Source organism: Sphaerobacter sp. (genome assembly GCF_019683595.1).
Classification (GTDB): domain Bacteria; phylum Chloroflexota; class Chloroflexia; order Thermomicrobiales; family Thermomicrobiaceae; genus Sphaerobacter.
Genome location: NZ_JADGHZ010000014.1, coordinates 1 through 40,694 on the forward strand (window position 1 = coordinate 1; position 40,694 = coordinate 40,694).

Annotated in this window: 31 protein-coding genes and 1 pseudogene; 16 read left to right on the forward strand and 16 right to left on the reverse strand. The window is 67.9% G+C overall.

Translation table 11 applies throughout. The features are described from left to right. Positions 1 to 231, reverse strand: a pseudogene (locus IRZ30_RS02875) (SDR family mycofactocin-dependent oxidoreductase); the annotation flags it as partial. A gap of 195 nt (positions 232 to 426) precedes the next feature. Here IRZ30_RS02875 and IRZ30_RS02880 point away from each other — a divergent pair. Then, entirely contained in the window at positions 427 to 1,164 is a 738-nt protein-coding gene (locus IRZ30_RS02880) for a helix-turn-helix domain-containing protein (RefSeq protein WP_294082725.1), read from the forward strand. Between the two features lie 852 nt (positions 1,165 to 2,016). Here the strand turns inward: IRZ30_RS02880 and IRZ30_RS02885 are convergent. The 9 genes from IRZ30_RS02885 to IRZ30_RS02925 form a co-directional block, all read right to left on the reverse strand. Then, positions 2,017 to 3,195 carry an amidohydrolase family protein gene (locus IRZ30_RS02885; RefSeq protein ID WP_294082727.1) on the reverse strand — a complete coding sequence of 393 codons (1,179 nt, stop codon included), beginning with the start codon at positions 3,193 to 3,195 and terminating at the stop codon, positions 2,017 to 2,019. Between the two features lie 2 nt (positions 3,196 to 3,197). Further along, positions 3,198 to 4,556 (reverse strand): glutamine synthetase family protein, encoded by a 1,359-nt coding sequence (locus IRZ30_RS02890; RefSeq protein WP_294082729.1) that lies wholly within the window; start codon positions 4,554 to 4,556, stop codon positions 3,198 to 3,200. Next, the gene (locus tag IRZ30_RS02895; protein WP_294082731.1) at positions 4,553 to 5,722 is read right to left on the reverse strand and encodes a M20 family metallopeptidase; all 1,170 of its coding nucleotides are present in this window, start codon (positions 5,720 to 5,722) and stop codon (positions 4,553 to 4,555) included. The genes IRZ30_RS02890 and IRZ30_RS02895 overlap by 4 nt, the downstream gene beginning before the upstream one ends. Before the next feature lie 9 nt (positions 5,723 to 5,731). Then, positions 5,732 to 7,093, reverse strand: a complete 1,362-nt coding sequence (locus IRZ30_RS02900; RefSeq protein WP_294082733.1) for an aspartate aminotransferase family protein — start codon at positions 7,091 to 7,093, stop codon at positions 5,732 to 5,734. A 6-nt stretch (positions 7,094 to 7,099) separates the two neighbouring features. Further along, the gene (locus IRZ30_RS02905) at positions 7,100 to 8,209 is read right to left on the reverse strand and encodes a branched-chain amino acid ABC transporter permease (protein WP_294082735.1); all 1,110 of its coding nucleotides are present in this window, start codon (positions 8,207 to 8,209) and stop codon (positions 7,100 to 7,102) included. Continuing rightward, positions 8,206 to 9,099 (reverse strand): branched-chain amino acid ABC transporter permease, encoded by an 894-nt coding sequence (locus IRZ30_RS02910; protein ID WP_294082737.1) that lies wholly within the window; start codon positions 9,097 to 9,099, stop codon positions 8,206 to 8,208. The genes IRZ30_RS02905 and IRZ30_RS02910 overlap by 4 nt, the downstream gene beginning before the upstream one ends. A 27-nt stretch (positions 9,100 to 9,126) precedes the next feature. Next, a complete protein-coding gene (locus IRZ30_RS02915; RefSeq protein WP_294082739.1) occupies positions 9,127 to 9,864 on the reverse strand; it encodes an ABC transporter ATP-binding protein in 738 nt (245 codons plus the stop codon). 1 nt (position 9,865) lies between these two features. Further along, on the reverse strand, positions 9,866 to 10,627 hold the full coding sequence (locus IRZ30_RS02920) for an ABC transporter ATP-binding protein (protein WP_294082741.1): 762 nt from the start codon (positions 10,625 to 10,627) through the stop codon (positions 9,866 to 9,868). Between the two features lie 89 nt (positions 10,628 to 10,716). Continuing rightward, entirely contained in the window at positions 10,717 to 11,979 is a 1,263-nt protein-coding gene (locus IRZ30_RS02925; RefSeq protein WP_294082743.1) for an ABC transporter substrate-binding protein, read from the reverse strand. A 1,375-nt stretch (positions 11,980 to 13,354) separates the two neighbouring features. Between IRZ30_RS02925 and IRZ30_RS02930 the strand changes: the two genes are divergently transcribed. Further along, positions 13,355 to 14,344: an LLM class flavin-dependent oxidoreductase gene (locus IRZ30_RS02930; protein ID WP_294082745.1), complete on the forward strand. Its 990-nt coding sequence runs from the start codon at positions 13,355 to 13,357 to the stop codon at positions 14,342 to 14,344. Between the two features lie 153 nt (positions 14,345 to 14,497). Here IRZ30_RS02930 and IRZ30_RS02935 read toward each other — a convergent pair whose 3' ends face one another. From IRZ30_RS02935 to IRZ30_RS02955, 5 genes are all read right to left on the reverse strand, one after another. Beyond that, positions 14,498 to 15,511 (reverse strand): Gfo/Idh/MocA family oxidoreductase, encoded by a 1,014-nt coding sequence (locus IRZ30_RS02935; RefSeq protein ID WP_294082747.1) that lies wholly within the window; start codon positions 15,509 to 15,511, stop codon positions 14,498 to 14,500. Positions 15,512 to 15,575: 64 nt separating this feature from the next. Continuing rightward, positions 15,576 to 16,472: an ABC transporter permease gene (locus tag IRZ30_RS02940; protein ID WP_294082750.1), complete on the reverse strand. Its 897-nt coding sequence runs from the start codon at positions 16,470 to 16,472 to the stop codon at positions 15,576 to 15,578. A gap of 38 nt (positions 16,473 to 16,510) precedes the next feature. Then, entirely contained in the window at positions 16,511 to 17,455 is a 945-nt protein-coding gene (locus tag IRZ30_RS02945; RefSeq protein ID WP_294082754.1) for an ABC transporter permease, read from the reverse strand. An 85-nt stretch (positions 17,456 to 17,540) separates the two neighbouring features. Continuing rightward, complete coding sequence (locus IRZ30_RS02950) at positions 17,541 to 19,274, reverse strand: ABC transporter substrate-binding protein (protein ID WP_294082756.1); 1,734 nt, start codon at positions 19,272 to 19,274, stop codon at positions 17,541 to 17,543. Between the two features lie 175 nt (positions 19,275 to 19,449). Beyond that, entirely contained in the window at positions 19,450 to 20,721 is a 1,272-nt protein-coding gene (locus tag IRZ30_RS02955) for an aspartate aminotransferase family protein (RefSeq protein ID WP_294082758.1), read from the reverse strand. A gap of 344 nt (positions 20,722 to 21,065) precedes the next feature. Between IRZ30_RS02955 and IRZ30_RS02960 the strand changes: the two genes are divergently transcribed. From IRZ30_RS02960 to IRZ30_RS02985, 6 genes are all read left to right on the forward strand, one after another. Beyond that, entirely contained in the window at positions 21,066 to 21,887 is an 822-nt protein-coding gene (locus IRZ30_RS02960) for an IclR family transcriptional regulator (RefSeq protein WP_294082760.1), read from the forward strand. A gap of 25 nt (positions 21,888 to 21,912) precedes the next feature. Beyond that, positions 21,913 to 22,830 carry a hypothetical protein gene (locus IRZ30_RS02965; RefSeq protein WP_294082762.1) on the forward strand — a complete coding sequence of 306 codons (918 nt, stop codon included), beginning with the start codon at positions 21,913 to 21,915 and terminating at the stop codon, positions 22,828 to 22,830. A 76-nt stretch (positions 22,831 to 22,906) separates the two neighbouring features. Further along, positions 22,907 to 24,145, forward strand: a complete 1,239-nt coding sequence (locus tag IRZ30_RS02970; protein ID WP_294082764.1) for an aminotransferase class III-fold pyridoxal phosphate-dependent enzyme — start codon at positions 22,907 to 22,909, stop codon at positions 24,143 to 24,145. Between the two features lie 99 nt (positions 24,146 to 24,244). Further along, positions 24,245 to 26,251, forward strand: coding sequence for a transketolase C-terminal domain-containing protein (locus IRZ30_RS02975; RefSeq protein ID WP_294082766.1), 2,007 nt, complete (start codon positions 24,245 to 24,247; stop codon positions 26,249 to 26,251). 81 nt (positions 26,252 to 26,332) lie between these two features. Next, positions 26,333 to 27,742 carry an amidase gene (locus IRZ30_RS02980; RefSeq protein ID WP_294082768.1) on the forward strand — a complete coding sequence of 470 codons (1,410 nt, stop codon included), beginning with the start codon at positions 26,333 to 26,335 and terminating at the stop codon, positions 27,740 to 27,742. 210 nt (positions 27,743 to 27,952) lie between these two features. Then, positions 27,953 to 28,624, forward strand: a complete 672-nt coding sequence (locus tag IRZ30_RS02985; RefSeq protein WP_294082770.1) for a PilZ domain-containing protein — start codon at positions 27,953 to 27,955, stop codon at positions 28,622 to 28,624. A gap of 232 nt (positions 28,625 to 28,856) precedes the next feature. Here the strand turns inward: IRZ30_RS02985 and IRZ30_RS02990 are convergent, their stop codons facing one another. Beyond that, the gene (locus IRZ30_RS02990; RefSeq protein ID WP_294082772.1) at positions 28,857 to 30,044 is read right to left on the reverse strand and encodes a hypothetical protein; all 1,188 of its coding nucleotides are present in this window, start codon (positions 30,042 to 30,044) and stop codon (positions 28,857 to 28,859) included. Positions 30,045 to 30,696: 652 nt separating this feature from the next. Between IRZ30_RS02990 and IRZ30_RS02995 the strand changes: the two genes are divergently transcribed. The 8 genes from IRZ30_RS02995 (at position 30,697) to IRZ30_RS03030 (ending at position 40,666) form a co-directional block, all read left to right on the forward strand. Next, entirely contained in the window at positions 30,697 to 31,494 is a 798-nt protein-coding gene (locus IRZ30_RS02995) for a putative hydro-lyase (protein ID WP_294082774.1), read from the forward strand. 76 nt (positions 31,495 to 31,570) lie between these two features. After that, the gene (locus tag IRZ30_RS03000; protein ID WP_294082776.1) at positions 31,571 to 33,031 is read left to right on the forward strand and encodes an ABC transporter substrate-binding protein; all 1,461 of its coding nucleotides are present in this window, start codon (positions 31,571 to 31,573) and stop codon (positions 33,029 to 33,031) included. A 74-nt stretch (positions 33,032 to 33,105) separates the two neighbouring features. Then, the gene (locus IRZ30_RS03005) at positions 33,106 to 33,990 is read left to right on the forward strand and encodes a branched-chain amino acid ABC transporter permease (protein ID WP_294082778.1); all 885 of its coding nucleotides are present in this window, start codon (positions 33,106 to 33,108) and stop codon (positions 33,988 to 33,990) included. 24 nt (positions 33,991 to 34,014) lie between these two features. Continuing rightward, entirely contained in the window at positions 34,015 to 35,112 is a 1,098-nt protein-coding gene (locus IRZ30_RS03010; protein WP_294082779.1) for a branched-chain amino acid ABC transporter permease, read from the forward strand. Further along, positions 35,109 to 35,858 (forward strand): ABC transporter ATP-binding protein, encoded by a 750-nt coding sequence (locus tag IRZ30_RS03015; RefSeq protein ID WP_366945315.1) that lies wholly within the window; start codon positions 35,109 to 35,111, stop codon positions 35,856 to 35,858. The genes IRZ30_RS03010 and IRZ30_RS03015 overlap by 4 nt, the downstream gene beginning before the upstream one ends. After that, on the forward strand, positions 35,858 to 36,565 hold the full coding sequence (locus tag IRZ30_RS03020; RefSeq protein WP_294082783.1) for an ABC transporter ATP-binding protein: 708 nt from the start codon (positions 35,858 to 35,860) through the stop codon (positions 36,563 to 36,565). The genes IRZ30_RS03015 and IRZ30_RS03020 overlap by 1 nt, the downstream gene beginning before the upstream one ends. Positions 36,566 to 36,753: 188 nt before the next feature. Then, on the forward strand, positions 36,754 to 38,832 hold the full coding sequence (locus IRZ30_RS03025; protein WP_294082785.1) for a hydantoinase/oxoprolinase family protein: 2,079 nt from the start codon (positions 36,754 to 36,756) through the stop codon (positions 38,830 to 38,832). Between the two features lie 124 nt (positions 38,833 to 38,956). Then, the gene (locus IRZ30_RS03030; RefSeq protein WP_294082786.1) at positions 38,957 to 40,666 is read left to right on the forward strand and encodes a hydantoinase B/oxoprolinase family protein; all 1,710 of its coding nucleotides are present in this window, start codon (positions 38,957 to 38,959) and stop codon (positions 40,664 to 40,666) included. Positions 40,667 to 40,694 lie beyond the last annotated feature (28 nt).

A 40,694-nucleotide genomic window follows, 5' to 3' on the forward strand; every position in this document is an offset into this window, starting at 1 on the left:
ATCGGCGACCAGTCCCAGGGCAGGCCGGTCCAGGTCTTCGACCGCGGCAACGACCGCGTCAAGCTCGGCGCGCGTTCCCAACGGGTAGGTGGGAACCTCCAGATCGCGGCAGATATCCAGCGCGGCGATGGCGGCTCCCGCACGCGCCAAGGCGAGGCAGTGCTCGCGCCCCTGCCCCCGTGCCGCGCCTGTCACCAGGGCGACCTTGCCCTCGAGGTTCGGCGTAGCCACCGGTACCCTCCGGCACTCTGCGGCATCCGCCGCCATCCCCCGGCGACGCAACTGCGTCCGATCCGTTTCGACGCGCCTCTGGAACTAACAAGAAATCGCTGCTACAGTATCGATAGCACTCATGACATGGAGCCGCAAATCGATTTTGTGGAGATCTCGCGTCGTTTGCGGTCAGAGAGAACCAGGAGGGAGCCGATGGCACGACGAGGCCGGCGACTCCTGACCGTAGGGGAAGCGTGCCAGTACCTCGGGGTCAGCCGCATGACGTTGCTGGCGGCCGAAGAGTCGGGGCTGCTGGCGCCGTCGCGGACACCGGGCGGGCATCGCCGCTACGACCCGGCAGAGCTCGACCGATTTCTGAACCGGGGACGCCCGTCGCCCGCCAGCGTCCCCGTCGCCGGTGGCCCGCCATCCAGGCAGAACGGACCGGTGCCGGTCACCGGGTCGTCACGCCTGCTCCTGCGCGAGGCAATCCGCCGGTTGACCCTCCTGCTCCGAGCGGACGCCGCCGGGCTCTACCTCCTGGACGAGCGGCAGGAACTGGGGTGGTGCACCTCGTTCGGCATCCCCCAGTGGCGCACCGCGCAACTCGCCCAGAGCGCGCCGCCCCGAGCCGTCGTCCGCGCGCTGATGAAGCGTCAGTGCGAGCTATTCGAGTCGAGTTCTGAGCGGTTCCCGCTGCCCACCGCTCGCGGCAGCGGGGCAGCCGTCCCGCTGGAGACCGGGGACGAGCCGCTGGGGGTGGTTGTGGTCACCGTGGGCCAGGACCGGCACCTGCTCCCGAGCGAGATCGAGATCATTGAGACCGCCGCCTTCTACATCGGCGTGCTGGTCCGTCAGCAGCGGCGCCTCGAGACCCTGGAGACCCGGCTCGCGTCGATCCACGACCTCACAGCCGGCACACACTCACCGGGAGTTCACGGCACGGTGTGAGTTCCCGGCGGGAGACGCCGGGTTCCGCGCGATTGCGTTGTCCTGCACCTGGATCGGCCCGGTCCTGACGCGCCGGTCAGGCCCACCGGCCGCGCTCCGCACTCAGTTGCTTCGCTCCTGCAAGACCAGGATGCCGATAGCGATGAGAAACGTCAGCGCCACGCCCACGATCGGGTCGATCACGCCCGCAGCTCCCCCTTCGCCGTTCGAATCCCGCCCACACACGACCTGACCGGCAGCGGGATGCTCCCCATTACCGAGCCATCGCCCGCCATGTCGGTCATCATTGATGGTAGTCCATCTCACCTGTCCAAATCGAGGCCCCAACCGCGCCAGGAGCCATCGACTGCGGCGCACATAGTGACGCCACGCCTGCACGGCGCAGCGGCAGGTGGCGGCGAGGCTTCCCGCGCTGTGGTTTGGGTCCGGGGGTTATTGGAGGTTGGCAAATTGCATGGGTGTCCGCAGTCGGCACGTGCCCGGGGGTTCACCCCCGGGCTGACAACGGAAGCCGGCTAGAGCCGGCTGGGGTGGCGATCGGCCGGGTCGTGGGTGGTGCGAGGATCCCCGCGCCGCAGCCCGTGCCCGGGGCTAAAGCCGCCGGGCTGATATGGGGTAAGCCCACTGAAGGGGCTGCGATGGCCACGCCTGGGCGGAGCCGGTCTGGCCTCCCATCGGATACAGCGTCCCCAGCCCCTTCAGTGGGCTTCGCCTCCTAGCCCGGCGGCTTGAGCCCCGGGCACGCGACGAATGGCGGGCCCCCAACGCCGGCATGTGAACGCTTTTCCCCCGGCCGCTCTAGCTGACCATTTTCGGGATGATAGCCGACCGAGTCCCGGGGCAGGGTTCCCGTCAATCGAGCTGGTACAACTCGCGCGCGTTGCCGGAGAGGATGAGCCCGGCGGCCTCCTGCGCCTCGGCCTCGGAGAGCATGTTGTCGGTCACGAGGTCGGTAAGCACCTGGCCGAGCGACTGCTTGCCCAGCTTGGCGCTGGTGTAGTTGATCTCGGGCAGCGCGTAGCCGTCCGACCCGTACACCACTTTGGAGATGGGCGCCATCTCCAGCACCTCGCTGAAGATGCGGCGCGCAGCGTGCCCGGCGAAGGGGATTCCCTCGCTGACGTCGCAGTAGACCCGTGGCAGGACGTTGGCCATGTAGGCCGCCTCGCCGTGGTAGGGGTAGCCCGTGTGCACCAGCAGCACCCGGCAGGCGCGGTAGGCCGGGAAGCGCAGCAACTCCATCAGGTAGGCCGGCCGGCAGTAGACCAGGTTGACTTCGAAGTCGCCCATGCCGGTGTGGATCTGCATCGGCACGTCGTACCCGATACACAGCTCCAGCGCCCGGCAGAGCAGATGGTCCCGCAGCTTCTTCATGCTGCCACCCCCCAACCCCCGGCGGATGGCGTCCAGCGCCTGGTAGCCCTGGTCAGGGGTACGGCTCAGGGGCGAGATATCCAGCCCGGTGCGATAGGCGATGATCGACTTGACCCCCTTGTAGCCCTTGTGCTGGAGCGCGTCGGCGATCGTGTCGTCATAGCGCTGGCGGAACTCCGACCAGGTCAAGTCCATCGCCAGCAGGTCGACGATCAGCGGCTCGATCCGGAAGATGGGCACGATCTCGACCGGCAGCTCGGCCCGCACCGCCTCGATGTCGAGCATCGGCAGCGGGAAGCCGAAGTCGGTCACCAGCGTGGTCAGCCCGGCGTTGGCGTAGAGCCGGCGCACGTAGCCGGTGTAGTCCTCCTCGACGGCGCGGTTGCGGTGGGCCAGGACCGTGTCGAGGTCGGGCGCGCAGCCGAAGAAGGCCGCCAGGTCGCGCAGCATGCGCCGGAAGTAGAGCGTGTCGCGCTTGAGGCGCTGCAGCTCGGCATGCACCGCATCAGTGACCGTGACGCCGCCCTCCTCTAGGTACTGGCGCGAACCGCCACCGAAGGCGGTCAGGTCGGTGAACTGCTCGGCGTCCACCGGCCCCCGGTTCAGGAAGGGGTGGCAGTGAACGTCGACCACGGGGAGCTGTGCCAGATCCAACATGACTACACGACCTCCAGGTAGGTGTCTCGCTCCCACGGGTGGACGTGGACGTCGTACTGCTCCAGCTCGTGGCGCTTGACCAGCAGGAAGTGGCGCAGCGCCTCGTCACCCACCGCCCCCGCGACCACCTCGTCCGCCTCCAGCGCCGCGAGCCCCTCTTCCAGCGAGCGGGGCAGGAAGCCGAGGTTCAGGCGTTCGATCTCGTGCAGCGTCAGGTGCCCGACGTCGCCGTCGAAGGGGTCGCCGGGGTCGATCTGATTGCGGATGCCGTCGAGCCCGGCGGCGAGCAGCCCGGTCAGGAACAGGTAGGGCTGGCAGGAGTTATCACCGGAGCGGTACTCGATGTGCCGCCGCGTGCCGACGCCAGGGATGCGGATCACCGCTGAGCGGTTGCCGTAACCCCAGTAGGGGTTGGCCGGCGCCCAGGAGCCTGGCTGCAGCCGCTTGTAGCTGTTGACGGTCGGGGAGCCGAGCCCGGTCAGTGCCGGAGCGTGCCGCAGCAGCCCACCCATGAACCAGCGCCCCAGGTCGGAGAGCGAGGTGTTGTCCGCGCTGGAGGGGGTCAGGTCCGTCTCCCCGGCGGCATCCCACAGGCTCAGGTGGACGTGGAGGCTGGAGCCGGCCCAGTCGGCGTAAATCTTGGGCATGAACGACGCCACGTAGCCGGAGGTGCGCGCCGCGTCGCGAATCACGTCTTTGAGCGTCAGGTAGTCGTCGACCGCCTTAATCGGCGGGCCGTGGTAGGTCGAGACCTCGTACTGCCCCGGCCCGTACTCCTTGCCGAACTGGGGAATCCGCCGTCCCATCAGCTCCAGGTCGTGCATGATCCGCTGGACCAGGTTGATCTCAGCCGCCAGCCCATCCCGCGTCATCATGCGCGTGGGGTTCACCGGGTGGTACTCCCCGTCCGGCCCCTTGTTCAACAGGTAGAACTCCGGCTCGAAGGCGCACTGGACGCTGAACCCGGCCTGTGCCAGCTCCGCCACGACCTTATCCAGCCGGGTCCGCGGGCAGCCCTCCCACACCGAGCCGTCGGTTGCCCGCATCCAGGCGTACATCCGCGCCGTCTTGGGCGCGACCGGCACCACCGCGTAGCTGCGCGGGTCCGGCACGGCCAGGAAGTCGCCGGTGTTGGCCAGCAGGGTGGCGCGCGGCGGCTGGTGGTCGACGATGTCCATGTTGAGGTTAGCCAGCGCGAAGACCACGCCCTCGGTGAGCGCCGTCTCGAACGACGCGCGCGGCACCGTCTTGGCCATGGCCCGCCCGCTGTAGTCGTGGTACACCACCCAGAGGTGCTCGATCCCGTCCCGCTGCAGGCGCTCGAGCATGGCTGGAACGTCGGTCGTCGCTTCGGTGCTCACACCAGCCTCCCTCCGCGGTCGCCGATCGCCTGGATCAACCGGGCGAGCAGCGCCGTGCGCGGCACAATGCTGCTGAGCAGGATGTACTCGTCCGGGCCGTGGTCCAGGCCGCCGATCGGCCCCAGCCCGTCCAGCCCCGGCGTACCCTGGTGACCCGCGAAGCTGATGTCCGACCCGCCACCGGTTGCCGCCCCGCGCAGCGAAAAGCCCAACTCCCGGGCGATGGCGACGGCCATGTCTTCCAGGGCCGCCACCCCCGGCGTCCGCTCCATCGCCGGGCAGTCCGAGCCCGGCTCAAGCGCCATGGTCATAGTGACGCCGGGAACCCACTCCGTGTCCACCAGCGTCCGCAACCGCCCGGCCAGGGCGTCGAGGTCGGCCGTGCTCCAGGCGCGCAGGTCGAAGCGGACCGAGGCCCGGTCGACCACCACGCTCGGATTGCCGCCACCGCGGATCTCGCCGGGGTTGACGGTCAGGCCCCGCGCCAGGTCGTTCAACCCGTCCGCCTGGACGATCAGGTGGGCCAGCGCGAGGACGGCACTGCGCCCCTTCTCGGGTTCGACCCCGGCATGGGCCGCCTTGCCCCGCGCCTCGACCGTGTACCAGCGCACGGCCTTGCGCGCGGTCACGATGTCGCCGTTCTCCCGCGCCGCTTCCAGCGTCAGGATCGCGTCGTGCGCGGGCCCCTCCGCCATCAGCAGCGGGATGGAGTGCCGCTCGGCGATCTCCTCGTCGGAGACGACGACGTAGCTGAGGGTGCCGACGTTGTCCCACTCCACGTGGTCGAGCGCCGCCACCGCGTACAGCCCCGTCAACAGCCCGGCCTTCATGTCGCAGGTGCCGGGCCCGAGGACGCGGTCGCCGTCGATCGTCATCGGCCGCTCGGCGGTCGTCCCGCGGGGGAACACGGTGTCGGTATGGCCCAGCAGCATGATCCGGGCGCTGCCGCGGCCGTGACGGCGGGCGACCAGGTCGTCCCCGTGCCGCTCCTGCTGGTGGCGGGTCACGGTGAAGCCCAGCGACGCCAGCCGATGCGCGAGCCAGTCGTTGACGGCGTCGACCCCCGCCTTGTCGTCGCTGCCGGAGTCCTGGTTGACGAGCGACTCCAGGTCGCGCAGGTAGTCCGGGAGACGCTCGTGCAGGTAGGCGACGATCGGATCGCTCACCCCGGCCTCCTACCAGCCCGCGAAGCGGGCGACGGCCGCGTCGCTGACCCGACCGGCCAGCACGTCGGCGAACGCCTGGTCGAGCAGCGCGACACCCTCGTCGATCTCCTCCCGGCTGAGGATGAGCGGGGGCGTGATCTCCAGCACGTTCGACCAGTTGCCGGCGTAGTAGAGAATGAGACCCAGCTCCCAGGCCCGGTAGACGATCTTGGCCGCGGCCGACTGGTTCGGCGCCTTGCCGGCCCGGTCGGTAACCAGCTCGACCCCCTGGATCATGCCCAGGCCGCGGACATCACCGACGATGTCGTAGCGCCCGAGGGTTTCGACCAGCCGCTGGTGGAGGTACGCGCCGTTGGCGGCCGCCCGCGCGACGAGCCCCTCACGCTCGATCACCTCCAGCGTGGCCAGCCCCGCGGCACAGCTGGTGGCATTGCCCGACACCGTGAACAGCGCCACCCCGGTTCCGGCATCCAGGATCTCCTGCCGCCCGACGATGGCGCTGAGCGGCAGCCCACCACCCAGCGACTTGCCGAGCAGCACCAGATCAGCAACGATGCCCCCGTGCTCGTAGGAGAACATCGTGCCGGTGCGACCCAGCCCGACCTTGATGTCGTCGACCACCAGCAGGATGCCGTGGCGGTCGCACAGGGCGCGCAGCTTCGGAAGGAAGTCCGGCGGCGGGACGATGTCGCCGCCGTCGCTCTGCACCGCCTCGACGAAGATCGCGCCGACGTCGCCCGGCGGGCAGATGGTGGTAAAGAGATAGTCCTCCAGGAACCCGAGGCACTGGTCCGTCACCCGGCCGGCATCTCCGCCGAACGGGTTGCGATAGGGGTTCGGGTAGGGCACCTTGGTGACGTGGGCACCCCCGACCACGTCGACGAAGGCGGTGTGCCCCGAGAGCGCCATGGTGGCGTCGGTCGTGCCATGCCAGCTCCCGACGAACGAGATCAGGCGCCGCTTGCCCGTTGCCATCCGGATCAGGCGCTGCGCCGCCTCACTCGCATCCGACCCCGACAGCCCGAACCAGGCCTTCTTCGGGAAGTCGCCCGGCACCAGCTCCACCAGCTTCTCCGCCAGATCGAGCGCCGGTTGGTTGATGGCGGAGACCAGTCCGGCAAACATCGTCTTTTCGAGCTGGGCGGCGACCGCGCGGCGCACGTGCGGGTTGCTGTAGCCCAGGTGCGCCAGCGACCAGCTCGCGCCGAAGTCGAGGTAAGCGCGGCCCTCGATGTCGTAGATGCGGCCGCCCTCGGCGCGGTCGATCACCAGCGGGTTGTAGCGGATCTTGATCGCGTCCGCGATGAGCCGCGCGTCGCGCTCGAATGCCTCCTGCACCGCGGTACCGGTCGCCTGCGGTTCCATGGTCATCCCTCACTACCCGGCACGCTCGGGCGTCGGCTCGACGGCGGCGGGGCGGTCGAGCTTCGGTCCGAACGGCCAGCGAATCTCCCTGCCCCGCGTCAGGCCGGACGGGCGCAGGATCAGCACGGCGATCATCGCCAGGGCGATGACGATCTCGGTGAAGCCGACGAGCTGGAAGGGGATCACCTGGCCCAGCGCCGTCTGCGCCGCCCGCTGGAGGTTGAGCCAGTTCTCAACACTGCGCAGCGCCTCGGAGGTCAGGGAGACAGCGACGGCGCCGATGACCGCGCCGCTCACGCTGCCGCTCCCGCCGATGATGAGCATCGCGACGATCAGGAACGTCTGGCGCAGGTAGAAGGAGTTGGGCGAGAAGGTGGTGATGAAGTGCGCCCACAAGCCTCCGGCCACGGCGGCGACGAAGATGCTGAAGACCCAGGCGACCCAGCGCACCCAGGCGCTACTGATGCCGATGCTCCAGGCGGCCGCCTCGTCGTCGCGTGCCGCACGCAGCTTCAGGCCGAGCGGCATCTCGCGGAACAGGAACGCCAGCGCCACGAAGAGGAGCATCCAGCCCGTGGCCGTCCAGAGACCCGTGTACTGGGGGATGCCGAAGACGGTGCGCGAGCCGCGGGTCAGTGCGTCCCACTGCAGCGCGACGCTGTGGACGATGATCAGCCAGGCAAACGAGGCGATGGTGAAGGAGGCATCACGCAGGCGGAGTAACGGCACCCCCAGCACCGCACCGACCGCCGCGGCGATCAGCCCGGCGGCGAGCAGCGCCGGGATGAAGGGAAAGTGCGCCTGGTGCAGCAGCCAGGTCTCCGGCATGTCGGGCAGGGTTAGCCGCTTCTCCCGCGGGCTCAGCGAGAACCAGATCGAGCCGTAGGCGCCGATAGCCATGAAGGCCACGTGGGCGAACGACATCAGGCCGGAGTTCCCGGTGAAGATCTGGAGCGCCACGACCAGGATCACGTTGATGAACATCACGGTGACAACGCGCTGAAACACACGCCCGGCAAAAAGCTCGGTGCCGGCCGCGATCACGAGCAGCCCGACGACGAGCACGATGAGCGGGAATGCACGTTCGACCCAGCGCGGTACGTGCAGCGCCCTGGCGTTCACCGGGCCTCCCTTGCGTAGGTGCCACCGATCAGCCCCTGGGGCCGGATCAGGAGCAGCACGATCACGATGCTGAAGGTGACGGCCTGCCGGTAATCGAGCAGGCTCTGGGGCAGGACCGATTGCAGGCCGACGGTGAGGAAGCCCAGGAGGTAGCCGCCGAGGACCGCCCCCTTCAAGCTCTCCATGCCGCCGACAACCGAGGCGATGAAGGCGATCAGGACCGGCTGGAGCCCAACCGCCGGCTCGACCAGCGAGGAGCGCCCAATCCAGAAGAGCGACACGATCCCCGCCATGAAACCGCTGATGGCGAAGGCGAGGGCGATCACCCCGTTGGCCCGCACCCCGAGGAGCCGCGCCATGGTGAAGTCGTCCGCCGATGCGCGCAGCGCCATGCCCATGATCGTGCGACGCAGGAAGACCGTGAGCACGCCGAGCAGGATCAAGCTGACCGCCAGGCTGATGAGGTCGACCGCCTTGACCCGGAAGCCGCCGATGGTCAGGGTCTGCACGAAGAAGCCGGGCAGGCGGACGGCCTGCGGCCGGGGCGACACGGTCAGCAAGGCGATGTTCTGCAGCAGGGCGCTGATGGCGAACGAGGTGATGAGCATCGTGGTCGGGGAAGCGTTGCGCACCGGGCGGAACCCGACCCGCTCCATCAGCACGCTCGCCAGCACCGCCATCGCGACGCTCAACGCCGCCACGAAGATCCAGGGCCAGACGGTCTTCCCGAGGATCAGCAGGGAGTAGCCGCCGACCATCACCAGCTCGCCATAGGCGAAGTTGATGAGTCGCAGGATGCCGTAGACGATGACGAGCCCGAGCGCCATCAGGGCATACAGCCCCCCGAGCGAGAGCGACGAGACGACGAACTGGACGATGTCATTCACCATGCACGCTCCTGTGCCGCTCGGCGGCGCCTAACCCGGCCCGGCCTCGGGGCCGGGACCGTTGTGGCGCCCCAGGTAGGCGCTCTCGATGTCCGCATGCTCGCGCAGGGTGCGGGGCGGCCCGGCGAACTCCACCCGGCCGGCGTTGAGCAGGTACGCCCGGTCCACCAGCGCCAGCGTCTTCTCCACGTTCTGCTCCACCAGCAGGATCGTCGTACCGAGGTCGCGGAGTTCGCCGATGAGGGCAAACACGTCATCGACCAGCTTGGGCGACAGCCCGAGCGACGGCTCATCGAGCATCATGAGCGCCGGACGTGCCATCAGCGCCCGCGCGATCGCCAGCATCTGCTGCTGCCCGCCGGAGAGGGTCCCGGCCGGACGCCGCAGGCGCTCACCCAGGATCGGGAAGAACGCGCACCAGCGCTCCATGTCGCGCTGGATCTCGGCCCGGTCCTTCCGCACCGCCGCTCCCAGGCGCAGGTTCTCCTCGACGGTCAAGCCCGGAAAGATCCGTCGGCCTTCGGGGACGAGGGCGATGCCTCGCCGCACGATCGCTTCCGGCGGCTGGCCCAGCAGCGACACGTCGCGGAACCGGATCGCCCCCCGCCAGGGGCGGACGATCCCCGCGACGCTGCCCAGCGTCGTGCTCTTCCCGGCACCGTTGACGCCGATGAGGCCGACGATCTCCCCCTCCTCGACGCGCAGGGAGATGCCGTTGAGCGCGTTGATCGCCCCGTAGCGGACGTGGAGGTCCTCAACCACCAGCATCTCAACCTGCCTCAGCCGATGCGCCGAGATACGCCTCGATGACCGCCGGCTCGCGGCGGACCTCGTCGGGCGTTCCTTCGGCAATCGTGCGCCCGTAGTTCAGCACGTGGATGCGGTCGCACAGCCGCATAATCAGGCGCATGTCGTGGTCGACGATCAGGATGCCGCAGCCCAGATCCCGGCGGATGGTCGAGAGCGTCGCCAGGAGCGTCTCGACCTCCGGCTCGGTGAGCCCGGCGCCCGGCTCGTCCAGGAGCAGGAACTCCGGCGCGGTCGCCAGCGCGCGAGCGATCTCGACGCGGCGCTCCTCGCCCTGCGGCAGCGCCGCGGCCGGCCACGGCGCCAGGTGCGCGATGCCGACCCGCTCCAGGGCCTCCCAGGCGCGCGCTGTCGCCTCCCGCCGCGGGATGCGGCCGGAGCTGAGAGCCGCGACCTCCACGTTCTCCAGCACGCTGAACTCGTGGAAGAGCCGCACCACCTGGAAGGTGCGGGCAAGCCCAACTCGCGCGATCCGGTGCGGCGGCCACCCGGTGATGTCGGTCCCGTTGACCCAGACCTCCCCAGCCGTGATGCGCAGCATCCCGGTGAGGACGTTGATCAGCGTCGTCTTGCCGGAGCCGTTCGGCCCGATCAGCCCCAGGATCTCGCCGCGGTTGAAGGTCAGGCTGACGCCGTCGACCGCGCGCAGCGCGGCGAAGGTCTTGACCACCCCTCGTGCGACCAACGATGCGGTCGCTCCGGGACCGTCGGTGGGTGACGTCATGGGAACTCGCTCTCCAGCCGACCATGCCGCCCGGCCTCGCCGTCATCGGCAACGACGGCAAAGCCGGGCGACACCGAGCCGCCCCGCCGCTACGTCGGCGGGACGTACTCCGGCTTGATCTTCTTGACGAAAGTCGGCTCGCCGTTCTTGACCTCGAGGATGAAGGCCTCCTTATCCGGGGCATGACCGGATGCGGCATCGGACCAGGTCAGGCTGCCGCTCAGGAGGTCGAAGGTCACCCCCTCCATCGCCTGGGCGAGTGCCGGTCCGTCGGTGGACCCCGCCCGCTCGATCGACTGCGCGATGATGTTGACCGTATCCCAGCCCATCACCGCGAAGGCCGTCTCCGGCGGTCCGCCGTACTCTGCCTCGTAGAGTTCGAGGAACTCGTCCATCGCCGGCCCCACGCCGGGCCCCACGAAGCTGTGCGTCGAGATGAAGATATTGTTGCCCGCGTCCGGACCGACCGCGGGATAGAACTCGACCGTATCCATGGCGTCGCCGCCCATGAGCGGGGTGTCGAAGCCGGCCGCGCGGAGCTCGCGCACCATCATGGCGTAGTCCGGCATGTTGGTGGAGAGCAGGATTACCTGCGGCGGCTCCGGCAGGCCCTGGAGACGCTGGATCTGGGCGTCGATCTGCATGTCGCCCTGGAGATAGGTGTCCTCGTTGACGATGGTGCACCCCATCTCCTGGAACGCGTCGACGAAGTACTCGCCCAGCGACTGGGTGTACTCCGTGGTCGTGTCGACAATCGTGGCGCCCGTCGTCCAACCCATGTCCTTACAGGCGAACTGGGCTGCCGCGGCGGACATCGTCTGGTTCCACATCGAGACGGTGAACTGCAAGTCCCCGAGCGCTTCCGAGCCGTAGAGCGGGGACGAGGCGCAGGTCGACAGACCGACGATCCCGGCCTCCTGCGCGGCGCGGCCGACCGGCGCGCCGAAGTCGAAATCGCAGGGGGCGATCATGACCTCGGCGCCCTGCTCGATCAACTGGATGGCTGCGTTGCCGACCGTCGCCTGATCGGTCTTCCCATCCAGCTCGATCAACTGCAGCGGCCGGCCAAGCACGCCGCCCGCCTCATTGATCTGCTTGACCGCGAGCCGGGCGCCCATCAAGGGCGGGGTGTCGTAGGCAGCCATCCAGCCGGTTCGGGGCACGGCCGCGCCGATGATGATCGGGTTCTCCGCGCCGGCACCCGGCGACGACGGGGCGGGCGCCGCCCCGGACCCCGCACCGCCTGCCGGCGCGGTCGCCGTGACAGCCGCCTCCGTTCCACCGCACGCGGCCAGGACCAGGGCAAGGAGGCTCAAAAAGGTCAGTAGGCGCAAAGGCATGCGTGGCGTCACGGTATCACTCCCCCCCATTGGACGGTGGGTACACCACAGAACCGGAACGCACGGCTGCCAGCCAACCCGGCCAGGCTCGTCCCGCGTGGGGGCGCCCGTGGCGCCAGCCGCACGGCAGGCCGCGTCCTCCCTCGGTTGTCGCGACCACCTCCTCCCACCAGCCCGGCGCCGCCGGCCTCACGCGCGAGCAGCGTTCAGCACAGGTCACGGTCCAGCGCAACCAGCCGCGTCGTGTGCCCACGAGACCACAGGCCCGAGCGTGACACCGGCCATAGCGCGCAGTTCTCCGGCGCCTATATCACACCACTCTGCCATGACAGGGGCGTATCTGGGGACCATAACGGACCCATTACCCAGCGATATTTCCGCAAACCGCAGTTCGGCGTGGAGACTCTGCAGCCGACTATAGGGGGCGGGTAGAGACGGTGTCAAGACATAATGTTTCATTCTCAGTGCACAGCGGTTTCGTGCCACCGCGGTACGCCACGGGAGAGACCTCCTGGTGAAGGTCACCCCCGGTCACCACGGTCCGTGCCAGGGATGAGGTGGTGCGAGGGTCCCCGCTCCGTGGTCTCGGCCAGGGGTTAATGGAGTTTGATGAATTGTGCGGGTGTCCGCTGGTCGGCCCGTGCCCGGGGGTTGTGGGGTTTGACGAATGATGTGGGTGTACGGGCTCTGCCGGTGCTCGGGGCTGAAGCCGCCGGCTGATAGTTTGGTAAGCCCACTGAAGGGGCTACGATGGCCACGCCCCGGTGGATCCGATCCGGCATCCCGCTGGGCGCCCAGTCCCCAGCCCCTTCAGTGGGCTTCGCCTTCTCAGCCCGGCGGCTTATGAACTTTGACGAATTAATCCGGTAAACGCGACAGCCGTCCGCGCCCCCGCGTTGTCATCCTTCGCTGCGTGGCCGGTCCGACGCGAGATCCTTCGCTCCGCCGGCCGGCTCCGCTCAGGATGACAGCCGTGCCGGAACGGGTGGCGGGAAGACGAGAATACTTCGTCAAACTCCATCAGCCCCGGGCACGGGCCGAGCGCGTACCCCCATTCGGTTCGTCAATTTCCATTCGTCCCAGGCACGCACCGACTGCGTGGACTGCAACGCATGCGTCAAACCACAATAGCCCTGGGCACCAACCATTTTGTTAGACGCGGTATGATCCGGGTGAGCCCTTTCCCGTAGCCCGTTGCAGCGGGTTTTCGTGGTCAGCCCAGCGCCTTCTGCGCCGGGCACGGCGGGTCGCCCGCGTCACACCCAATGGAGAAGCGGACGAGCCACAGAAGCCCAAGACCTTGACCGTTGCATGAGCCGGGGCGGGCAGCGCCGCAGTGTTGGGGGCGGTAGTCGGGGGAGCGCACAGACCGAACGGAGGACAGACGATGACCGTGGCGGTGGATATTCGCGTTCCGATGGGGTTGCCGCTTCCGGCCTTGATCGACTTCATCCGCGGCTGTGAGCAGGCCGGCTTCCACGGCGTCGGACTCCACGACCACCACCACATCGGCCGCGACTGCTACGTGGTACTGGGCATCGCCGCTGCCAGCACGTCGCGGCTGTCGCTCTACCCAGTCACGTCCAACACGGTCACCCGCCACCCGCTCGTGCTCGCGGCCCTGGCCAACTCCCTGGCAGAGTTCGCCCCCAGGCGAACCTGCATCACCCTCGGCCCCGGCTTCCTCTCGGTCGAGGCCGCCGGGGAGTCGCGCGCGACGATCGACGACTTGCGCCGGGCCGTGCGCGCCATCCGGGCACTGCTGGCCGGGGAGACGGCTGAGTTCAAGGGCGTTCCGGTACGCCTCCGCAACCACCCGTCTGGGAAGCTGCCGGTACTGCTGACCGCATCTGGGCCGCGCCTGCTCGAACTCGCCGGGGAGGTCGCCGACGGCGCGGTCATGCTGGTGGGGCTCGACCCGCAGATGGTCGCCGCCGCCCGGCGCCACCTGGCCGCCGGCGCCGAGCGCGCCGGGCGCAACCCGAAGGATCTCTTGGAGATCTTCATCACCCCGATCGCGGTCGGCGACCGGGCGGTGATGTGCCAGTGGCCGCGACAGTGGTTCCGCCCCGGGCAGCCCTGGCTCGAGTACCCGAGCCGCTCGAACCTCCACTGGCTGCGGTACGCCGGGATCGACCTGCCGCCGGGACACAACCCGGCGTCGATCTCCGAGGCCCAGGCCGAGGCGATCTGCGATCGGCTCGGCCTGTTCGGCCCGGCCGAGTACTGCGCCGAGCGGCTGCTGCGGGCGCAGGAAGAGGCCGGGGTCGAGCGCGTCTTCCTCTTCCCGGCGCACACCGCGGCGACGAGCTACGAGCTGCCCTGGGCCGAGGTGGAAGCGTTCCGCCGCGTGATCGGCCCCCGCCTGCGCGCCTGAGCGGGTACAAGCAGCGGGCGGCCGCGGCCACGTGGCGGCCGCCGAACTCGCAGATGATCGCCGTGCGGTGACCCGCTGCAGTCAACGTGGCGAGCGCGGCACTCGTGGGACGTCAGGCCGGGGTACGCGGGGCCGCCACTATCCTGGCGCAGGCTACAGCACCTCAGCCAGGGCAACAGGTCGTCCCTCGGCGACCGATCGTTCGATGGCCACCAGCGTCGCCGTGTTCATCAGCCCATCGTGGCCGGTGATCGACGGGCGCGTACCGCTGACGACACAGTCGATAAAGTAGTCAATGGACGTCCCGCGGGCCATGACCGCGGAGCGTGCCCCCAGCGGTACCTCGAGGCCGGTCTTGGTCGTCTTCTGGATAACGTTGTTCGGCGCCTGATTCACGCGCACGCACTCATTGGCGCCATACAGCTCCATGTTCAGCTCGATGACCGCGATCTCACCCTCCGGCAGCACCCAGGAATTCTCCATCTGAATGCAGGCGCCGTTGTCGAATTCCAGGGTCGATTGGAAGAAGTCGGGAGTCGGGACGCCGCGCGACTCCAGGACGCCCCGACGGGAGACGGCGAACACGCGGGTGACCTCGCTGTCCAGAATGAATCGGAGCAGATCCAGCGTATGGGTGCCCAGGAACCACAGGACACTCGACCGGCCGGCCCAGGACAGCATCTGCGTCGGCACGCGCTGGCTGTTGCTCATGCGGATGTGCCCGTGCACGACGCGGCCAAAGCTCTCCGAGTGCACCGCCGCACGGGCCTCGGCGAACCCGATGCCCCACCGGTGTTGGAAGTCGACCATCAAGTAGCGCCCCGACCGCTGTTCGGCCTCGACCATGGCCTTACAGTCCTCGACGGTGGTCGCCATCGGCTTCTGCACCAGGACGTGCTTCCCGGCGTCGAGCGCGCCGACGACGGCTTCCCGGTGGGCAAAGTCGGGCGTCGCCACACCGACGGCATCGATCCCTGGGTGCCGGAGCAGTTCCTCGAGGTTGTCGTAGTACGCCTTCGCCCCAAACTGCTCGGCGATCTGCTTGGCAACATCGCCGTTCAGGTCACAGACAGCCTCAATGCGTGCCTGCGAGTGCGCCCGAAACCGGGTGAGCATGACCTGCCCCCAGGTGCCACACCCAACCTGGGCCATCCCGACGGATGCCATGCGGTTCCCCTTTCCTCAATTACAGGTCATCTGACGCCAGATCGACCACGTTCCTGGCCTACTCCTAGAGCCGCGTGTGGGGATCAAGCACATCGCGCAGGCCATCTCCGAGCAAGTTGAAGCCGAGCACCAGGCATGAGATGAAGAGGCCTGGGTACAGCGACATCCAGGGCGCATCGCGCAGGAAGGTGCGCGAATCGCTCAGGATACTGCCGAGGGTTGGCACCTCGGGGGGAACGCCCACCCCCAGGAAGTTGAGGCTCGACTCCGCCAGGATGGCCGCGGCAAGAATGAAGGTCTGCTGCACCAGCACTGGTGTCATGCTGTTCGGTACCAGATGGCGGATCATGATCCGGAAGTCACTCAACCCGAGCGACCGGGCCGCCTGTACGTAGTCCAGCTCGCGCAAGGACAGGACTGTCGCACGCGCCACACGCGCGCAGCGCGGCGTGTACACGATCCCCAGGGCGATGATGATGTTCAGCAGCCGCGGCCCGAGGATGGCCATGATACCGATCGCCAGGAGGATTGCCGGAAAGGCCATCAGGGCATCCATGACCCGCATCAATGGACTATCGAGCCGGGGATAGTAGGCGGCAAGGGTACCAACGGTGAGTCCGGTAACCCCGGTGAGCACCGCGATGACGAAGCCGACCAAGATCGAGATGCGGCCGCCGTAGAGAACGCGCGTGAAGATGTCGCGGCCGAAGTCGTCGGTGCCGAACGGGTGCTCAGCCGACGGTCCCTGGAGAATGGCGGTCGGCGACATCGCGTTCGGCGGGGTATCGGTCAACAGCGGCGCGCCGAGCGACAGCACCACAATCAGGAGTGTCAACGCCAGGCCGATGAGCGTCGATCGACTGCGCCGCAGCCGCCGAAGCAACCGGCGGCGGGGGGAATGAGCCGGCCACGTGGTCCTGACCGACGGTGCGGTTGCACTGCTGGTGGCTCTGGCAGTCATGCGCTCCCTGCCTTCCCGCTCTCCCCTCTCCACACCGGTCATGAGTAGCGGATGCGCGGGTCGATCCAGCCGTAGAGAAGGTCAACCACCAAGTTTACGAACAGGTACAGCATGGTGACCAACAGGATGCCGCCCTGCACCACGGGGTAATCCCGGCGGTTGACCGCATCGATCACGAGCCGGCCGACACCCGGGAGGTTGAAGACCGTCTCGGTGATGACGCTTCCCGAGAGCAACTCACCCGCCGTGAGTCCGAGGATGGTGGCAATCGGAACGAGCGCGTTGCGGAAGGCATGGCTCAGGATCACCACCCGCTCGCGCAGGCCCTTGGCCTGTGCGGTCCGCATGTAGTCCTGCCGGAGCACGTCGAGCATGCTCGAGCGCGTCATGCGCGCGATCAATGCGGTGTACGCCAAGCCGAGTGCGAAGCCGGGCAATGCAAGGTGCCGCAGGAACGCGCGCGGCCCTTCCGAGAGTGGAGCGTACCCACCGGTCGGAAACCAGCCGAGCTTGACAGAGAAGAAGAAGATCATGTTGAGAGCCAACCAAAAGATGGGGATTGAGATGCCGAGAATGGCGAGCAGCATGATGCCCCAGTCGGTGAACCGGCCATGCCGCACGCTGGCGATAACGCCGGCGGTGATCCCGATGGTCGCGGCCACCACCAGCGCAAATGCGGACAGGCTTAGCGTCACGGGCAGCCGCTCGCGGAGTGCCTTCGACACCGGCTGGTGAAGGAAATACGACTGCCCGAGGTCGCCACGCAGTGCGTCGGAGTACCAGTTCACCAGGCGTTGCAGCAGCGGCTGATCCAGGTTGAGCTCCTCCCGGAGCTTCTGCGTCGCTTCAGCGGTTGCTTCCGGGCCCAGCATGGTCGCCACCGGATCCCCGGGGATCAGATAGATCATGAAGAAGATGAGCAGCGATACGACCAGCAGGGTCGGGATGAAGGCCGCCAGCCGCCGTGCGATGTAGATCGCCATTCAGTGCGTCCTTCCCGCTCACGAGCGGTGCACGCGGCGCGGGTTCGCGGTACGCTTCCTCATCCATCCCGCGCCGCGCGCCAGCCTAGTCTTCCCGCCAGCAGGACCAGAAGCGGGAGGTGTTGTACCAGGGCTTGTAGCCCTTGATGTCCGAGCGGATTGCCGCCAGGCCAAAGGTGTCGACCGTCTTGATACCGGTGACGTCCTCGTACCAGATGCGCTGGACCTCCTCGAAGGCCTTCTTGCGATCCTCCAGTGTCGTTGCCTGCATGGCGTCCTGGAACGCCTTGGTCATGTCTGGGTTGTTATAGCCTGCCCCCGCATCGGCCCCGCCGCCTCCGTAGAAGGCGGCAAAGGCGTCCGGCGCGAACATGCCCTGGGACAGGTAACCGGTGACACTCAAATGCCAATCCGGCTCCTTCCAGCGGGCCTGCTGCGCCGGCCAGTCGAGGATGTCAACCCGCGTGTTCATCCCGATCGCCTTGAGCTGCTCGGCCGCAGTCACGATGCACTTGTACATGTAGTCGTAATTGCGGTTGGTGAGGAGCACCACCTCTTCACCGTTGTAGCCCGCTTCCTGGAGGAACTGCTTCGCCTTCTCGGGGTTCTTCTGGTTGTACAGCTCGGCGCCGACCTCGGTGTGCCACGGTGACGAGCTGAACCAGAGCGAGGGCTGCACGCGATAGAACTCCTTGCGCCCGTTCGTGATGGCTTGGCCCAGCGCGTCGATGTCAAGCGCCGCCTGAACCGCCCGGCGGAACGCCAGGTTGCTCGTGAGCGGATTCCGGAAGTTGAACAGGATCACGACCCACCGCTGGTCCTCGATAATGTAGGGTGTGATGTCCGGGTTCTGGTCGAGCCGGTCATAGTCAGTGGTTGGAGGTGCCGCGGCGTAGTCGTACTCGCCCGTCTCCAGCCCGGCCACACGCGCGGCCGACTCGGGCACCGGGTAGAGATAGATCTCGTCGAAGTACGGGATCTTCCCACCGCCAAGGCCATCGACTTCTGTCCCGAGCGGCTGGTAGTCCTCGAAGCGCACCACCTTCAGGTACTGGTCGGGCTTCCACTCCGCGAACTTGTATGGTCCGGTGCCAATCATGTCGGCGTCGGTGAGCTTTCCTGCCTCCTTCCCCTCGATGACCTCCTTGGGGAAGATGACCAACGTGCCGACCGGATAGGCCAACGCGTCGAGCAGGGTCATGGTCGCGTAGGAGAGCCGGAACACGACGGTGTAGTCGTCCGGCGCCTCGTACGACTCGATCATCTCAAAGGAACTCTTGCGGGCAGTCACGGCAAGGAAGCGCTCGGTAGAGGCAAGAACGTCCTCACTCGTCATCTCCTTGCCGTTGTGGAACTTGACGCCCTTCCGCAGCGCGAAGGTGTAAGTGAGCCCGTCGTCGCTGACTTCCCAGCGCTCGGCCAGAACGGGGATGATCTCGTAGTTCTCGGCATATGCGACCAGGGTCTCGTGCCAGAACAGTACTGCCTCGCGCGCTGCGGCAGCCAGGGTGATGGCCAGATCGAGCGTCGGCGGCGCACTCTCTACCGCGGCCCGGAACACGCCCCCGTACTTCCCGGGGCCGACCTGCTCAGTCTCCCCAGAACCTGCCTCCGGGGTCCCGGCAGGTTCGGTCGTTGCGGTCGTCGACCCGGCTCCCGCCCCGCCCGAGGTAGCCTCGGCGGTGGGAGCGCCCTCGCTCGTGCCCTCGCCACCACATGCAGCCAGGAGGGTAGTGGCTGCCGACGCGACCACGCCCACACTTCCGAGCTGGAGCAGTCTCCGACGCGTCATTCGAGCCCGCTGTCGATCTCCCGTCATTGGCGTCCTCCTCAGCTCGCTCCTCACTGCTCACCGGACGATCTCAATAGCTCCCCACCCGCACGCCGCTCGCGCACACTACTCGCACCCTGACCGGCACCCCCTTTCACGTCCTCCAGGAGGGGCAATCGAAGGTTCACCCTGACGGTGGCACCCAAGGCACCTCATGAGATGCCTAGCTGTACATCGCTTCTCTCCCGGCGCCGTCGATCTGGCCCCTGTCGACGAGATCCACCACCGCACGCAGGTCCGCCAGGTAGGTATCGATGAACGCGTCGTGGCCGGGAGAGAGCATGACGTGGATACCCGGCGGCCGACGCTGCGGATGGACGAACCAGCCGCGCGCTTCCATACCCGCGGCGACGGCAGCCATGTCGCGCTCCGGCGACCCGAACGCGAACACGCTCATCACCGGCTCGCCAAAGACCTGGAAGCCGGGGATCGCCCGGATGCCCGCTTGCAGCCGGGTGGCAGCGCGCATGGCCTGCTGGGTCAGCCGCACATACCCCTCTTCACCGAGGTACTGCATGACCGCCCACCCAGCGGCTATCGCCCCGCCCGGCCGGGACCCGGCTAGCGTCGGAGTCGAGTAGATCCCCGAGGGCCAATCGGTAAACCGCACCCCCTGGTACTGATAGATGTCCGCATCGCGGCAGAGTAAGACGGAGGCACCCCGCGCCGCGAAGCCGAACTTGTGCAAGTCCGCCGAGATCGTCGTGACCCCGGGAACGCGAAAGTCGAAGGGCGTAATCGGGGTGCCGAGGCGTTCGAGAAACGGCAGGAAGTAGCCACCGACGCAGGCGTCCACGTGGAAACTGATGCGCCGCTCGGCCGCGATTTCCGCCATCTCCGAGATTGGATCGATCATCCCAAAGGGGTAATTCGGCGCAGAACCGACGAGGAGCACGGTGTTGTCGGTGACGGCGTCTCGATAGGCGTCGAGATCGAGCTGGAAGTCTGGCCCGACCGGGGTGCGGATCGCCTTCAGCCCCAGGTAGTGCGCGCCCTTATTGAACGCGGGATGCGCGGTCTCGGGGAGGACGATTTCGGGCTCAGTGATCTCGGGATGCTCGGCCCGGGCCTTGTCACGGGCGATCTTGAGCGCAAGGATGATGCTCTCTGTGCCGCCGGAGGTGATGTTCCCCAACGCGTGTTCGCCGTGGAGCAAAGCGGCAGTCATCGCGACTACCTCGCGCTCAAAGCGGTCGATGCTGGGGAACGCACGTGGCGACAGGCCATTCTCCGAGAAGAAGCGCAGGTAGGCTTCCTTGGCCACGGCCACCACGTCGTCGCCGGGGAGATAGACCAGGGCTGCCACCCGGCCCTGCTGCCATTGCACATCCGCCTGCCGGGCTTCGTCCATCGTGGCCCAGATGGCGCTCGGACTGCGCCCAGCCTTCGGAAGCTGGACGGACGCCGCCGCGTGGGCTGGAGAAACCTGCCGCATGCCTGCTCCCTCCTGCTCCACGCAATGGCCATCAACTCAGCCCTCAGCGACTCGACCACCAACGGGGTGACCGAGAGGGCGACCCGACAGCAAAGCCCGCCCGCAACGAGTGGCAGGCTGACCGCACCGGCGGGAGGCATCTCCCTCAGCCGCCCGCGCCATGCGACGACGAACGTCGCGGTGCCGAGTAGACGGTCTTGCGTTCCCTGGAGCAACACGGTTACACTTGGCAACGGCAGTATAGAGCGGAGTCAACAGCGTTGTCAATGCCCGCGACGGGTACACCGGCCACCCCGGCGCGGTGTCCCGCCGTGCATGGAGAGGGAGGAAGACGGGGTTCAGCGATGGGCGACACCGAGAGAGACGCGTTCGTGACCGATGACAACTCCATGGTTTACACCGGCGTCACTGCGGTCGAACGCGCGATGCTGATCATTGAACTACTTTCACGCTCCCCACATGGGGCAACCGTAACGGACCTCAGCAGGGCACTGGGAACCAACAAGGGGGTCGTACATCGCATCCTGGCCAGCCTGGGGACCAATGGCTATGTCTCAAAAGATGACCGCACTCAGCACTATCGGCTCACGAGCAAGCTGCTCGGTCTGGCATTCCGGCACGTGCGCTCGATGGAGATGTACGACCTGGTTCAGCCGATCCTGCGGAGGCTGGCGCAGGAGTCGGGGGAGCTGGCCGAGTTGAACTGGGTACAGCACGGGCGCTTGGTACTGGTGGCCAAGGCCGAGAGCCCACGGCGCGTAAAGGTGGTCGACTACTTCGGAGAAGAGCTCATCCTCCACGCCACGGCCGGCGGCAAGGCGTGGCTCGCCAATCTGCCGGAGGAGGAAGCCCTCCGCATTCTGCTTGAGCGGGGTACGCCGAAGCTCGGGGAACACACCATCACCGACTTGACTGAGCTGCAACGCGAGTTCCGCAAGATCCGCGAGCAGGGCTACGCGGTGAATGACCAGGAGTCTGCCGATGAAGTCGTGGCGGTGGCCGCGCCCGTCTGGGTCAACAGCCCCAAGCGCCAGGTGGTCGGGGCAGTCAGCGTCGTATCACCCGCCTACCGGGCCGTCCACCGGAACCCGCGGATCATCGAGTTGACCATCGCCGCTGCCAATGAGATCGGCGACGTGTGGCCGTTCGTCGGGTTGGAGCACTGACCGGCGCGAGAGAGGGAGGTTGCCCATGGGCGGCACGGTCATGACCGTCCGAGGTCCGGTCTCGGGGAGCGACCTGGGGATCACGCTCCCTCACGAGCACCTTCAGATCGACCTGTATCGCATGAGCCGGAATCGGGATGGCTACGTCGATGACCTCGGCCTCGCGATCATCGAGGCCCGGCAGTTCGCCGAAGCGGGCGGCCGCACCATGGTCGACCTCACCACCGACTGCATCGGGCGCGACCCCCTGATGCTCCGCCAGGTCGCGGAGGAAACTGGCCTCAACATCATCATGGGCTGCGGCTACTACCGCAACCCGTACATCGACGAGTCAGTCAACAAGACATCCGTGCGAGCCATCACCCAGTGGATCGTCGATGAGATTGAGCATGGCGTCCGGGATACCGGCATCCGGCCCGGTGTGATCGGCGAGTGCGGCGTTGAACGCGAGTGGGTGACCCCACTGGAAGAGCGCGCGCTGCGTGGAGCAGCCCGGGCGCAGCGCATTACCGGGCTCCCGATGTCGCTCCATGCCACCCGCTCACCAATCGGGTTGGAGCTGCTCACCATCCTCGAGGAAGAAGGCGCCGACCTGCGACGGGTGGCTCTCTCCCACTGCGACAACTATCCCCACCCCGACTTTCACGAGGCAGTCGCCAAGCGCCAGGCATACGTCGAGTTCGACCGACACGACCCGCGCTGGCCGTGGGAGCAAGAGCGGCGTGTCGCCAACATCCGAGAACTGGCCCGGCGTGGCTACCTCCATCAGATCCTCATCTCTCACGACATCTGCCACATCTCAGAGCGGGCGGCCTATGGCGGTCCGGGGTACTGCTACGTCCTCGAGGGGGTTGTCCCGATGCTGCGGGACGCCGGTTTCTCCGAGGAAGAGATTCACATCATCCTCGTCGAGAATCCCAGGCGATGGCTCACGGGGGAATGAATCGGTCGCGGCGTCGCAGCAGGGCGACACCGCCGGAGCCCTGGCGCGGGGCATGTGCTGAGGAGGTACGGGGCTCGTGCAAACGCATACCTATACGCGCAATGCCACGCTCGTAGGGAGAGCCAAGCGCGTCGTGCCGGGCGGCGTATACGGCCACCAGTCAGCCGCGCGGCTGCCGGACGGCTTTCCGCAGTTCTTCGCGCGCGGCGAGGGAAGCCGGGTCTGGGACGTCGACGGAAACGAGTACATCGACTACATGTGCGCGTTCGGGCCGATCGTGCTCGGGCACCGGCACGAGGCGGTCGAGCGCGCAGTCGACGAGCAGCGACGTGCCGGCGCGTGCTTCAACGGACCAACGGAGTACTGGGTGCACCTGGCCGAGTTACTCGTCGAGATCACCCCGCACGCGGACTGGGCGTGGTTCGCCAAGAACGGCACGGACGCGACCACGTTCGCGGTCATGCTCGCACGGGCACACACGGGCAAGAAGCAATTGCTGCGCGCGCGCGGTGCCTACCACGGGTCAGCCCCGTGGTGCACGCCGAGGTCGGCGGGTGTGACGCCCGAGGACCAGGCCAACCAGATCTTCTACACGTACAACGACCTCGACAGTGTCCGCCAGGCGGTCGCGCAGGCCGGCGACGACCTGGCCGCCATTATCGTCAGCCCCTTCCGCCACGACGCCTGGTTCGATCAGGAAGAGGTCGATCCGGCGTTCGCCCGCGGCGTGCGGGAGTTGTGCGACGAAACCGGCGCGGTCCTCATCCTCGACGACGTGCGCGCCGGTTTCCGCATCGACCTCGGAGGGAGCTGGGTACCCATCGGCGTCGCGCCAGACGTCTCCGCCTACTCCAAGGCCATCGCCAACGGCTATCCCCTCGCGGCCGTTGTCGGCCGCGAGGAGCTGCGGGCCGCGGCGGAGGAAGTGTTCATGACCGGTTCATTCTGGTTCGCCGGCGCGGAGATGGCGGCAGCCGTTGCCACGATCCAGACGCTGCGCGCTACCAACGCCATCGCGCACATGAAGCGCATCGGGCAGATGCTGCGGGACGGACTCGACGCACAGGCCCGGGCGCACGGTCTGCGCATCCGTCAGACCGGGCCGGTTCAGATCCCATTCCTCACCTTCGTGAGCGACCAGCACTTCGAGCGGTCTTTCACCTTCAGTTCCGAGGCAGCCAAGCGAGGCGTCTACCTGCACCCGTGGCACAACTGGTTCTTGTCCGCTGCCCACACGGAGGAAGATGTGGCGGCCACGCTGGAGATCACTGACATCGCGTTCCAGGTGGTGCGGCAGGTCCACGGCGAGGGATGACCTCCCCGGGGAGGGGCGACTCAATGGTCAACCACGGAGAAGCTGAGGACGGGAACGGGCGTGCACCGAAGTGAGCACAATTCGAGAGAAGGTGAAGCGATGTCCGACCGGGACACCACCTTGCCGTCTGGGCTGACGCGCTCTCAGCTCCTGGAGATCCTGCAGAACCGGGCGCAATTCGTACGCACCGAGACCCTGCGACTGATCGCGATCGCTAAGAGCGGGCACTATACCAGCGTCTTCTCCTGCGCCGAACTCTTCGCCGCGCTGTACTACCACACCCTGCGGATCCGCCCGGAAGACCCGGCGTGGCCCGACCGCGACCGTTTCCTCCTCGGCAAGGGCCACGTCGCCGTGGGGTTGTACCCCATCCTGGCCGACCTGGGATATTTCGACCCAGCACTGCTGGACAGCTATACGCGCGTCGGCAGTCCCTTCGGCGATCACCCGGACATGAAACTCATACCCGGCATCGACTTCTCGTCCGGGTCGCTCGGGCACAACCTCTCCGTGTCAGTGGGGATGGCGCTCGCCGCCGTCATGGACGGCCGCGATTACCGCGTGTTCTGCCTGCTCGGCGACGGCGAGATGAACGAAGGTCAGGTCTATGAGGCCATGATGGCGGCCGGCAACTTCCGGCTGAACAACCTCATTGCCATCGTCGACCGCAACCAGATGTCGCTCGACGGCTTCACCGAGGAAGTGATGCCGATCGAGCCGCTGGCCGCGAAGTTCGAGGCCTTCAACTGGGAGGTGTGGGAAGTCAACGGGCACGACCTCGATACCCTGATCAGCACCTTCGACGCCCTCGATCGTCGCACCGACCCGCGGCCGCTCGCCATCATCGCCCACACCCGCAAGGGATATGGTCTGTCCTTCATGGACCTCTCGCGGGAGTGGCACCTCGGGCTCCTCGTCGGTGCCGACTACGAGCGCGCCATGGCGGAGCTGCTGGCAGGCAAACCGGCTCCGACGTACTACCAGTACCGCGAGCAGGTTGCGGCGCACCGCGCAGTGCAGAACGCACGTCCGCGCCCCGCGGCCACCGGCTCGGTCGCGCCGCGCCCACCGCGCGGGGACCGGGCTCATCAGGGCATCACCCGTCGGGGACCAGCGCCGATCGAACTGGAGGACCCGGCCTCCTGGAACCTGCTCACCTCCGCCCGGTTGTCCTCCGAGGCCGTCGCCGGCCGGGTCCTCGCCGGCCTCGCCGCCAGCCACCCAGACATCGTCGTCCTCACCGCCGACCTGAAGTACTCCAACCGACTCAACGACTTCGCCGAGGAGTGGCCCGAACGCTTCGTCAATCTCGGTATTGCCGAGCAGAACATGGTTTCCGTCGCCGCCGGACTTGCCGCATGCGGCAAGATTCCCTTCATCGGCACCTTCGCCGCCTTCGTGGGCCTGCTGTGCGCGGAGCACATCCGCACCGACCTGGCCTACAACAACCTGCCGGTGCGCGTGCTGGCGCACCACGCCGGCATCACGATGGGCTACTACGGCACCAATCACCACGCGCTCGAGGATCTGTCGATCACGCGCACCATGGCGAACCTGACCGTCTTCTGCCCCGCCGATGCGCCGAGCATCCGGGCCGGCATCGAGGCCTCGTTGACCTGGCCGGGCCCCATCTACTTCCGCCTCGGACGCGGCCGGGAGCGGGTGGTCTACGAAAACGGACTCCCCGATTTCCAGTTCGGCAAAGCCATCGTCTTCCGCGACGGCCGTGATCTGACCGTCATCACGCACGGCCTCACGATGCGGGCCGCGGTCGACGCCGTGGAGGCGCTCGCGCGGGAGGGACTGGACTGTCGCCTGATCGACATGCACACCATCAAGCCGCTCGACCGTGAGGCGATCATCGCCGCCGCGCGCGAGACGGGCGGTATCTTCGTCGTTGAGGAGCACAACATCACCGGTGGCCTGGGCAGCGCCGTCGCCGAAGTCCTCGCTGAGGAAGCGATCGCGATCCCCTTCCACCGACACGGTATCCGCGACGAGTTCGCACTGATCGGCCCGCCGGCCGCGCTCTACGCCCACTATCACCTCGACGGCCCGGGCATCGCACACGAGATCCGCCAGTGGTGGGAAACGATCACCGGCTGAGATGGACGGCCAAGGTGGCCGTGCGTGGCTTCCAGGGCGGGATGCTACGCCGTTAGACCGCGAGAAGGGAGAGGATCACCGATGGCGAGCGACCTGTGCTTTACCCCAGCCACCGAACTCCGCGAGCTGATCCGGGCTCGACAGCTCTCCCCGGTCGAGCTGCTGGACGCCGTGCTCGCCCGCTGCGAGGAGGTCGAGCCGACCATCCACGCCTTTGTCACCATCGACGCCGAGGGCGCTCGTGCCGCGGCTCGCGCCGCGGAGGAGGCCGTCATGCGCGGTGACGAGCTCGGGCCGTTGCACGGCATCCCCGTCTCGATCAAGGACCTGTTCGCCACAGCCGGGATGCGCACCACCTACGGCTCCAAGTTCTTTGAGGACTTCGTCCCCGACTACGACGCGGTCGCGGTCGAGCGAATCCGTCGGGCGGGCGGGATCATCTTCGGCAAGACCAACACACCAGCATTCGGCCACAAGGACATGTGCGACAACCTGATCATGCCGGCCACCCGGAATCCCTGGAATCCCGACCGGACATCTGGTGCCTCCAGCGGCGGCGCGGGCGCCGCGGTCGCTGCCGGGGAGGGGCCGCTCGCGCTGGGTTCGGACGGCGCGGGGTCGATCCGGATCCCCTCAGCGCTGTGCGGTATCTATGGGCTGAAGCCGTCGCTCGGGCGCGTCCCGTTCTGGCCCAGCCAGGACTACTGGACGACCCGGTCGCACATCGGCCCGATGACGCGCACCGTGCGCGACGCAGCGCTGCTCCTGTCCGTCATGGCAGGACCGGATCGGCGCGACCCGATCTCCATCGACGAGCAACCGGATGACTACCTCGCCGCCTGCGACGGCGATCTCCGGGGATTGCGGGTTGCCTGGAGCGCCGATTTCGGGTATGCCCCAGTCGATCCAGAGGTGCGCGCCCTCACCGAGGCGGCTGCCCGCCGGTTCGAGGAACTCGGGTGCGTGGTCGTCGAAGCCAATCCACAGTGGGACAACCCGGCTGAGTGGCACGCGATCCTCTACCGGGCGGGAATCGCCGCCAAGTATGGGCCTCAGGTGGAGTCACGCCCGGACTGGGTAGACCCGAGTCTCGCCATCCTCATCGAGCTGGGGAAGCGCATCAGCACGGAGGAACTGCTGCACGCCCTGACGGCCCGGGCCCGATTCTACGATCAGGCGCGGGAGTTCATGGACCAGTTCGACCTGCTCCTGACACCTGCGATGCCCTGTGTTGCCTGGCCGTATGACGGGCAGCCGGGCGAGGTCGACGGATCGCGCATCCAGGAGACCCCAGGCGGCCGCTGGGCGCTGATGTTCCCCTGGAACGTGACCGGATTCCCGGCTGCATCGGTCCCGTGCGGCATGACTTCCGAGGGACTACCGGTCGGACTGCAGATCATTGCCCCGTGGCATCAGGACGCACTCTGCCTGCGGGCCTCTGCAGCCTTCGAAGCCCTCCAACCATGGGCCGATCGACGCCCTCCGCTCTAGGCCCGTTCGGACCATCCCGCGACCCGGGGTCGCCGAGAGGCGACCCCGGGGTCCCTCCAGCCGGCCACGCGTCATTCTTCGAACTCGAACCAAAGTCCTGGGCTGCGCCCTTTCCGTGTGGGCGTGTGCCGTGTTAGGGTTCCGCCAGCGTGCGTGAGACCGCGTGGGCGAGTGGATCGCATGAGTGCCGCCTCTGAACGTACCAGGCCGATGGATCAGGACGAGCTACCGTTCTTACTCTTCGTCGGCAACGTGACCGTTGAAGTGCCGACGACGGGCAACACCATCAGCCTTCCTGTCGAGGTCGACCAGCGGCTTACCGATCGGGACAAGATCGTCGTCGTACCCGGCAAGGGTGCGGTCGAACTGGGCCGCATCACCGGCACCAAGGTGACCGTCGTCATCTCCCGCACGCTGGCGGTACCACTGGTTGCCACCGCCGTGGTCGACCGGACGCTACCCGGCACGCCCGCGCGTGTCGTACTCCGGCGAATCACCCCCTGGCGACCTCGGCAGCGGCGCGAGGCCGTGCGCCTTGACATCGAGATCCGCCCCAAGTCCATCGCTCGCATCACGCCGGACGGCGAGGAGCCCATCGAGGCGCTGATCGTCGACCTCAGCGCGACGGGCGTGCGGCTCGAAGCGACGACGCGCCTCGACCCGGGAGAGCGCCTGCACCTGGTCTTCTCGCTTCCCACGATGCCCACGCTCTTCGACACCGTCGCCGAGGTGATCCGCTGCCAAGAGCGCACCTACAAGTCTCAGCCCTTCTTCCATCTCGGCTGCCGATTCGTGGACCTCGATCCACGGGTGAGCGATGAGATCTTTCGCTTCATCTTCCAGGAACAGCGCCGCCGGCTGCGGCTGCAACGCGCTCGTTAGGCCAGACCCGCTCGGCCGCGACGGCGATCGGGGTGGCCCCGTGGCCCTTCCTCTCCGCCTACATCGGCCCGCGCCGCTACTCACCCCGTCTGAATGTCGCCCGCGATCACCGGGCTGGCCGTGGGCGGGTGCGCCCTGGTCGGCTCGTGGAGAAGTGCAGGTGGCAGTATGCGGCGCCGGTCTCACCGTTGCGATGAGGCCGGCGCGGTGATGGCCGGATGTTGATGAACGGTCAGCGGACGGCGCGCGCCGCGGCGGCGACCAGGGCGACGGTCTGGTCGACGATCGCCTTGCGGTACTCCTCGAACACCGGGTCGGTGATCGCGGCCCGGTCCTCCGGGTAGACCAGCGATGCGATATGCAGGTGCCCGCCGGGGAGGTCATGCCGGCCGAGCGCCAGCCGCAGGCGGTTGGAGCGGTACATGCTCTCGTTGGAGAGGTAGTTGCCGCCACCGCCGGCGCAGGCGGCGTCGCCCGGATGCGGGCCGTCCTCGCGGGTGATGCAGGAGCCGACACCGGGGTTGCTCGGGTCGGGCCAGACGCGCACGCGCGTGTTCAGGAAGACGGGCCAGGGACCGGTGCCGGCGTCGATCATGGCCTGGTAGGGCAGCGTTGTCTCGATGAACCAGGTCGGCTCCGGGGTCTGCGGCCAGTTCGCGGCCAGCGGGATCATGCCCTGGCTGCTGACGTCGTTGTTGTCCAGGCTGCCGCCGCGCCAGTTGCCGGCCCACTGCTCGATGGCCATCTGGCGCGCCCCGCCCTGGCTGATCGTCATCATCAGATCGACCTGCCGCGGCCCCTCCATGAGGTGAGGGCCGAAGGCGTCCTCGACGATGCCCTCCTCGAAGGCACCCCAGAGCACCGGGAAGATCACCGCCTGGACGAAGGCCGGGCCGCTGTCGGTCTTGATGAGCAGGCCGTCGAGCTGCAGCGCGCTGGCGCCGGAGGGGTTGGAGCGGCGCGGCTCCTGGTTCAGGGTGTAGGGATCGAAGCCGCTGACAAGTACGCGCTTGACCCCCGCGCCGGCCGGGAAGTCGACCGAGGTGATGCCCCGCGAGGTGTACTCGAGCAACTTGATCAACTCAGCACGCGCCTCGTCGCTGAGTGGAAAGGCCGGCGCCCACTGCCGCAGTGCCCGGGTCATGCTCAGGCGCGCCCAGTAGAGCGGCCGGTCGTCGTAGCGGTCGAGGGCGCCGTGGGCGGGGCCGCGCCCCTGAGCGCGGTCGACCGCCGCCCGCCACAGCGCCGTGCCCTGCGTGCGGACCATGTTCTCGGCCTGCTGCAGGTTCGGCGCCCGGCAGAGGCTGGTGATGAACTGGTCCACGAAGCGATCGAACCCACTGCGGGCAAGGATCTGCTGCGAGGCGGGCTCCGTCCCGCCCTCCGGAATCGCCTCCAGGCGCGTCTCTTCAACCGTCACGGGCAAGCTCTCGTCGAAACACTGGGCTGCTACCGGCCCCGAAGGGGCAGCGACCGCAGTCGCCGCGAGGGAGAGTACCAGACTCATGACAAGGAGGATAGTCCACACCGTCGCGCGGAATCGGGAATGCGCCATCGATCTCCCCTTCCCTCATCGTTGAAACCACGGTCGATCGGGGACGACGGCTACGCCGTGCCCGTAGGGGAGTCCGTCCCTCCTTTCGCAATGGTTGCTGTGAGACGACACGCCGATCAGACCCTGCTGGCCTCAGAGGGCATGAGTTGGAAGCGTGTGAAGACAGCATAGGGATTGACGGGATATCGTACAAGATCCTGGCTACTTGCCTAACCCAAATTACCTAGGAAGGCATAGCCTGAAGGTCCTGGCGACGGTCCGGTGAGGCGGGGAAGCACTGCCGGGCCGTCGCAGCACCGCGTTGTTCGCGTCTTGACGGCTTTCGCGACGCGGTGCTATTCTGGGACAGGCCTAACAATCGAGTGATTCCTGCGCGTTCGGCACGTCCTACCGTTTCCGTTACCCATCCAAGCCTTGCGGTCCACGCTGCCGCGCCGTGTAGAGGGCTTCCGAGCCCCATCCGACCGTTTCCGGCGTGACCGGGCGCGCGGGTGGATCAGGTAGAGGAGCTCCAAGCGTGGCATCATCGACGCAGCCGCTCGCGACACCCAGCGAGGCCCGCCAGGCGATCCGCTCCGGTCAGATGCGCGGCCATACGGCCGCGGCCGCGCCAGGCTACGCGCAGGCAAACCTCGTCGTCCTGCCACGCGACCTCGCCTACGACTTCCTCGTCTTCTGCCATCGCAACCCCAAACCGTGCCCGCTGCTCGACGTGACCGACCCCGGCTCCCCCGAGCCGGCTCGCGTCGCCCCCGGGGCCGACCTGCGAACCGACCTGCCGCGCTACCGGGTCTACCGGCACGGGGAGCTGGTCGAGGAACGAGACGACCTGCTCGACCTCTGGCGCGACGATCTGGTGGCCTTCCTGCTGGGGTGCTCCTTCACCTTCGACGCCCTGCTGGTCGAGGCCGGGGTACCGGTGCGACACCTGGGCTGCGGCAGCAACGTGCCGATGTACCGGACGAATCAGGAGTGCGTCCCGGCGGGGCGCTTCGCCGGGCCGCTGGTCGTCTCGATGCGGCCGATCCCGCCGGAGCACCTCGTGCGGGCGGTGCAGGTGACCTCACGCTTCCCGTCGGTGCACGGCGCGCCGGTGCACATCGGCGACCCGGCAGTGCTCGGCATCACCGATCTGGCACACCCGGATTGGGGAGACCCGCCGGTCATCGAGCCGGGGGACGTCCCGGTCTTCTGGGCGTGTGGGGTCACCCCGCAGGCGGTGGCGATGAACGCCAGGCCGGAACTGATGATCACCCACGCGCCCGGGCACATGTTCATCACCGACGTTCCCGTCACGTCACTCGCGGTGTTCTGAGGCCGGCACTTCAGGAGTACAGAAGATCCCGAGCGGTTCGATTGGTCCGGCAGACGACCTAGAGCGAGGAGGGACGATGGACCACGAGCGTGCGACCCAGGGGATCGGAGACAAGGCGCTCGACGGGCGGCTTTCGCGGCGCCGGCTGCTGCGCCTGTTCGCGGCCGGAGCAGCGGTGCCGGCCATGAGCCTGCTGGCGGCCTGCGGTGAGGCCTCGGTCGGAGAGAGCGGCGGCAGCAGCGGTGGTCAGGCGGCTCCGACGGCGACCACGGCCGGCTCCGGCGCGTCCTCGGGCGGCAGTCCGGCCGCGTCGCCCACCAGCCAGGGTGGTACCTCCCCGTCGGGGCCGGTGCGCATCGGGGTGATCCTCCCGCTCAGCGGCGTGGCCGCCAGCGTCGGAGCCGATGAGAAGGTCGCGGTGGAACTCGCCGTGAAGATCGTCAACGAGGAGACGCCCGACCTGGCCCTGCCGCTGGCAGCCACGGCGGGGCTGCCCAACCTGGGCGGGGCCACGGTCGAACTGGTCTTCGCCGACAGCCAGGGCAAGGCAGAGGTCGGCCAGTCGGAGGCCGAGCGGCTGATCAACCAGGAGAACGTCATCGCCCTCTTCGGCTGCTACCAGAGTGCCGTGACCAAGACGGCCAGCGCCGTCGCCGAGCGGGCCGGCATCCCCTTCATGAACGGTGATTCGTCGTCCCCGGCACTGACCGAGAGCGGCTACCAGTGGTTCTTCCGCACCTCGCCCCACGACGGCGACTTCTCCAAAGCCATTATGGCGTTCATCCGGGCCATGGCCGATGAGAAGGGTGCGGACGTCAGCACCGTGTCGCTGCTGTACGAGGACACCGACTTCGGCGTGAACAGCGCCAAGGCCCTCACCGATGAGGCCGAGGCGCACGGCCTCCAGATCGTCGGTGAGGTGAAGTACAAGGCCAACACCACCGCGCTGACCAGCGAGGTGCAGGCCCTGCGCTCGCAGGGCGCCGACGTGCTGTGCCCGGCCTCCTACACCAACGATGCGATCCTCACCATTGAGACGGCCCGGCAGCAGGGGTACCTCCCGAAGATGATCGTGGCCCAGGACGCCGGCTACACCGACCCGGCCTTCATCGAGGGAGTCGGCGCCGCCTTCGCCGAAGGCATCGCCAGCCGCTCGGCCTTCTCGATCGACATCACCGAGATCAAGCCGGCCGCGGCCAAGGTCAACGAGATGTACCGGGAGATGGCGGGAAAGGACATGTACGACGGGCCGGCACGCTGCTTCACCGCCATGATCGTGCTGCTCGACGCCATCAACCGGGCCGGATCGACCGAGCCGGACGCGATCCGCGAAGCGCTGGAGGCGACCGACCTGGGGGCGGACGACACGATCATGCCCTGGCAGGGGGTCCGCTTCGACGAGAAGCACCAGAACATCCTGGGGGGCGGCATCATCGTGCAGATCCAGAACGGCGAGTACCGCACCGTGTATCCCTTCGAGGTCGCCACGGTGGAACCGAGCTACCCCCTGCAGCCGTGGGATCAGCGCGGCGCGTAGCAGCTTAGAGACATGCTGGGGCGGGACACCCCGCCCCGGCCGATCCAACGGTTCCCAGCGGCGGAAGGACTCGAGTGGATACGACGCTCCTCCTGCAAGCGCTCACCAACGGCCTGCTGATCGGGATGGTCTACGCGCTCATCTCGGTCGGCCTGACGCTGATCTTCGGGCTGATGGAGATCGTGAACTTCGCCCACGGCGAGTTCCTGATGCTGGCCATGTACGCGGCATTCTGGGCCAGCGTGCTCCTCAACCTCGACCCGATGGTCTCGCTCCCGCTGACGGTCGGCGGGCTGGCCTTGCTCGGGCTCGTGACCTACCGGGGCATCATCGCCCAGATCCTGAACGCCCCGATGCTGGCGCAGATCTTCGCCACCTTCGGCCTGGGCCTCTTCCTGCGCGGTCTGGCGCAGTACCTCTGGTCGCCCAACTTCCGCACCATCGAGCGTCCCTGGCTCGGCCAGATCTCGGGCGGCACGGTCAACCTCGGCGGCGTCTTCCTCGGCGTGCCGCAGATCGCCGCGGCGATCCTGGCCGGCGTGGCCTTCGCCGCGCTCTACCTGTTCATCAGCCGGACACGCATCGGCCTCGCGCTCCAGGCGGTGGCGGAGGACAAATCGACCGCGGAGCTGATGGGGATTGACAGCCACCGGATGTTCGCCCTCGGCTGGGTGCTGGGCGGAGCCTGCGTCGGGGTGGCCGGCGCGGTGCTGGCCAGCTTCTACCCGATTACCCCGACGGTCGGCATCCTCTTCGCGCTCATCGCGTACATCGTGGTGGCGCTCGGCGGCTTCGGCAGTGTGCCCGGAGCGCTGGTAGCCGGGCTCCTGGTCGGCCTGGTGCAGGAGGCGAGCCCGATCCTCTTCGGCGTCCCGACGACCTACAAGTACGCGGTCGTCTTCGCGCTCTACCTGGTCGTCGTCCTGATCCGGCCGCAGGGCCTGTTCGGCCGCTTCTGAGTCACGGGGAGGATGCAGGCATTCATGACCACCGCGACGGCCCGCCCCATCAGGGCCATCCCGCGCTCCTGGATCGCGCTCGGCGTGCTTGCGCTCGCGTTGCTGGCACTCCCGCTGGTGCTGCGCAGCGACTCGCGTCTGAACATCGCGATCCTGGTCCTGGTCTACGCGGCCCTGGCGCAGGCGTGGAACATCCTGGGGGGATTCGCCGGGCAGATCTCCCTCGGCAATGCGGCCTTCTTCGGGATCGGCGCCTACACCTCGACGGTGCTGCTGTCACGCTGGGAGGTCACGCCCTGGTTGGGTATGCTGGCCGGCGCGCTCGTGGCGGCCATCTTCGCCGTCATCATCGGCTACCCGGTGTTCCGCCTGGGCGGCCACTACTTCGCCATCGCCACCATCGCCCTGGCAGAGATCGTCTATACCATCTTCAACGACTGGGAGTGGGTCGGCGGTGCCACCGGGATGCTCATCCCCTTCGCGCGGGACATCGAGACCGGGCGCCCCACCAACTCGCTCTACTACCTTCAGTTCAACCTGGGGAAGGCGCCCTACTTCTACATCGCCCTGGCCCTCGTCGTCCTGGTGACGGTCGTCACGGTCATCGTCGACCGCTCCAAACTCGGGTACTACTTGCGGGCGATCAAGAACGATCAGGACGCGGCGCGGGCGCTTGGTGTCCACGTCCTGCGCTACAAGCTCATCGCCATCGCTATCTCGGCCGCGTTCAGCGCCGTGATCGGCACCTTCTACGCGCAGTACCTCCTCTACATCGACCCGGAGACGACGATGCGCCTGGAGCTGTCGGTGCTCATCGCGCTGGTGGCCATCCTGGGTGGGGTCGGCACGGTGGCCGGGCCGCTCGTGGGCGCGGCGGTGCTCATTCCCGCCGCCGAGTTGACCCGGCAGCAACTCGGCGGCAGCGGCAACGCCATCGACCTCATCCTGTACGGCGCCCTGATCGTCCTGATCTCCATCTTCCAGCCCAACGGCCTCATGGGCCTGGTGCAGCGGCTGCGCCACCGCGGTGGCCCGCGCCCGACCGCGACCCCCACCGAGCAGCAGGCGACCGCGCGAGAGGAAGCACCGATGCTCGGCGGCTACGAGGAGGAGCGAGGCTGATGGCGCTGCTGGAACTCGACGCCATTACCAAGCGGTTCGGCGGCCTGGTCGCGAACCACGAGGTGACCTTCCAGGTCGATCGCGGCGAGATCGTCGGGCTGATCGGCCCCAACGGCGCCGGGAAGACCACCCTCTTCAACTGCATTTCCGGCTTCTTCCCGCCGACGAGCGGGACCGTGCGCTTCGACGGAACGGACGTGACCGGTTGGCCCGCCGAGCGCCTGGTGCACCAGGGGATGGTGCGGACCTTCCAGGTCGTACGCACCTTCCCGGACCTGACCGTCCGCGAGAACGTCATGATCGGCGCGTTTGCGCGGACCAACAGTGCATCCACCGCCCGGAAGATCGCCGACGAGATGCTGGAGTTCACCGGGCTGGCGCCGCGGGCGGACGTCCTGGGGGCGAACCTCCCCATCGCCCAGAAGAAGCGGGTGGAGCTGGCCCGCGCGCTGGCGACCGGCCCGCAGCTCCTCATGCTCGACGAGGTGATGGCCGGGCTGACGCCCGCCGAGCGCGTGCAGGCGGTCGAGTTGATCCGCGCCATTCGGGCGCGCGGCATCACGGTGCTGCTGGTCGAGCACGTGATGGAGGTCGTCATGCCGATCTCCGACCGGGTGATCGTGCTTGACTCGGGCAGGAAGATCGCCGAAGGACCACCACAGGCGATTGTCGAGAACCCGGAAGTGATCGCGGCCTACCTCGGCGAGAAGTACCGGCCGCGCCGGGAGGAGACAGGGGAGGGCTAATGCTCCTCGAGGTGCGCCATATCGCCGCGTCGTACGACGGCGTGCCCGCGCTCCACGACGTCAGCTTCACCGTGGACGAGGGCGAGGTCGTGACGATCATCGGATCGAACGGCGCGGGCAAGACGACGACCATCCGCACCATCTCCGGCCAGCTTCGGCCCGACCGGGGCGAGATCCTGTTCCGCGGCACCCGGATCGACGGGCTCCCCGCCCACCGGATCGCCGAAATGGGCATCGCCCACGTGCCGGAGGGACGACGGCTGTTCAACCGGCTGACCGTGCTGCAGAATCTCCTGGTCGGCTCATTCACCCGCCGCGCCCGCGCCGAAGAGGACGCGATGCTGGAGCGGGTCTTCACGCTGTTCCCCCGGCTCAAAGAGCGGGCGAATCAGCGGGCGGGTACCCTCTCCGGCGGGGAACAGCAGATGCTCGCCATCGGGCGGGGCCTGATGCTGCAGCCGGTGATCTTGATGCTGGACGAGCCGTCGCTGGGACTGGCGCCGATGCTGGTGGATGAGATCTTCAACACGATCCGCCAGATCGCCCGGGAGGGCATGACGATCCTGCTCGTCGAGCAGAACGTGCGCGAGTCGCTGGAGCTCTCGGACCGTGCCTACGTCCTCCAGACCGGGACGACCGTCGCGGAGGGAACCGGGGCCGAGTTACTCGAATCCGAGATGGTGCGCCGGGCCTACCTCGGCCTCTAGCCGCCTTCCGATCCCGCCGGGAGTCCCGGATGCAAGCGAGAGCCGGCAAGTCACGCCGCCCGGGAGCGGATCTCTATGCGCTCGCAGGCGTCATGCGTCATCACCACCGCGGCCTGCTCCCTCGACGGCCAGGGATGGCGCCGCAGGCGGGCCGCACAACGGTCGCGGGAGCACGCGAGGAGTAGGGAATGGACCGGAGACTGCGCGTCGGTATCGATATCGGGGGGACCTTCACCGACCTGATCGTGGTCGATGACCAAACCGGCACCTTCTGGGTCGCCAAGACCCTGACCACCCCCGACGACCCGGCGGTCGGCGTGCGCCGCGCCCTGATCCAGGGGCTGGAACTCGCCGGGGCGCCGGCCGAGCAGATCCAGGCCGTCATCCACGGCACGACGCTGGTCACCAACGCGATCATCGAGCGCAAGGGGGACAAGACGGCGCTGGTGACCACCAAGGGTTTCCGCGACGCCATCGAGATCGCCCGCGAGCACCGCTTCGACATGTACGACATCTTCATCGAGCGGCCGAAGCCGATCGCGCCCCGGCGCCTGCGCTTCGAGATCGACGAGCGGCTGCTGGCCGACGGCACCGTCTACCGCCCGGTCGACCCCGCCGAGGTCGAGGCGCTGGCCGAGCGGCTGAAGCGCGAAGGGGTCGAGGCGGTCGCGATCTGCTTCCTGCACAGCTACCGCAACCCCGAGCACGAGCGGCAGGTCGCCGCCATCCTGGCCGAGCGCCTGCCCGGCGTCCGCCTCTCCCTCTCCTCGGAGGTGGTGGGCGAGATCCGGGAGTACGAGCGCACCTCGACCACGCTGGCCAACGTCTACGTGCAACGCATCGTCGAGGGCTACCTGGACCGCCTTCAGCGCACCTTGACAGAACTCGGATCACAGGCACGGCTGCTGATCATGCTCTCGTCGGGTGGCATTTGCACGGTCGAGACGGCCCGCCGCTTCCCGGTACGGCTAATCGAGTCGGGCCCGGCGGCGGGGGCGCTCGCGGCGGCTTACACCGGGCGGCTCGTGGGCACGCCGAACCTGCTGGCCTTCGACATGGGCGGCACGACCGCCAAGGTCTGCCTGATCGACAACGGCCGCCCGATGATTACGACCGAATTCGAGGTCGATCGCGTCTACCGCTTCAAGAAGGGGAGCGGCCTGCCGATCAAAGCCTCGTCGATCGAGATGATCGAGATCGGCGCGGGCGGCGGCTCGATCGCCCACATCGACCAGTTCGGCCTCATCAAGATCGGGCCGGACAGCGCCGGCTCGCAGCCCGGCCCCGCCTGTTACGGCCTGGGCGGCACCCGTCCGACCGTCACCGACGCCGACCTGGTGCTCGGCTACCTCGACCCGGACTTCTTCCTCGGCGGCGAGATGCGCATCAGCCGCGAGGCGGCCGAGGAGGCGATCGAGCGCGAGATCGCCCGGCCGCTCGGGATGTCGGTCGTGGAGGCGGCCTGGTCGATCCACCAACTGGTGAACGAGAACATGGCGAGCGCGGCCCGCATCCACGCGGTCGAGCACGGCAAGGACGTGCGCGCCTACCCGCTGTTCGCCTCCGGCGGCGCCGGGCCGGTGCACGCCTACCGGGTGGCCGAGATCCTGGGTGTGCGGCAGATCATCTGCCCCTTCGCCGCGGGCGTCGGCTCGACGATCGGCTTCCTGGCGGCGCCGCTGGCCTTCGACTTCGTACGCAGCGCCTACGCCCGGCTCGACCAGGTCGACTGGGACACGATCAACACGCTGTACGCCGAGATGGAGGAGGAGGGCCGCGCGCTGCTCGCCGCGTCGGGCGTCCCGGCGGATCAGGTGACCGTGACCCGCACGGCCGACATGCGCCTGCTCGGCCAGGCGCACGAGATTAGCGTGCCGATCCCCCTCGGGGTGCTCGGCCCCGAGCGGGAGGAGGAGGTGCTGCGTGCCTTCGAGGAGGTCTACCGCGACCTCTACAAGCGGGCGCGGCCTGGCGTGCCGATCGAGATCATGAGCTGGCGGGTGCTGGTGTCCGGACCTGAGCCGGAGCTACGCCTGCGGCAGCAGGAGCAACTGGGCGGCCCACGCCAGAAGGGCGAGCGGCCGGTCTATTTCCCCGAGCTGGGCGGCTTCCACCCGACGCCGATCTACGACCGCTATCAACTTCGTCCCGGCGACTGCGTCGACGGCCCGGCCGTCGTCGAGGAGCGCGAGTCAACCGTCGTCGTCGGCCCCCGCGGCCACGCCACGGTCGACGAGCACTTGAATCTGGTGATCCGGTTGGGGTGAGCGGCCCTCACCCCCTGACCCCTCTCCCAAAGTTGGGAGAGGGGGACGGAGACGACGAGACACTCCCCTCTCCCAGAGTTGGGAGAGGGGCCGGGGGTGAGGGCAGATAACGAATGAGGAGCCCATGGCGCACGCATCGATCGACCCGCTGACGCTCGAAGTCTTCTGGAGCCGGCTGATCGCCGTGGTCAACGAGCAGGCGACCTCGCTGATCTGGAGCGCCTTCAGCCCCTCGGTCGCCGAGGCCGGGGATATCTCCGCCTGCGCCTTCGACAGCCGCGGCTACATGATTGCCCAGGCGGTGACCGGGACGCCCGGCCACATCAACTCGATGGCCCGCTGCATCCAGCACTTCCTCGACGCCTACCCGCTGGAGACGCTGGAGCCGGGTGACGTCCTGATCACCAACGACCCCTGGAAGACCTCGGGCCACCTGCACGACGTCACCATCGTCACGCCGATCTTCCGCAACGGCGAGGTCGTTGCCTTCTTCGGCAACATCTGCCACCTGGCCGACATCGGCGGGCGTCCCTTCTCGGCCGACGCGCGGGAGCTCTTCGAGGAGGGGCTGTTCATCCCGATGACGAAGCTCTTCATGGCCGGCAAGCCCAACGAGGAACTGCTCAAGATCATCCGCGCCAACGTCCGCGAGCCGGAGGCGGTCGTCGGCGACCTCTACGCCATGACCGCCGCCAACGATGTCGGCGGCGAGCGCCTGCTGGAGTTCATGGACGAGTTCGGCATGGAGCGCATCGAGCCGCTGGCCGACGAGGTCATCAACCGATCGGAGCGCGCCATGCGCGAGGCTATCGCGCGCATCCCGGACGGGGTCTACCGCCACCAGGTCACCATGGACGGCTACGACCAGCCGGTCACGCTGGCGGTCGCGATCACGGTGCGCGGGAGCGACATGTTCATCGACTACACCGGCACCTCGCCCGAGAGCGACTACGGCATCAACGTGGTGATGAACTACACAGAGGCCTACACCACCTTCGGCATCAAGTGCGCCCTGGTGCCGGACGTGCCGAACAACGAGGGCAGCTTCCGCCCGGTCCACATCACCGCGCCGGAGGGAAGCATCCTGAACTGCCGGCCGCCCGCGCCGGTGGCGGGGCGCCACATCATCGGGCAATGGCTCCCCGGCGTCGTGCACGGCGCACTGGCCCAGGCCATGCCCGACCGCGTGCTCGCCGAAGGGTCGCTCAACCTGTGGAGCACCCAGTTCACCGGCGTCGACCGCGACGACCGCCCCTTCACCATGCTCTTCTTCAACTCAGGCGGCATGGGCGCCCGGCCCAACAAGGACGGGCTCTCCAGCACCGCCTTCCCCTCCGGGGTAATGGGCACACCGGCCGAAATCGTCGAGGCACGCTCGCCCCTGATGATGGTCCGCCGCGAGTTCCGCACCGACTCCGGCGGCCCCGGCACCTACCGCGGCGGGCTGGGTCACTGGATGGTGATCCGGGGCGTCAATGCGGGCAAGCCCTACCGCTTCTCACCCTTCTTCGACCGGACCACCAACCCGGCAAGCGGATACCAGGGCGGCAAGAACGGCGCACCCGGCGTCTACGAACTGAGCGACGGTCGGCGGCCAAACCCCAAGGCGACGATCTGGGTCGATCCCGACACCGACATCATCATGGGCCTGCCCGGCGGCGGGGGCTACGGCGACCCACTGGACCGCGACCCGCAGGCCGTCCGCGACGACGTGCTCGACGAGCTCGTCTCCCCCGAACGCGCCCGCGACGACTACGGCGTCGTCCTCACACCCGACCTCGAGGTCGACTGGGAAGCGACCAACCGGCTGCGGGCCGAGCGGCGGGCGGGGTGACCACCCCTCACCCCCTGACCCCCTCTCC

Excerpts from the sequence above, each read along its gene's own strand:
- IRZ30_RS02880 (WP_294082725.1), top strand. The coding sequence starts at position 427 with ATGGCACGACGAGGCCGGCGACTCCTGACCGTAGGGGAAGCGTGCCAG.
- IRZ30_RS02885 (WP_294082727.1), bottom strand. The coding sequence starts at position 3,195 with ATGTTGGATCTGGCACAGCTCCCCGTGGTCGACGTTCACTGCCACCCC.
- IRZ30_RS02900 (WP_294082733.1), bottom strand. The coding sequence starts at position 7,093 with ATGACCATGGAACCGCAGGCGACCGGTACCGCGGTGCAGGAGGCATTC.
- IRZ30_RS02910 (WP_294082737.1), bottom strand. The coding sequence starts at position 9,099 with ATGGTGAATGACATCGTCCAGTTCGTCGTCTCGTCGCTCTCGCTCGGG.
- IRZ30_RS02915 (WP_294082739.1), bottom strand. The coding sequence starts at position 9,864 with ATGCTGGTGGTTGAGGACCTCCACGTCCGCTACGGGGCGATCAACGCG.
- IRZ30_RS02920 (WP_294082741.1), bottom strand. The coding sequence starts at position 10,627 with ATGACGTCACCCACCGACGGTCCCGGAGCGACCGCATCGTTGGTCGCA.
- IRZ30_RS02930 (WP_294082745.1), top strand. The coding sequence starts at position 13,355 with ATGACCGTGGCGGTGGATATTCGCGTTCCGATGGGGTTGCCGCTTCCG.
- IRZ30_RS02935 (WP_294082747.1), bottom strand. The coding sequence starts at position 15,511 with ATGGCATCCGTCGGGATGGCCCAGGTTGGGTGTGGCACCTGGGGGCAG.
- IRZ30_RS02940 (WP_294082750.1), bottom strand. The coding sequence starts at position 16,472 with ATGACTGCCAGAGCCACCAGCAGTGCAACCGCACCGTCGGTCAGGACC.
- IRZ30_RS02945 (WP_294082754.1), bottom strand. The coding sequence starts at position 17,455 with ATGGCGATCTACATCGCACGGCGGCTGGCGGCCTTCATCCCGACCCTG.
- IRZ30_RS02950 (WP_294082756.1), bottom strand. The coding sequence starts at position 19,274 with ATGACGGGAGATCGACAGCGGGCTCGAATGACGCGTCGGAGACTGCTC.
- IRZ30_RS02955 (WP_294082758.1), bottom strand. The coding sequence starts at position 20,721 with ATGCGGCAGGTTTCTCCAGCCCACGCGGCGGCGTCCGTCCAGCTTCCG.
- IRZ30_RS02960 (WP_294082760.1), top strand. The coding sequence starts at position 21,066 with ATGGGCGACACCGAGAGAGACGCGTTCGTGACCGATGACAACTCCATG.
- IRZ30_RS02965 (WP_294082762.1), top strand. The coding sequence starts at position 21,913 with ATGGGCGGCACGGTCATGACCGTCCGAGGTCCGGTCTCGGGGAGCGAC.
- IRZ30_RS02975 (WP_294082766.1), top strand. The coding sequence starts at position 24,245 with ATGTCCGACCGGGACACCACCTTGCCGTCTGGGCTGACGCGCTCTCAG.
- IRZ30_RS02980 (WP_294082768.1), top strand. The coding sequence starts at position 26,333 with ATGGCGAGCGACCTGTGCTTTACCCCAGCCACCGAACTCCGCGAGCTG.
- IRZ30_RS02985 (WP_294082770.1), top strand. The coding sequence starts at position 27,953 with ATGGATCAGGACGAGCTACCGTTCTTACTCTTCGTCGGCAACGTGACC.
- IRZ30_RS03000 (WP_294082776.1), top strand. The coding sequence starts at position 31,571 with ATGGACCACGAGCGTGCGACCCAGGGGATCGGAGACAAGGCGCTCGAC.
- IRZ30_RS03010 (WP_294082779.1), top strand. The coding sequence starts at position 34,015 with ATGACCACCGCGACGGCCCGCCCCATCAGGGCCATCCCGCGCTCCTGG.
- IRZ30_RS03020 (WP_294082783.1), top strand. The coding sequence starts at position 35,858 with ATGCTCCTCGAGGTGCGCCATATCGCCGCGTCGTACGACGGCGTGCCC.
- IRZ30_RS03025 (WP_294082785.1), top strand. The coding sequence starts at position 36,754 with ATGGACCGGAGACTGCGCGTCGGTATCGATATCGGGGGGACCTTCACC.
- IRZ30_RS03030 (WP_294082786.1), top strand. The coding sequence starts at position 38,957 with ATGGCGCACGCATCGATCGACCCGCTGACGCTCGAAGTCTTCTGGAGC.